At 61.1% G+C, this 57,671-nt stretch carries 51 protein-coding genes (2 of these 51 cut by a window edge); 39 read left to right on the top strand and 12 right to left on the bottom strand.

Annotation, left to right across the window (positions count from 1 at the left end; translation table 11 throughout):
* Together glnA and ACZ5IU_RS06245 are read left to right on the top strand one after the other, a co-directional pair.
* On the top strand, positions 1–645 hold the 3' portion of the coding sequence (glnA, locus tag ACZ5IU_RS06250; RefSeq protein ID WP_464421334.1) for a type I glutamate--ammonia ligase. 783 nt of this gene lie to the left of the window's left edge; 645 of the gene's 1,428 nt are visible here — the last part of the coding sequence; its start codon lies off the left edge, out of view; its stop codon occupies positions 643–645.
* 203 nt (positions 646–848) lie between these two features.
* Positions 849–2,090, top strand: a complete 1,242-nt coding sequence (locus tag ACZ5IU_RS06245) for a methyl-accepting chemotaxis protein (RefSeq protein WP_464421333.1) — start codon at positions 849–851, stop codon at positions 2,088–2,090.
* Between the two features lie 388 nt (positions 2,091–2,478).
* On the opposite strand, the gene ACZ5IU_RS06240 is transcribed toward ACZ5IU_RS06245, so the two are convergent.
* Complete coding sequence (locus ACZ5IU_RS06240) at positions 2,479–3,324, bottom strand: LysR family transcriptional regulator (RefSeq protein WP_464421332.1); 846 nt, start codon at positions 3,322–3,324, stop codon at positions 2,479–2,481.
* A 1,095-nt stretch (positions 3,325–4,419) separates the two neighbouring features.
* On the opposite strand from ACZ5IU_RS06240, the gene ACZ5IU_RS06235 reads away from it, so the two are divergent.
* The 7 genes from ACZ5IU_RS06235 to ACZ5IU_RS06205 all read left to right on the top strand — a co-directional run bounded on the left by ACZ5IU_RS06235 (position 4,420) and on the right by ACZ5IU_RS06205 (position 12,196).
* Entirely contained in the window at positions 4,420–5,979 is a 1,560-nt protein-coding gene (locus tag ACZ5IU_RS06235; RefSeq protein ID WP_464421331.1) for an ABC transporter substrate-binding protein, read from the top strand.
* 129 nt (positions 5,980–6,108) lie between these two features.
* Complete coding sequence (locus ACZ5IU_RS06230) at positions 6,109–7,074, top strand: ABC transporter permease (RefSeq protein ID WP_464421330.1); 966 nt, start codon at positions 6,109–6,111, stop codon at positions 7,072–7,074.
* A 1-nt stretch (position 7,075) separates the two neighbouring features.
* Positions 7,076–7,945 carry an ABC transporter permease gene (locus ACZ5IU_RS06225; protein WP_464421329.1) on the top strand — a complete coding sequence of 290 codons (870 nt, stop codon included), beginning with the start codon at positions 7,076–7,078 and terminating at the stop codon, positions 7,943–7,945.
* Between the two features lie 17 nt (positions 7,946–7,962).
* On the top strand, positions 7,963–8,928 hold the full coding sequence (locus ACZ5IU_RS06220) for an ABC transporter ATP-binding protein (RefSeq protein ID WP_464421328.1): 966 nt from the start codon (positions 7,963–7,965) through the stop codon (positions 8,926–8,928).
* A 20-nt stretch (positions 8,929–8,948) separates the two neighbouring features.
* A complete protein-coding gene (locus ACZ5IU_RS06215; protein WP_464421327.1) occupies positions 8,949–9,917 on the top strand; it encodes an ABC transporter ATP-binding protein in 969 nt (322 codons plus the stop codon).
* Between the two features lie 14 nt (positions 9,918–9,931).
* Positions 9,932–11,086 carry an alanine racemase gene (gene alr, locus ACZ5IU_RS06210; protein ID WP_464421326.1) on the top strand — a complete coding sequence of 385 codons (1,155 nt, stop codon included), beginning with the start codon at positions 9,932–9,934 and terminating at the stop codon, positions 11,084–11,086.
* 36 nt (positions 11,087–11,122) lie between these two features.
* Positions 11,123–12,196, top strand: coding sequence for a PLP-dependent cysteine synthase family protein (locus ACZ5IU_RS06205; RefSeq protein WP_464421325.1), 1,074 nt, complete (start codon positions 11,123–11,125; stop codon positions 12,194–12,196).
* A gap of 179 nt (positions 12,197–12,375) precedes the next feature.
* Here the strand turns inward: ACZ5IU_RS06205 and ACZ5IU_RS06200 are convergent, their stop codons facing one another.
* From ACZ5IU_RS06200 to ACZ5IU_RS06170, 7 genes are all read right to left on the bottom strand, one after another.
* Entirely contained in the window at positions 12,376–12,705 is a 330-nt protein-coding gene (locus tag ACZ5IU_RS06200) for a cupin domain-containing protein (protein WP_464421324.1), read from the bottom strand.
* A 5-nt stretch (positions 12,706–12,710) separates the two neighbouring features.
* Entirely contained in the window at positions 12,711–14,369 is a 1,659-nt protein-coding gene (gene hcp, locus ACZ5IU_RS06195) for a hydroxylamine reductase (RefSeq protein ID WP_464421323.1), read from the bottom strand.
* Between the two features lie 30 nt (positions 14,370–14,399).
* Positions 14,400–15,194, bottom strand: a complete 795-nt coding sequence (locus ACZ5IU_RS06190) for an ATP-binding protein (RefSeq protein ID WP_464421322.1) — start codon at positions 15,192–15,194, stop codon at positions 14,400–14,402.
* On the bottom strand, positions 15,191–15,616 hold the full coding sequence (locus ACZ5IU_RS06185) for an RrF2 family transcriptional regulator (RefSeq protein WP_464421321.1): 426 nt from the start codon (positions 15,614–15,616) through the stop codon (positions 15,191–15,193). Before ACZ5IU_RS06185 ends, ACZ5IU_RS06190 begins: the two co-directional genes overlap by 4 nt.
* Positions 15,617–15,711: 95 nt before the next feature.
* Entirely contained in the window at positions 15,712–17,163 is a 1,452-nt protein-coding gene (locus tag ACZ5IU_RS06180; protein ID WP_464421320.1) for a TrkH family potassium uptake protein, read from the bottom strand.
* 1 nt (position 17,164) lies between these two features.
* Positions 17,165–18,529, bottom strand: a complete 1,365-nt coding sequence (gene trkA, locus ACZ5IU_RS06175; RefSeq protein ID WP_464421319.1) for a Trk system potassium transporter TrkA — start codon at positions 18,527–18,529, stop codon at positions 17,165–17,167.
* A 121-nt stretch (positions 18,530–18,650) separates the two neighbouring features.
* Positions 18,651–19,823, bottom strand: a complete 1,173-nt coding sequence (locus ACZ5IU_RS06170) for an aminotransferase class V-fold PLP-dependent enzyme (protein ID WP_464421318.1) — start codon at positions 19,821–19,823, stop codon at positions 18,651–18,653.
* Positions 19,824–20,025: 202 nt separating this feature from the next.
* On the opposite strand from ACZ5IU_RS06170, the gene ACZ5IU_RS06165 reads away from it, so the two are divergent.
* From ACZ5IU_RS06165 to phoU, 14 genes are all read left to right on the top strand, one after another.
* Positions 20,026–20,715: a metal-dependent transcriptional regulator gene (locus tag ACZ5IU_RS06165; RefSeq protein WP_464421317.1), complete on the top strand. Its 690-nt coding sequence runs from the start codon at positions 20,026–20,028 to the stop codon at positions 20,713–20,715.
* Positions 20,690–20,914 (top strand): FeoA family protein, encoded by a 225-nt coding sequence (locus ACZ5IU_RS06160; RefSeq protein ID WP_464421316.1) that lies wholly within the window; start codon positions 20,690–20,692, stop codon positions 20,912–20,914. Before ACZ5IU_RS06165 ends, ACZ5IU_RS06160 begins: the two co-directional genes overlap by 26 nt.
* A 78-nt stretch (positions 20,915–20,992) precedes the next feature.
* Positions 20,993–23,143 (top strand): ferrous iron transport protein B, encoded by a 2,151-nt coding sequence (gene feoB, locus ACZ5IU_RS06155; protein ID WP_464421315.1) that lies wholly within the window; start codon positions 20,993–20,995, stop codon positions 23,141–23,143.
* A gap of 197 nt (positions 23,144–23,340) precedes the next feature.
* A complete protein-coding gene (buk, locus tag ACZ5IU_RS06150; RefSeq protein WP_464421314.1) occupies positions 23,341–24,432 on the top strand; it encodes a butyrate kinase in 1,092 nt (363 codons plus the stop codon).
* Positions 24,429–25,334 (top strand): bifunctional enoyl-CoA hydratase/phosphate acetyltransferase, encoded by a 906-nt coding sequence (locus ACZ5IU_RS06145; protein ID WP_464421313.1) that lies wholly within the window; start codon positions 24,429–24,431, stop codon positions 25,332–25,334. Before buk (ACZ5IU_RS06150) ends, ACZ5IU_RS06145 begins: the two co-directional genes overlap by 4 nt.
* Positions 25,335–25,354: 20 nt before the next feature.
* Complete coding sequence (locus tag ACZ5IU_RS06140; protein WP_464421312.1) at positions 25,355–26,290, top strand: bifunctional enoyl-CoA hydratase/phosphate acetyltransferase; 936 nt, start codon at positions 25,355–25,357, stop codon at positions 26,288–26,290.
* A 128-nt stretch (positions 26,291–26,418) separates the two neighbouring features.
* Entirely contained in the window at positions 26,419–27,489 is a 1,071-nt protein-coding gene (buk, locus tag ACZ5IU_RS06135; protein WP_464421311.1) for a butyrate kinase, read from the top strand.
* Positions 27,490–27,724: 235 nt separating this feature from the next.
* Positions 27,725–28,312, top strand: coding sequence for a hypothetical protein (locus ACZ5IU_RS06130; protein ID WP_464421310.1), 588 nt, complete (start codon positions 27,725–27,727; stop codon positions 28,310–28,312).
* A complete protein-coding gene (locus tag ACZ5IU_RS06125) occupies positions 28,312–29,229 on the top strand; it encodes a Ppx/GppA phosphatase family protein (protein WP_464421309.1) in 918 nt (305 codons plus the stop codon). The genes ACZ5IU_RS06130 and ACZ5IU_RS06125 overlap by 1 nt, the downstream gene beginning before the upstream one ends.
* Positions 29,230–29,277: 48 nt before the next feature.
* A complete protein-coding gene (locus ACZ5IU_RS06120; protein ID WP_464421308.1) occupies positions 29,278–30,234 on the top strand; it encodes a Bug family tripartite tricarboxylate transporter substrate binding protein in 957 nt (318 codons plus the stop codon).
* A gap of 69 nt (positions 30,235–30,303) precedes the next feature.
* Entirely contained in the window at positions 30,304–30,858 is a 555-nt protein-coding gene (locus tag ACZ5IU_RS06115; RefSeq protein WP_464421307.1) for a tripartite tricarboxylate transporter TctB family protein, read from the top strand.
* 11 nt (positions 30,859–30,869) lie between these two features.
* Positions 30,870–32,378 (top strand): tripartite tricarboxylate transporter permease, encoded by a 1,509-nt coding sequence (locus ACZ5IU_RS06110; RefSeq protein ID WP_464421306.1) that lies wholly within the window; start codon positions 30,870–30,872, stop codon positions 32,376–32,378.
* Positions 32,375–33,982, top strand: coding sequence for a Na/Pi cotransporter family protein (locus ACZ5IU_RS06105; RefSeq protein WP_464421305.1), 1,608 nt, complete (start codon positions 32,375–32,377; stop codon positions 33,980–33,982). Before ACZ5IU_RS06110 ends, ACZ5IU_RS06105 begins: the two co-directional genes overlap by 4 nt.
* 34 nt (positions 33,983–34,016) lie before the next feature.
* Positions 34,017–34,730: a phosphate signaling complex protein PhoU gene (phoU, locus tag ACZ5IU_RS06100; RefSeq protein WP_464421304.1), complete on the top strand. Its 714-nt coding sequence runs from the start codon at positions 34,017–34,019 to the stop codon at positions 34,728–34,730.
* 168 nt (positions 34,731–34,898) lie between these two features.
* On the opposite strand, the gene ACZ5IU_RS06095 is transcribed toward phoU, so the two are convergent.
* Complete coding sequence (locus ACZ5IU_RS06095; protein ID WP_464421303.1) at positions 34,899–35,435, bottom strand: MerR family transcriptional regulator; 537 nt, start codon at positions 35,433–35,435, stop codon at positions 34,899–34,901.
* A gap of 909 nt (positions 35,436–36,344) precedes the next feature.
* Between ACZ5IU_RS06095 and ACZ5IU_RS06090 the strand changes: the two genes are divergently transcribed.
* From ACZ5IU_RS06090 to ACZ5IU_RS06020, 15 genes are all read left to right on the top strand, one after another.
* The gene (locus ACZ5IU_RS06090; RefSeq protein WP_464421302.1) at positions 36,345–36,806 is read left to right on the top strand and encodes a hypothetical protein; all 462 of its coding nucleotides are present in this window, start codon (positions 36,345–36,347) and stop codon (positions 36,804–36,806) included.
* A 129-nt stretch (positions 36,807–36,935) separates the two neighbouring features.
* Positions 36,936–37,376 (top strand): hypothetical protein, encoded by a 441-nt coding sequence (locus ACZ5IU_RS06085; protein WP_464421301.1) that lies wholly within the window; start codon positions 36,936–36,938, stop codon positions 37,374–37,376.
* A gap of 232 nt (positions 37,377–37,608) precedes the next feature.
* Positions 37,609–38,343 (top strand): GntR family transcriptional regulator, encoded by a 735-nt coding sequence (locus tag ACZ5IU_RS06080; protein ID WP_464421828.1) that lies wholly within the window; start codon positions 37,609–37,611, stop codon positions 38,341–38,343.
* A gap of 76 nt (positions 38,344–38,419) precedes the next feature.
* Positions 38,420–39,343, top strand: a complete 924-nt coding sequence (locus tag ACZ5IU_RS06075) for an ABC transporter permease (RefSeq protein WP_464421300.1) — start codon at positions 38,420–38,422, stop codon at positions 39,341–39,343.
* Between the two features lie 13 nt (positions 39,344–39,356).
* Positions 39,357–40,208 carry an ABC transporter permease gene (locus ACZ5IU_RS06070; protein ID WP_464421299.1) on the top strand — a complete coding sequence of 284 codons (852 nt, stop codon included), beginning with the start codon at positions 39,357–39,359 and terminating at the stop codon, positions 40,206–40,208.
* A gap of 9 nt (positions 40,209–40,217) precedes the next feature.
* Positions 40,218–41,219, top strand: a complete 1,002-nt coding sequence (locus ACZ5IU_RS06065; protein ID WP_464421298.1) for an ABC transporter ATP-binding protein — start codon at positions 40,218–40,220, stop codon at positions 41,217–41,219.
* A complete protein-coding gene (locus ACZ5IU_RS06060) occupies positions 41,216–42,202 on the top strand; it encodes an ABC transporter ATP-binding protein (RefSeq protein WP_464421297.1) in 987 nt (328 codons plus the stop codon). The genes ACZ5IU_RS06065 and ACZ5IU_RS06060 overlap by 4 nt, the downstream gene beginning before the upstream one ends.
* 1 nt (position 42,203) lies before the next feature.
* Positions 42,204–42,791 carry a hypothetical protein gene (locus tag ACZ5IU_RS06055; RefSeq protein ID WP_464421296.1) on the top strand — a complete coding sequence of 196 codons (588 nt, stop codon included), beginning with the start codon at positions 42,204–42,206 and terminating at the stop codon, positions 42,789–42,791.
* Between the two features lie 63 nt (positions 42,792–42,854).
* On the top strand, positions 42,855–44,051 hold the full coding sequence (locus ACZ5IU_RS06050; RefSeq protein WP_464421295.1) for a M20 metallopeptidase family protein: 1,197 nt from the start codon (positions 42,855–42,857) through the stop codon (positions 44,049–44,051).
* A 23-nt stretch (positions 44,052–44,074) separates the two neighbouring features.
* Positions 44,075–45,601: an ABC transporter substrate-binding protein gene (locus ACZ5IU_RS06045; protein WP_464421294.1), complete on the top strand. Its 1,527-nt coding sequence runs from the start codon at positions 44,075–44,077 to the stop codon at positions 45,599–45,601.
* Between the two features lie 118 nt (positions 45,602–45,719).
* Entirely contained in the window at positions 45,720–47,237 is a 1,518-nt protein-coding gene (locus tag ACZ5IU_RS06040) for an ABC transporter substrate-binding protein (protein WP_464421293.1), read from the top strand.
* 44 nt (positions 47,238–47,281) lie between these two features.
* Positions 47,282–48,799 (top strand): ABC transporter substrate-binding protein, encoded by a 1,518-nt coding sequence (locus ACZ5IU_RS06035; protein ID WP_464421292.1) that lies wholly within the window; start codon positions 47,282–47,284, stop codon positions 48,797–48,799.
* Between the two features lie 96 nt (positions 48,800–48,895).
* Entirely contained in the window at positions 48,896–49,993 is a 1,098-nt protein-coding gene (locus ACZ5IU_RS06030; RefSeq protein WP_464421291.1) for a M24 family metallopeptidase, read from the top strand.
* Between the two features lie 28 nt (positions 49,994–50,021).
* Positions 50,022–51,209: a M20 metallopeptidase family protein gene (locus ACZ5IU_RS06025; RefSeq protein WP_464421290.1), complete on the top strand. Its 1,188-nt coding sequence runs from the start codon at positions 50,022–50,024 to the stop codon at positions 51,207–51,209.
* 30 nt (positions 51,210–51,239) lie between these two features.
* Positions 51,240–52,238, top strand: coding sequence for a uroporphyrinogen decarboxylase family protein (locus tag ACZ5IU_RS06020; protein ID WP_464421289.1), 999 nt, complete (start codon positions 51,240–51,242; stop codon positions 52,236–52,238).
* A gap of 93 nt (positions 52,239–52,331) precedes the next feature.
* Here ACZ5IU_RS06020 and ACZ5IU_RS06015 read toward each other — a convergent pair whose 3' ends face one another.
* From ACZ5IU_RS06015 to ACZ5IU_RS06005, 3 genes are all read right to left on the bottom strand, one after another.
* Positions 52,332–53,381, bottom strand: a complete 1,050-nt coding sequence (locus tag ACZ5IU_RS06015; RefSeq protein ID WP_464421288.1) for a hypothetical protein — start codon at positions 53,379–53,381, stop codon at positions 52,332–52,334.
* 307 nt (positions 53,382–53,688) lie between these two features.
* The gene (locus ACZ5IU_RS06010) at positions 53,689–55,986 is read right to left on the bottom strand and encodes a M6 family metalloprotease domain-containing protein (RefSeq protein WP_464421287.1); all 2,298 of its coding nucleotides are present in this window, start codon (positions 55,984–55,986) and stop codon (positions 53,689–53,691) included.
* Positions 55,987–56,078: 92 nt separating this feature from the next.
* Positions 56,079–56,600: a prepilin-type N-terminal cleavage/methylation domain-containing protein gene (locus ACZ5IU_RS06005; RefSeq protein ID WP_464421286.1), complete on the bottom strand. Its 522-nt coding sequence runs from the start codon at positions 56,598–56,600 to the stop codon at positions 56,079–56,081.
* Between the two features lie 377 nt (positions 56,601–56,977).
* Here ACZ5IU_RS06005 and ACZ5IU_RS06000 point away from each other — a divergent pair, with 377 nt between their 5' ends.
* Positions 56,978–57,671: the 5' portion of a Na+/H+ antiporter NhaC family protein gene (locus ACZ5IU_RS06000; protein ID WP_464421285.1), read on the top strand. 635 nt of this gene lie beyond the right edge of the window; the window shows 694 of its 1,329 coding nt (coding positions 1–694); it begins with the start codon at positions 56,978–56,980; its stop codon lies off the right edge, out of view.

Below are 57,671 nucleotides of genomic sequence, written 5' to 3'. Positions count from 1 at the left end.
TATGGAGAGGCCGGCAGCGGAATGCACGTCCACATGCAGCTCTTCAAAGACGGGGAATCCGTCTTCGCCGGCCCGGAGACGAACTACGGCGGCCTCTCGGACCTCGCGCTGAACTTCATGGGGGGCATTCTCGCGCACGCTCCGGCGCTTTCGGCCGTCGCGAGCCCCTCGACGAACTCCTACAAGCGCCTCGTCCGCGGCTACGAGGCCCCGATCGGCGTCGCGTTCGCGACGTCGAACCGCTCCGCGATCATCCGGATCCCGGGATACGCGAAGGCCCCAGAGGACCGCCGGTTCGAATTCCGGTCCTCGGACGCGACCGCGAACCCCTACATCCTCTTCGCGGCGCTCCTTCAGGCGGGGCTCGACGGCGTCCGCCGCTCGATCGACCCCGCGAAATCGGGTTTCGGACCGGTCGAAACGGACATCTATCACGCCGATACCGAAAAGATGGGGCTGCGACTGCTTCCGCAGAGCCTGGACGAAGCGCTCGACGAACTGGAGAAAGACCACGGCTTCCTGCTCGAAGGAGGCGTCTTCCCGGAGTCGTTCATCACCAACTGGGTGACGCTCAAGCGAAAGGAAGCCAAGGAGGTCAACGACATCCCGACCCCGAAGGAGTACGAACTCTACTATTCCTGCTGAGACGACGGACCGAACCGCGAGCTCCGCAAAGACAAGGAGCGCCCTCCCGGGAGGGCGCTCCTTTGTGCATTCCGGTGTCGTGACCTTGGCCGGAATATTCCATACTTTCTTTCATGTCGCTTTCAAACGTGAATCTTCCTGAAAAAGCGCCACTTTTATGATATCATTTTCACAAAACATCCATTCAAAAGGAGATGTCGGTCGTGTCACTCAAGCACAGCATCCTGGCGATCCTCATCGCACTTCCCGCATCGGTCGGCCTTGCGTTCGTCTCGGGCCGCGCAGTCGTCGTATCGTGGGGGTGCGTCGCCGCCGTCGTCGCTGTCGCCGCGTTCATCCTCTACCGTATCGGCGCGGGAATCCGGGCCTTCATGTCCGTAGCGTCGGCACTCTCCTCGGGAGCCGTCAACGTCCGCTTTCCCGAAACGGGGTCGGCCGAACTCGACGCGATCGGACGCGCGCTCAACGCCTTCCTCGAACGGCGCGAACGCAACACCGCACGCCTCATGCAGACCTCCGACCGTCTCGCGGGAAACTCCAACGGGCTCGCGACATCCGCCGAAGGGTTCGAACGATCGATGCTCGGACTGATCCATTCCTTCGGGAAAATCAGGGCGCTCTCGATGACCAACAGCAAGGATATCGACGCCGCCTCGGAAACCGCCTCCGACATCTCCGCCGGAACCCAGAACGTGGCGTCCGTCACGGCGACGATGTCCGAACAGGCGGGGCACCTCAGAAACCGAGCGGAAGCCGCCCGCGAGGACGTCAGGGAAACCGTCGAACATATCGGCAGCGTCCGCGACACGTTCGGAACCCTCATTCAGGCCGTCGATCTCCTCGCCGAGCGCGCCTCCGGGATCACCACCGTCCTGCAGGCGATTACGGCCGTCGCGGAACAGACGAACCTCCTCGCGCTCAACGCGGCCATCGAAGCGGCCAGGGCGGGCGAAGCCGGGCGCGGGTTCGCCGTCGTCGCCGAGGAAATCCGTCACCTCGTCACGGACAGCAACCGTGCGGCCTCGCAGATTCGCGAACTCGCCGCCTCGATGATCTCCGTCACGTCCGACGTTCAGGAGCGCGTGCGCGGCGGCGCCGTGCGCGTCGAAGACGCGGGCGGACGTTTGCGCAGTATGGAAGCCGGACTCGAAGACGTTTTGGGAGCCGTCTCGCGGATCGCCTCCCAGGTCGAACGCGTGGCTGACGTCACCCGCGAGCAGGCCTGTTCGACCGAAAATATGGCCGGCGCGATGAAGCGTCTCGCGAAGGCCACCGAAGAAGTCGACTCGCTCGTCCACGCCGCGACCGAAGAGGCCGGCGGAATCCGGAAGGGGTTCCACGACATCGTCGCGATCTCCGAAGAACTGAGCGTCGTATCGAACGAACTCTCCTCCTCGGCGAAGGCTCGCGCGAAGGCCGCCCCGCTCGCGCTCGCGCAGGGTTGAAGGTCCGAGGGGCGGAAGACACGGCGGAACAGCGGCACGAGCCCGGAGGAATCTCTCACGGGCTTTTCTTTCCTTCATTATCTTGTAGCCCATTTGGGCTACAAGAAGCGACGCGGAGGCGACACGCATGACATCGGCGATTGAACGCGAACGAAAGAGTGCAACGGTCCGGGCGCGAGCGCATGGTGTGAACCGGATAGCGCTCGCAGCGGCCCGGGAATCGTCCGCCGTTTCCCGACTGATCGTGATGTCCATCACAAATTTTCAGCCTCCCGTGCACGGCCGGTATTGCGACGGCTCCTGCTCGCCGGGAAAGGATACCATCTGACGAAAACGCCCGCATCGGAGAGCTGTATTCCGGGACGTTCCGCCCAGGCATGGACATACGTCAACTTTTTAACCATACACTCAGAGGATTCGATTCTTTATAATTTTTTTTGTAAATAATATAGCTTTGTTTTTCTATTAATCGAGTATTTTTAATTGGTATCTCTATTAAAGTGCCTTCTTTTATGTCTTTTTGTACAGTTCCAAAAGGTAAAAAACAATACCAATTGCCTTTCTTCAAAAATGGTATTATTCTTGAAACTATATTTATATCCAGAGGATATAATGCCTGAGCAGACAGCAATTTTTCTCCAGTATGTTCTGTAATGTCAGAAAATATAATTGGCAAGTTGTTAATTTGGTGTCTTTCTATTCCATTTTTATATTCTGTATTTTTACTATTAGTAACAAGAACAACTCTTTCTTTGATAAATAAATCGCATATATATTTAGGATGATTACATGGATAGTTGAGATAAGCTACATCTATGTTCTCATTACCTAAAAAAGATATGATTTCGCTAGAATGCATTAAGTTTATTTTTAGAGAAATAGTTGGGTTATTTTCTATAAATTTAATAGATTTTGACAATATATAGCAGTCAAAAAGAGAATGGGCGCAATATATATTTAAATTACCGTTATATTTTGCAGACATATGTATTTCGGCCACGGCTGCTTCTTGAATTTTCAACATTTTTATGGCGTAAGATAAAAATACTTTTCCGCTATTTGTCAGAATCACGTTGCTTTTATTTCTAATGAACAATACTTGTCCTATTTCTGTTTCCAGTTTTTTAATACGACTGCTAACGGCGGATTGGGTAATCAGCAATTCTTGCGCTGTTTTGGTGAAATTTCTGTGCTGAACGAGCGCAATAAACGTCTTTAAAAATTCGGTGTTCATAAGTTCCTCCCTTGCCCGTCGGGTTCCTCTCCTCGTTTCGTTACGGTCGCGCGGCGGTACGCTCTGGAGTCCGTCCGCGTCGGTTCCGGATGCGCCGCAATCGATCGCCACCTTTTTCGCAGCTCAGCGAGGGAAGTAACGAACTTGTGCGGTATGGTTCAGCATTCGAGTTCATGTTTCCAAGGCCGGGCGCATTGCGTTCCCCTTCCGGAGTAGCGTTTCGAACCTTGTCATCCCCCAGGCGATATTGGACGCCATCCGGCATTTCCGTTCCGGATTATTCTCGGATTTTTGCGCAAGGCCCTTTCACGGCTGTTTTATGGTTTCTCGTTCTGCTATCTTAAGCGTCATCCGTCCAATAAACCTCTTTGAGCAAGCCTCCCCTCGAGGACTTGGAACTGCACTTCCTCGCCATTCTCCAGATAGAGAAAGCACATCTGAGGCAGTCACGCTTGATCCTCAAGGCGACCGCTCTGTCCGTGACGCTTGCCTTGTTCCTCATTTTACCGCCTTACGGCCTTTTTGATCTTTGCAGGACTTCTCGGTATTCCCGGGTCAGTGTCCCTCGGAGGGCGATCCGATGCTGGAGCGGCGCTTTTCCCAGTTATTTCGGCGACAGCTCTCGTTCCGATGATCGCTGCCGTCAAGAGCTTGAACGTCGAGCCTTGTTCTTCCGCAAGAACGAACATCCGTTCTTTTTCGCTCATCATCCGAAAGGACGTTCGTTCGCTCGCCTTCATGTTCATGTCGCCCGGCTTTTTCGGAAGCATCACGCTTTTCTATCGAAAAAATCGATAAGTATAATTCGATTTATTTGTTGGACATAATACCAATACTTTGATAACTTGTGTATGCGCCTAGATCTCTAAATATTTTCTGGCCGATCTAAAATGGAATTGCTTTTTTCATAAATATTTAATAGTAAAATTGGAAATCATGACTGCATTAATATATTCATTTTATAATATCTAAGTCGTTGCCTTCATACGCATTCGTGTAAAACATATTTTGGATGTGGGTTTTTCGGAATGACGTTGTGTCGAGTTTTTTGGTTGACGGAGCTCCATGGACAACACAAGAGGAGGGGAAGACGGAATGAGATCTGGAAAGAAACGAATGGACCGCGTGTTGTTGTGTGCCGTAATCGCTTTGGCGGCTCTGGTGGGATTCTTTGAAACGGGAGCCTTCTCGGAAGAGCGGCGAGCCGACATGTTGACCGTCGTCGTTGCCGCTGATCCGGCCAATCTGGACCCGAACGACTCCGACGCGCAGACACATTATCAGGTTACCAGAAATATTTATGAAACATTGTTTATCTACGACAAGGACTACAAGATAATTCCTTGGCTCTGTGAAAGCTACAAATACGAAAATGATGTAACAATTGTAATGAATCTCAGGCGAGGCGTGAAATTTCACAATGGAGACGAGCTTAAAGCGAAAGACGTCTATTTTACGTTTAAGCGCGTAATCGATAAAAAACTACCCGCAATGCAGGAGCTTTCAAACGTAGATATAGACAAATGTCAGGTTGTCGATGATTACACCATCAAAATCGTAACAAAGGGACCGATTGCGACGCAGGTCCCTCTGCTCGAAAATCCTGCGGCGGGCATCATGAGCGAACGGGCATACAAAGAGGCGAATGGTGACTTTCTCAAGGGAGCTTGCGTCGGGACGGGGCCTTTCGAGTTCGTTTCGTATTCTCCGGGAGATCAGGTGCTCCTGAAGGCCTTCGATTCGTACTGGAGAAAGGGCGAACCCCATTTCGACAAGGTTGTCATGCGCTTTATCAGCGACAGCGCCAGCAGAGCCATCGAGGCCGAATCAGGCGGAGCCGACATCGTGTACGACATCGGCGCGCGAAACATCGAAAGCGTCAGGGCAGTAAAAGGAGTGCAAATGGTTTCGGATCTTGGGACCAACACTTCGCATCTTCTCATGAACACGTCCATGGCTCCGCTGGATAACGATCTTGTCCGTCAGGCCGTATGGTATGGGGTCGATGCGATGGCCGCCGTCAAGCTGGCGTACGGTAATTTCGGCGCCCCGGCCGTCGACTGGGTGAGCCCGGGAATCAAAGGCAGCAACCCGAATCTTGCAAAGGAGTTCTTTCCGAAGAGAGACGTTGCGAAAGCCAGGGAGTGTCTCAAAAAAGCGGGATATGCCAATGGAATCGAGCTTGAAATAGTAGTTCCGAGCAGTCAGCAGGAGCGCTGCGACATGGCTGAGGTTTTTCAGGCCCAGCTGGCAGAGGTAGGGATAAAACTCAAGGTCAATATCATGGAAAGCAGCTCCTGGAACGCGTATATTCTCGCCGGAAAGGCGCAGTTGACGATCTACGGTTTCTCCGCGGCGGATTTCGAGGCGGACAGATCGTTGGTTCAGTTTATGCCTTCAAACGTGAATTACAACATCTGCAAATTCAATAACAAGGAATTTCAGGACATCGTATCGAAGTCATTCGTAACGCTGGACAATGAAGAGAGGTATGCACTCTATCGCAACGCCATCGTTCTGCTGATGAAGAACCATGTCTGTGTCCCTCTCTGGCATAAGGAACTCAATGCGGCTGTCAAGGAAAACATAAAGGGATTCGAGATCACCCGCTCGTACGAGCATCATTATCTTCAGTACGTCTATCGGGATCAATAGAGCGGGGTAGAGTGAGGGGCGGAAGGTCGGCCGGCGGGGCCGATCCTCCGCCCCTCACCAGCCTGAAGTTTCGGCCGCATGTGCCGGGTAGTTTCTCTCATGCATCGAAGCACATCATGGAGGTCCTGAATGGTCAAGTATGTATTGCGCAGGTTGATTTCAATGTTCCTGGTTCTTCTTGCGAGCGTGACGATCATTTTCACGCTGATGTATTTTGTCCCGGGCGATCCCGCAATATCGTTGCTTGGGGAAGGCGCGACCGTAGAAGCCGTCAGGGATATTCACGAAAAACTGGGGCTGGACGATCCGTATATCGTGAGGCTGGGACGCTACATGTGGGGTTTCTTGCACGGAGATCTCGGCGCGTCGTATCGAAGCAAGAGGCCCGTGTTCAACGAGCTTCTCGCGCGTTATCCGACGACGCTGACCTTATCTTTCGGGAGTACCGCTCTTGGAGTCATAATAGGCGTTTCCGTCGGCATTATTTCGGCTGTAAAACAATATTCGATGTTCGATCGTATTTTTACGACAATTTCTCTTTTTGGAGCGTCGGCGCCATCATTCTGGATTGCCATGGTGTTGGTTCTGCTCTTTTCACTGTGGCTCGGCTGGTTGCCGGCTACGGGAAGTTACGGCATCAAGTACTGGATACTGCCCGTGTTCACTTTGGGGCTTCAATGCAGCGCGTCGATAATGCGTATGACGCGTTCGAGCATGCTCGAGGTCATCCGCCAGGATTATGTTCGCACCGCGCGGGCAAAGGGGCAGAGCGAGCTGAATGTTATCGTCAACCATGCATTGCGAAACGCGCTCATCCCGATATTGACCACGGTCGGGATCAAACTGTGCGGTTTTCTCGGAGGAGCCGTACTGGTCGAAACGGTATTCGCGCTTCCGGGGCTTGGCAAATTCATTCTCGATAGCGTCACTTTCCAGGACTATCCGGTTGTGCAGGGCGGCGTGGTATGGATCTGCCTGAACTGCATCGTTATAACCTTTCTCGTCGATTTGCTCTACGGGCTTGTCGATCCGCGCATACGAAGCATGTACGAAATAAAGAAGCCTCAACGCAGCCAGAGTTCTGGAGGGCACTGACATGAGTCTCAAGGATTCCCTCAATCGTCGCGGCAATAGTCCCATGAAAGACGTTTGGCGCAAACTGAAAATGAACCGATGGGCGATGATAAGCCTGGTGGTAGTCGTTCTCCTCGTCATCGCAGCCATTTTCGCTCCGTACATCACGCCCTATGATTACGCCAAGCAGGATTACGCCAACGTCCTCAAGTCCCCCAGTATGGAACATCCTTTCGGAACGGACAATTTCGGAAGAGACGTGTTGAGTCGGATCATTTACGGCAGTCGGTACACCGTGTTCATCGGACTTGGCTGCATAACGATCTCTTCGATCCTGGGCGTTTCTCTGGGACTGATCGCGGCGTACTTCTCGAAACTGGACAATATCATCATGCGGACTCTCGACATAATCATCGGAATGCCCACGATGACGCTCCTTATGTGCATCATCGCCGTCCTTGGAGTCAATATCACAAACATGATCATCGCCCTTTGCGTCACATCCATTCCGAACTTCGCCAGGATCGCCAGAGCGCAGGCGCTCACGGTGAAGAACCAGGAATTTATCGAAGCGGCGATCGCTATCGGAGCCGATGACAAGAGAATTGTATTGAAGCACATTCTCCCGAATTCCATTGCGCCAATCATAGTGGAATTCAGCCTTGGGGCCAGCCAGATCGTTCTGTTGAGCGCTTCGCTCAGCTTCATAGGAATGGGCGTCCAGCCTCCGACGCCCGAATGGGGGCTGATGATTTCGGCTGGAAGGCCTTACCTCAGATCCGCGTGGTTCATGTCCATCATTCCCGGTCTCGCGATAATCCTGTTGACGTTCGTTCTCAATTATCTCGGAGACGGCTTGCGGGATGCTTTGGACCCGAGATTGAACAAATAGTCGACGGTGGTGTTCACATGACCGAAAAACTTCTGGAAATAGAAAATCTGTCGGTACGCTATACGGTCAACAAGGTAACCGTGGAGGCCGTAACGGATCTTTCGCTCGGAATATCTTACGGAGAATGCGTCGGTCTGGTGGGAGAGACCGGCGCGGGCAAAACCACAACGGCCTTGGCCATCATGGGACTTATTCCGGATCCCCCCGGGAAAATCGTAAAGGGACACATACGATTTGAAGGCGAGGAACTTCTGTCCAAGACTCAGAAACAGATGAGGAAAATACGGGGCAATTCGATTTCGATGATATTCCAGGATCCGATGACCTCCCTCAATCCCGTCATACGGGTCGGGGATCAGATTATGGAAGTCCTTCTTCTGCATAATGACATCTCGAAAGCCGAAGCGACGGTTAAAGCCCAGAAGATGCTCGAAATGGTCGGTATCCCCGCAAACAGGTACCCCGAGTATCCTCACCAGTTTTCCGGCGGCATGAAACAGAGGGTCATGATCGCGTGCGCACTGGCGTGTAATCCGAAGCTCCTCATCGCGGACGAACCCACGACGGCTCTTGACGTCACCATTCAGGCCCAGATTCTGGAACTCATCGGAAATCTGAAGAAGGAGTTCAACACGGCCATGTTGATGATCACGCACGATCTGGGCGTCGTATCGGAAGTATGCGACAAAGTCGCGGTCATGTATGCGGGCAACGTCGTCGAGCACGGAACTGTGAGCGCCGTGTACGACAATCCAGCTCACCCGTATACGCGCGGCCTTTTCAAATCCCTGCCGAGCCTCGACGAAGATGTCGAACGTCTCGAGCCGATCGCCGGGATGATGCCCGATCCGTCGAACTTGCCTCCGGGTTGCCGTTTCTCTTCTCGATGCCCCGAATGTTCCGATCGCTGCACAGGAGAGTTCCCGAAATATGTCGAAGTGGAACCGGGGCACGTCGTCGCATGTATTGGAGTCCGAGGATGAAACGAGAGGAGGGGCGATGTATGGATGCCCTTTTATCCGTAAAGGACCTTAAGAAGTATTTTCCCACGAAATATGGACTGCTTCATGCCGTGGACGGAGTTTCTTTTGATGTCCCGAAGGGATGCACTCTTGGCGTCGTCGGAGAATCCGGCTGCGGCAAGTCCACGCTCGGCCGCGTTATTCTGCACCTTCTCGATCGATCCGGAGGCAAGATATGGTTTGAAGGGGAGGAAATAAGCGACGCGCCGAAGGAGCGGATCCACGAACTCCGCAAGGACATGCAGATCATATTTCAGGATCCGTTTTCCTCGATCGATCCGCGAATGTCGGTGAGTCAGCTCATCGGAGAACCCCTGGAAATCTATGACGTCTGCAGGAACAAGTCCCAGCTCAGAGATCGAGTCGTGGAAATCATGGAGACGGTCGGATTGGCGTCGCGTCTGGAAAATTCCTATCCTCACGAGCTGGATGGAGGCCGCAGACAACGCATAGGCATTGGAAGGGCGCTCGCGTTGAATCCGAAATTCATCGTCTGCGACGAACCTGTTTCGGCTTTGGACGTATCCATCCAGGCGCAGATTTTAAACCTGATGCAGGATCTGCAGAAAGAACGGAATCTGACGTATGTTTTCATAACACACAATCTATCCGTAGTACGTCATATCTCAAATGATATAGCCGTTATGTATTTAGGTGTGATGGTAGAAAAAACAAATGCAAAAAAATTGTTCATGAAAAATTATCACCCATACACAAAGGCGTTGATATCAGCCATTCCGAAGATAAAAAAGGAAGACAAAAGCAGGCGCATCATCCTGAGGGGTGAGCTGGCGTCTCCCATCGACCCTCCGGATGCCTGCCGTTTCGCCCCGAGATGTTCCTATGCGAGAGACATCTGCACGCAATCGCCTCCCGTTCTTCGGGAGGTTTGCGAGGGGCATTTCGTTGCGTGTCATCTGGCTGAAGAAATCGATTCCGTTCACGAGTGAAGAGAAGGCCAAATATGAGATATCAAGATAACAGAACATGGCTTGAAATAGATTTAAACGCTATAAAACAAAATTATGTAAATATTGAAAAAAAATTGGCCAAGAATTGCGAGATTATTGCAGTTATAAAGGCAAACGCGTATGGGCTCGGCGCAGTGGAGCTTGGCAGGGTGTTCGAGGCTCTTCATTGTCCCGTTCTTGCGGTCGCGACGGTCGAAGAGGCTATGGAACTCAGGGAGAACGGCATACGCGCGGATATCCTCATTCTCGGCCCGATACATCCCAAACATGCGGTCCTGGCCGTCGAGAACAACTTTCACGTCACTTTCGCGGATCTTCATCACGGGAAAGTCTTGTCGGATATCATCGCCCCGACAGGAAGAAAACTGAAAGGGCACATAAAAATCGATAGCGGTCTGAGTCGTCTGGGAATCGTCGTCAGAGGCAGAGAAGAAAGGGCACAGGCGGAAATTCGTGATATTCTCTCGCTCTCGGGGCTCGATACGGTGGGCGTGTACACGCACACATCGAATTCTTCATCCGGGGAACACAACGAGCTGGAACGTCGCGAACTGGAACTCTTCGCTTCGATCGTCCCGCGCCTCAAGCAATCGAAGCCGGATATCAAGGCGCACTGCCTCAGCTCTTCCACGCTGTCGTCTTTTTCGGAGTACAGTTACGACTTCGTTCGTATCGGCGTTCTGTATATGGGAACAAAACCGGAACTCTCGGATTTGTTCGATGTATCGCAGGCCGTGTCCCTGAAATCGCGCGTCATACAGAAAAAAGCGATTCCCGAGGGGACGTGCGTGAGCTACGACGCGACATTCACGACGTCGCGCCCGACAACCATAGCCATTGTCCCGATCGGATACGCCGACGGCCTGAGGAGAAGCGTTTCCAACCGCGCGAGCATGCTTCTTCACGGATGCAGGGCTCCGATCATCGGGAAAATTTGCTGCGACTATTCGATCCTCGACATTACCGACATCCCGGACGCAGCGGAGGGCGACATCGTAACGATCTTCGGCAAAGACAACGGAACGGAACAATACGCGTACCACTATGCCGAGCTGTACCCCGCCTCTGTTTCCGAGGTTACGGCCACACTTACGTCGCGAATACCCCGTTTCTATCTGAAGAACGGCACACTTGCAGTTAATAATTAAACTTCTTAATTGATAGAGAAAGGATGGAGATTCACTATGAAATATATCAATAGCATTCTTGAGGCAATCGGGAAAACGCCACTCTTGAAATTGAACAAACTGGGCAGCGGTATCGAAGCCAATGTTTTTGTCAAATTGGAATATTTGAATCCGAGCGGCAGCTATAAGGACAGGATGGCTTTGGCCATGGTGGAGTCGGCCGAGAGAGGAGACACCTGGAACGGAAAAAAACTCTCTCCCGGAGGGACGGTTGTCGAAGCGTCTGCGGGAAACACCGCCCCGGCCGTGGCGCTTGTGTGTGCAGCCAAGGGGTATAAATCCAAGCTGTTCCTGTATAGGTATTATTTTGCCAAGGAAGTTGACGCAAGATTTAAGATTGTCCAGGCTTATGGGCCGCAAGTGGAAGTTTCCAGCGACCCGGAAGCGTATCTCCCGGAGGATCTTCTCGCAGACTTTGTAGAGAAGCATAAAGATCTCCCCCACGTCATCGCCGCGAAAAGAGACTGTTGTCTCGAAGAAGAGCGGAATCAGAACACGGTATGGGTCGATCAGATATATAACAATGCCAACTACAGGGGACAAACCGAGATCGGACGCGAAATCGCGGATCAGTTGGACGGGAAGGTGGATGCCATCGGCTGTTCCGCAAGTTCCGGAGCGTCTCTGTACGGCATGTGCCTGGCGATGAGAGAAAGGGGTATAAAACCGGAGATGGTATTCGGAGTCGTCCCTGGGGGGAGCGAAGAGTACATCGAAATGGAAAAATCCGAGGGCAAAAGGGGAGACTTCCGGATCTCCCGTCTCAAGAAGGATGTCGCGAAAGCGATGGGGCTCGAAAAATGGGTCACCGAGAAGTCAATCCTCGAACAGCTGATCGACGACGGTTACCCGGACGTCTTCTTCCGCGTTTCGGACGAGGAGGCCAGGAACATGGCCAATCGCCTGTGCTCGGAGGAGGGAATCTATTGCGGTATGTCGTCGGGAGCGAACGTCGCCATCGCGCTCAAGATCGCTTCGCGGATGAAGAAGGGGCAGAATGTCGTCACATTGATCGTTGACAGGCGAGACCGATATCTTTCCGAATATCCGAACGACAAGTACGTCGTCTGATATCTCTCCGGATCGTGTCACGGAATATTCCGGAAACCCCAGGACGTGGAAAGCGTGAAGTCGGTCTGAACATCCAAACCGGCGAAGCGGTCTGAAACCGGACGCCACTCGATACCGTGAGCCGACGCGACGGAATGCGGGAAAGGATCTTCCGCATTCCGTCGCGTCATGTTGACCCTTTACGCCCGGATCATTACGAGCGTCATCTTGAACGGCGTGAGCGCCTCGAGCGCGTGCGTCACGTTCGCGGGCATGATGATCCCCTGCCCCGCGCAGACCGTCTTGGGTTCGCCGCCGATCCTGATCTCGACGCTTCCGTCGGTCACGAGGACGAGCGCGTCGTAGGGCGCCGTGTGCTCCGAGAGCGCCTGCCCCTCGTCGAACGCGAACGAGGTCACGGTTCCCGCGGGTCGGTCGACGATCGTCCGGCTCACGACCGAGTCGACCTGGTAGGCCGTCAGCCCCCCGACGTCGAAGGGCGTTCCCTTTTCGATCGATTCCTTCGCCATCGGCGTCACTTCCCGAGGATCTCGGCCAGGTCCTTCTCGACCGTCGTGATCGGCTGGAGGTTCAGCTTCTCCTGCAACACCTTGAAGACGGGTTCCTTGACGAAGGCCGGAAGGCTCGGACCGATCTTCATGTTGCGGATGCCGAGGTGCAGCAGCGAGAGCAGGATGCACACGGCCTTCTGTTCGTACCACGAGAGCACGAGCGAGAGCGGCAGGCCGTTGACGTCGGTCTTGAAGGCGTCGGCGAGCGCGAGGGCGATCCGGACTGCCGAGTAGGCGTCGTTGCACTGGCCGCAGTCGAGAAGCCTCGGGATGCCGTCGATGGCGCCGAAGTCGAGCTTGTTGAAGCGGTACTTGCCGCACGCGAGCGTCAGGATCACGCAGTCGTTCGGCACGGCCTTCGCGAAGTCGGTGTAGTAGCTCCGGCCCGGCTTGGCGCCGTCGCAGCCGCCGATCAGGAAGAAGTGGCGGATCTTTCCGGCCTTGACGAGTTCGATGACCTTTCCGGCCGCGTTCATGACCGCGTTGCGCGCGAAGCCGATCATGATTTCGTGCGCGGGCGCGTCCTCGGCGAATCCGGGAGCTGCGAGCGCCGCCTCGATGACGGGCGTGAAGTCCTTGTCCGGTCCGATGTGCGTGACGCCCGGCCAGGCGACGAGCCCCGTCGTGAAGATCCGGCCCTTGTAGGAATCCTTGGGCTTCTGGATGCAGTTCGTCGTCATGAGGATCGCGCCGGGGAAGGCGTCGAACTCCTCGCGCTGGTTCTGCCACGCGCCGCCGTAGTTGCCTGTGAGGTGCGGATACTTCTTGAGTCCCGGGTAGGCGAGGCACGGAAGCATCTCGCCGTGGGTGTAGACGTTGATGCCTTTGCCGGCGGTCTGCTGGAGCAGCTTGTCGAGATCCTTGAGGTCATGTCCCGAGACGAGAATCGCCTTGCCCTTGACCGGAGTGACGAGGACTTTCGTGGGTTCCGGGTGTCCGTAGGACGTGGTGTTCGCGCGGTCGAGAAGCTCCATGACGGCGACGTTCCATTTCCCGGCGTCCATCGCCCGGCCGACGAGCCCGTCGACGGTGTAGGACTCCGAGGTCAGATAGTCGAGAAAGTCGTGGAAGAACCCGTAGATCGCGTCGTCGTCGAACCCGAGGACGTGCGCGTGGTCGATGTACGCGGCGCTTCCCTTGAGGCCGAGAAGGATGAGATACCGGAGCCCTTGGACGACTTCGCCCCATTTTTCCTCGCCCGCCGCCACGCCGTGCTTCGCGGCTTCGGTCATCATCGCGTCGCGCGTCGCGGGGATCGCGACGGTCGCCGGGCCGCCGAGCGTCTCGGGCGTCTTTCCGGCCTTGCGGCACGCGTCCTCGTAGAGCGCCTTCGCGCGGTCGCGAATCTGACCGGCCTTCCGGATGAGCCCCTCGATGCGTTCCTCGTCGAAGTTCACGTTCGTGATCGTCGTGAAGAGCGCCTCCGTCACGAAGACGTCGACGTCCTTGTCAATGGCGCCGAGCGCGCGGGCCCTGTGCGCGTATTGCGACACCCCCTGCGTGACGTAGAGCAACAAATCCTGAAGATCCGCAACCTCCGGACTCTTGCCGCACACGCCGAATGCGGTGCACCCCGTTCCCTTGGCCGTCTGTTCGCACTGGTAGCAATACATTCCCGTCATCTCCTCCGTGTCTGTTTTGTGGAGCCGTCTCTATGCGTTCGTTCCGAAGATCCACGTCTTCGTTTCCCTGTCGAGAATGTCGCCCCGGACGCCGACCGTCGTGATCCGGAGCGCGGCGTCGCGCCCCACGCGGCGGATCGCTTCCTCGAGGATCCGCGTCATGCCCCCGCAGCAGGGGACTTCCATTCGAACGAGCGAGAGCGTCGCCGGTTCGTTCACTTCGATGATCCGCGCGAGCTTATCGACGTACCACTGCGCGTCGTCGAGCTTGGGGCACCCGACGAGGCAGACGGTGTTCGGCCCGGAGAGGAACGTCCGGTAGAAATCGGGGTGCGCGAAGGCGGTGCAGTCGGCGGCGATCAGGAGATCTGCGCCCTTGAGGTAGGGAGCGTTTTCGGGAACGAGCCGCAGCTGCACGGGCCAGTTCGACAAACGCGATTCCGTCGGTTCGGACGGTCTATTCTGTAGTGTATCAGAAGTCTGACTTCGCCTCAAATCGCGCATGGCGCTCCCGGGACAGCCGCACCCGAGACTTCCGGCCTCCGGGGATTTCGGAGCCGCTTCCGGCTTCTTCGAATGTCCGGCCTGCGCGAGCGCAGCGGCCTCGTCGAACGGAGCCGCCTCGCGCTCCTCGATCGTGAGCGCGCCCCGGGGGCATTCGCCGATGCATGCGCCGAGCCCGTCGCAGTACGAATCGCTCACGAGCTTCGCCTTTCCGTCGACGATCCGGATCGCACCCTCGTGGCAGGTCTGCGCGCACTGGCCGCAGCCGTCGCACTTCTCTTCGTCGATCCGGATGATCTTTCTCGTCGCCCTTCCGCTCATCTCTTCGTTCCCTCCTCGTCCTTCGCGGAGAGGTCCGCGAGGGTGACTCTGTGAAGATAGTCCAGAAATTCCCGTTCCATCCGCTCCGTCTCTCCCCCGAAGATGCAGCGCCCGAAGGGGCATTCGTTCGCTCCGAGAAGGCACGCGCCGCACTCGGTCGTTCCTTCGATCGCCTCGTACACGCGGAAGAGCGTCACGGTGCGGGGATCGTCCGCGATCTCAAAGCCGCCCCCCGGCCCCCGCGTGGAATGGACGAGCCCGGCATGGACGAGACGTTGGAAGACCTTCAGAAGGTGTGCCTCCGAGACGCCGATCGCCTCCGAAATCTCGTGACCGCTCATTCGCGCTCCCCGGATCGCGAGGAGCCCCATGCCGTGAAAGGCGATCGACACCGCCTCCGAAATCCGAAACAACCCTGCCATACCGCCACCTCCGTTTACAGGAATAAAGGTACCACAATTCTTGAATATGTCAAGAAGAAAACGGCCTCGCGGAAGAGGCCGTCGAATGTCAGATTCTACCGTCGCCAGGTGACGGGGAGGAAGAGGAGGACGACCGTGTAGAGTTCGAGTCGTCCGAGGAGCATGCAGAGCGACAGGACCCACTTGCCGGCCGCCGGAACGCCGGCGTAGTTGTCCATCGGGCCGACGGAGCCGAAGCCCGGGCCGACGTTGCCGATCGTCGCCGCGACGCTCGATATGGCCGTGACGATGTCGAGGCCGAGACAGGCCATGACGATCGTCGCCGTCGCGAACAGCGCGATGTAGAGGATGAAAAACGCGGTGACGGATGTGATCGCGTCCCGGGGTACGGGCTTGCCGCACACGCGGCAGGTCATGATCCCCTGCGGGTGGAGGATTCTCAGGAGTTCCATCTTGACGTGACGCAGCACGAGCATGATCCGGAGGTTCTTGATGCCGCCGCCGGTCGATCCGGCGCACCCGCCGACGAACATCAGGAGCAGCATGACGATTTGCGTGCCCGGATGCCACGTTTCGTAGTCCGCCGTGACGAACCCCGTCGTCGTGATCATGCTGACGACCTGGAACGCGGCGTAGCGCAGCGCGTCGGCGACGCCCGCGTATGTCCCCGTGGCGAGCAGCAGGACGGAGACGATGAGAGTCGCGCCGCCAGTGACGTATGTGTAGAACCGGAATTCGTCGTCCTTCCAGAAGATGCCCCACTTGCCCTTCAAAAAGAAGTAGTGCAGCGTGAAGTTGGCCCCCGCGAGAAACATGAAGATCGTGATGACCCAGTCGAAGTACGCGCTGTTATATTGTCCGATCGATTTGTTGAGCGGCGAGAAGCCGCCCGTCGCCATCGTGCCGAACGTATGCGTGAGCGACTCGAAGAGGTTCATGCCCCCGAGCATCAGGAGGACGGTCTGCGCGACGGACATGAGAACGTAGACGCCCCAGAGGAGGAGCGCCGTCTGCTGGACGCGAGGAGTGAGCTTTTCCGGGATCGGCCCGGGAACCTCGGCCTTGTAGAGCTGCATTCCGCCGACGCCGAGGAACGGCAGGATCGCGAGGCTCAGGACGATGATTCCCATGCCCCCGAGCCAGTGCGTGAGGTCGCGCCAGAAGAGGATTCCGCGAGGGTTCGCCTCGATGTCCGAAAGGACCGAGGCTCCCGTCGTCGTGAACCCCGACATCGCCTCGAAGAACGCGTCCGTGAACGAGGGAACCGTACCGTGGAGCAGGTAGGGCAACCCGCCGACGACCGAGGCGACGACCCACGAAAACGTTACCACCGCGAACGCCTCGCGGACCCCGAGATCCGCGTAGTCGGCATCGCGCCCGATCAGGAAGAGCGCGGCCGAGAAGACGAGCCCCGCCGCGATGGATTCCATGAAGGGGTTCACGTCCGCGCTTCCGTCCCAGATCGCCCAGGCGAGCGGCCAGAGCATGAACAGCGCGACGATTCCCGAAATGAGCGACAGGACCTTCAGAACGACCCGAAAGCGCATATCAGATGCCCCGGAGTCTCTCTACGGCGGTATCCATCAGATCGGACGTCGCGAAGACGATGATTCGGTCTTCCGGCTGGAGGACGGTGGTTCCTCCGGGGACGGAGACGTGCCCCTTTCGGACCACGAGCGCGAGCAGGATTCCCGACGGAAGACCGAGTTCCATGACGGGGACGCCGATCGCGGGGCTCCCCTCCGAGATGAACAGCTCGAGCATCTCCGCGCCGATCTTTTCGATAATCGAGAGCGTCCCCGTACCGGACGGATAGCGGACGTACCGCAGGATTACCGAGGCGAGCGCCTGGTTGGGGTTGACGATGGCGTCCACCGAAATATACGGATCAAGGCGCTGATAGAGCGTCTTCCGTGCGACGGCGATGCTCTTTCGAGCGCCGAGCGACTTGCCGACGACGCCGAGCATGATATTCGCCTCGTCGCTCTCGGTCGCGGCGACGAAGCCATCGGCCTCCTCCACTCCCTCTTGGCGCAGCAGTTCGTCATCGGCTCCCTCGCCGCAGAGAACGAGCGTGCGGCTGAGTTCCTGCGCGAGTCGCTCGCATTTGTCCTTGTTGCGGTCGATGAGGCGGATGTCGACGTCGCGGAACTGGACTTCGAGTCTCCGGGCGACCTGGTACCCGATCTTGCCTCCTCCGACGACGAGCACCCGGCGCAGGGGACTGCTCTTCCTGCCCGTGAAGTATTCTTCGAGGCGCCAGGCATAGTCCTTTGCCGTGACGACGTAGCAGAGGTCTCCCTCCCTGAGCGGCGTCGTTCCGTGCGGAACCTCGCCGCCGTCCTCGCGCTCGACGTAGACGATGATCGCGGTGAAATCCGGGTACGTCTGACGAAGTTCCCTGAGGGTCGCTCCGACAAGAGGGGACCCGTGCGCGAGATGGAACGCGTACATTCCCGCCCGGCCTTCGAGAAGTTCTCCCGTCTGGACGGCCGAGCTTACCGAGAGGAGCTCCATGATTTCACGCGCGACGGATCGCTCCGGGGAGTGCATGACATCGATTCCGAGCTCCTTGCCCCACGTCGGACTATCGGTGAACTCGAGTCCTCTCGCACGCGCGATGACGCGGTCGACGCCGCACCGTTTGGCGATCCAGCACGCGAGGATATTGATTTCGTCGTGGTCCGTGCAGGCCACGAGGATATCGACATCGCATTCCGGCACGACGCCGGCCTGCTCGAGGACGTTCGGCCTCGCTCCGTTGCCCCGGACGACGAGGACGTCGAGCTCGCTCTCCGTCTTCGTCGCCCGCTCTTCGTTCTGCTCCACGACGGTGACGTCGTACCCCTCTTCGGACAGCGTCTGCGCGACGCTGTATCCGACCTCTCCCGCACCGACCACGACGATGCGCATTCTTTCCTCCGCTCCTCCGATTATGCCGTCTCCGTTGCCGCCGGCATGTGCCGTTTCATGAAACAGGCCCGGAGACATGCGCCCCCCAGGGGGCGAATGTCTCCGGGCGCGTCCGCGAACGCTATTTCGCGGGGATCTTCAGTATTTCCGCAAGCGTGCCCAGGCAGACGTCGATATCGGCTTCGGTGTTGAAGTACCCCGGGCTGAGCCGGAGCGCCCCCTGCGGGAAGGTCCCGAGGGTCCTGTGCGCCGTCGGCGCGCAATGGAGCCCGGGCCGGGTTTCGATTCCCGCGCGGTCGACGAGTTCCGACGCGAGGATGCCGTTGTCGGCTCCCTCGAAATTGACCGCGATCACGGGCAGACGTCCATCCATCGTCCGCTTTCCCGCGAGCCTCAGCCCGGGCAGCGTGCCGAGCCCGTTCAGAAGGCGTTGCCCGAGCTCGTGTTCGCGCTTCCGGATCGCATCCATGCCCTCGTCCGCGAGCCAGTCGAGCGCCGAGCCGAGCCCGGCGATCCCAGGGAGGTTCGGCGTTCCGGCCTCGAACTTGTCGGGCAGTTTGTCCGGGTGAAACTCGAGGTGCGAGTAGCTCCCCGTACCGCCCTCGACGAAGCACGCCGTTTCTTCGGCGAAATCGGGTCGCCAGACGACGCCGCCGATCCCCTGGGGACCCATGAGTCCCTTGTGGCCGGTGAAACAGAGCGCGGCGAGATTGAGGGCCGTCATGTCGATCGGGAGAATCCCTGCCGTCTGCGCGGAGTCGAGAACGAGGTTCAGGCCGTAGCCGCTGCAGACCCCGGCGATCCCCTCGAGATCCTGAACCGTGCCGCACACGTTGCTCGCGTGCGTCAGGACCATCATGTCGTACCGGTCGTTTTCGAGCGTCCCGCGAAGATCCTCGAGCGACAGGATTCCCTCCGGGTCGCATTCGAGTACTGTCACGACGACGCCCTGCGACTCGAGTCGCCGGAGCGGCCGCATCGAGGCGTTGTGCTCCATGCTCGTCGTGAGGACGCGCATCCCCGGCTTGAGAAAGCCCTTGAGAACGATGTTGAGCGCTTCCGTCACGTTGGATGCGAAGGTCACGTACCTTGGATCGGCGTTCTCGTGGCCGCCGAAAAGCGACGCGATCTTTTCGCGGCAGCTCATCACCATATCCATCGTTCCGATATCCCGTTTCGCCGCCGCGCCCCGGGCGAGGTTGGCTCCGGCACGGGTCATGAAATCGTACACCGCGCGGGCCACCGGTTCGGGTTTTGGCCACGTCGTTGCGGCGTTGTTCAGATACACGGCCATCTGCATCACTCCTGTCCCGATAGAATTGGGCTCATTCTACCACGAACGGGGAAAACTCCCGGAGCGCGAACCGCGTCGGAGCGCGACGCAGTGCATGACGCGGAATATACGATATCTGACCAAAGTTGTCCTTGACGTATGGATCATCGATGATGTATTCTCATGCCGGAGCAGTTAGACCTCTAAAACACAGGGGGAAGGAATGGCCCTTTCGGCCCGCATAGAAGACTATATGGAAGAGATATTCGCCCTCGAAATCGAAGGGGTCGCGCCGACCGTGACGGAACTCGCGACGCGCACCGGGGTGAGCAAGCCGACGGTGGTCGCGGCGGTGAAGCGTCTCTCCGACGACGGTCTCGTCGTTCACGAACACTACGGCGACCTCTCGCTGACCGACGCGGGGCGCGAGCGGGCGCTCGCGATATACCGGCGCCACGAGCATCTCGCGTTCCTGTTCTCCGAGCTGTTCGGGATCGACAGGGAACGCGCGGAAGCGATCGCCTGCGCGATGGAGCACGAGCTCGACGAGCGGTCCGACGAACGGATCCTCGCGTTCGCGGAGTTTTTTTTCGACGCGCGGCGCAACCAGGAACCCTGGGTTCGCCGAATGGAGCGGTTCATCTCGAATCCGTCGTGCCTCCCGCGTCCGCTGTCGCTTCTGAAAAAGGGGGAGGGGGGACGTGTCGTCCGTCTCACGTGCGCCGGTCCGATTCGCGCGCGGTTGCTCGAGGCGGGGCTGACTCCGGGGACCGGCGTCGAAATGCTGGATCGTTCGGGAACTTCGGTGCGCTGCATGATCTGCGGCGTCGAGGCGGAACTTGAGAAGATCCACGCGCTGACCGTGTGGATCGGGGGAGATGACGACGATGTGTCCGGTGAAAAACATAGCTGAAGGCCGGGAAGTCCGCGTGATGCGCCTGCTCGGATGCGGCCATATGGCCAGACGGCTGTGCGAGGTGGGGGTATACCCCGGCGCGAAGATCCGCGTTCTGCGCAATCAGGGCGGTCCGGTCATGCTCGGTGTGGGAGACGCGCGCTTCGCCGTCGGGCGGGGCATCGCCGAGAAGATTCTCGTGAGTGAAGAGGACTGAGTTTTTCACCTCTTCCATTCAGTTAGAACGGGTGAACTCTTCGAGTCCCTGTTCCGGTAAAGGAGCGTTCCGACCTCGATGATCATTCACGCCTGCAGTTCGTGCCCGCCGACTGAGCGTGTCGCCGGCACGACGTTTTCCGTCGCTCTCGCAGGCAACCCCAATACGGGAAAGACGAGTCTGTTCAACGCGCTCACGGGCGAAAACCGCAAGGTCGGCAACTGGCCCGGCGTTACGGTCGACCTTGCCGTCGGCTCCTTTCCCGACGCCGCCGGGGATATCCGCGTCGTGGATCTCCCGGGAACCTACAGTCTCGGGGCGGCGTCTCCCGACGAGCGCGTGGCGACGGAATTCCTTCTCTCGAGGCGGGCGGACATCGCCGCGATCGTCCTCGACGCGTCGAATCTCGAAAGGAGCCTCTACCTCGCGGTGCAGGTCCTCGAGCTGGACCTTCCCGCGCTTCTCGTCGTGAACATGGGCGACCTCGCGGTCAGCCGCGGAATGGATGTCGACCTCGACGCGCTGTCGCGGCGCTTCGGCGTTCCCGTCGTATCGACGCTCGCGCGCGGCGACTGCGCCCGATGCCTTCCCAGGGCCACCTGCGCCGGGTGCATGTCCCCAAGATGCCTGCCGCGCGGAAGTGGCGTCGACTCCCTCAGGAAAGCCTTTCGCGGCGCCGCGGCGCAGCCCCGGAAGGGGGTGCGCGTCCCGTATGGCGCGGACGTGGCGCGCGCGCACGAGCGCATCGAGTCGGCGCTCTCGTCGGCGCCCGCCGATGCGGTGACGGCATTCGGAGGAGCCAGGATCCTCGCGATCCGGCTCGCGGAGCGCGATCCGATGGCGATGGACCACCTCGCGGCGCTTTCGCCGGACGGAGCGGTCGCCCGCATCCTCGCCGAAGAGGACGCGGCGATGACGGAACGCTTCGGGTACGGGCTCGACACGGCGACGATCGAACGGCGGTGGCGGTTCGTCTCGGAGGCTGCCGCGGCCGTCGTCGCGAAGGGGCGCGTCTACCGCGAACGGCTCTCCGTCACGGACAGGATCGACCGCGTCGTGACGTCGCCGTTCGTCGGCCTTCTGATTTTCCTCGCGGCGACGTGGGGTGTCTTCAAGATCACCTATCTTCTCGGCGATCCCATGGCGCACGTTCTCGGGGCGGGAGTCCAATGGGCGGGAGGGTTCCTGCTCGCGCTGCTCGAACGCGCCGGTGCGCCCGCGATTCTCTCGTCGCTCGTCTCGGACGGAATCATCGGCGGCGTCGGGTCGGTCCTGGTTTTCGTGCCGCAGATCATGCTGCTCTTCGCGGCCGTGGCGATGCTCGAGGAGTCCGGCTACATGGCCCGGGGCGTCTTCGTGATGGACCGCATCATGGCGATGGTGGGGCTCCACGGCAAGAGCTTCATCCCGATGATCATGGGGTTCGGCTGCAACGTCCCCGCGATCGCCGCGACGCGGATTCTCGACAATCCTCGCGACCGCCTCCTCACGCTCATGGTCATCCCGTTCATGAGCTGCTCGGCGCGTCTTCCCGTCTACATCCTCTTCGCGGGGGCCTTTTACGGCGACGACGCCCCGACGGTCGTCTTCTCGCTCTACGTCCTCGGCGTCGTCGTCGCGGTGGCGGCCGCGAAGCTGCTCGGCGGCACGCTCTTCCGCGGCGAGCCGCACGATCTGTTCATCGAGCTTCCTCCCTACCAGATGCCCTCGCTCCGGAACGTCGCCCGCGCGGCGTCCGAGAGCGGAATCATGTTTCTCCGCAAGGCCGGGACGTGGATTCTGGGCGGCGTCGTCATCATGTGGGCGATGGCCAATCTGCCGCCAGGGACCCCCTACGCGGGCGAGGAAAGCCTCGTCGGACGGCTCGGGCACCTGATGGCCCCCGTCCTTGCGCCCGCGGGATACGGCTTCTGGCAGGCCGCCGTCGCGCTCGTTTTCGGCTTCTTCGCGAAGGAAGTGATCGTCGGGACGTTCGGAACGCTTCTCGGCGTTTCCGAAGTCGGTCTCGAACAGGCCCTCGCGCGTTTTTTCACGCCCCTTTCGGCCTACTCGTTCCTCGTGATGACGCTTCTCTACGTTCCGTGCGTCGCGGCCGTCGCGGCGACCTACGCGGAGACGAAGAGCGTCCGCTGGACCGCGTTCATGGTGTTCTTCACGGTGTTCGTCGGCTACGTCGGATCGGTCGTCGTCTTCCAGGCGGGACGCCTCCTGCTGTCGGTTCCGGGCTGATACGCCCCGCCCCGTTCCCGGCCGCGCCGGCGAAAAGAGATCCGGAGGGAGTGCGTTCTTCGTCCGAAACGCCGCTTTCCTTTCTTCCTTCCCCATGCCTTGTCCTGTATAATGGAGTCCAGTAAAAAACGAACGAATCTGAATTCAGACGCATATGTCGGTTCGCTCGTCATTTTGTCGTTCAGGGGGGACGATCTGTGGGGATTCAGGTATTGACCATCAATCCCGGATCAACGAGTACGAAGATCGCCTGGTTCGATTCGGACCGGGAAGTGTGGCGCGAGACGGTCCGGCACGATCCTGCGGAACTCGCGGCTTTCGCGAACGTGGCGGATCAGTTCGATTTTCGGCGGAAGACGATCGAAGAGGCGATCGCGGCGCACGGGTCGTCGCTCGCGGACCTCGGTTGCGTCTGCGGCCGCGGCGGACTCGTCGACCCGATCCCCGGGGGGACGTACGCGGTGGACCAGGCGCTCATCGACCGGCTTCGAGTCGGCAAGCCATGGGAACACGCCTCCAACCTCGGCGGGATCATCGCGAAGGCGATGGCCGACCCCCTCGGAATCCCCTCATTCATCGTCGATCCCGTCGCCGTGGACGAAATGGAGGACGTCGCCCGGATCACGGGGCTGCCCGAACTCCCGAAGGTCTCCCTCGCCCACGCGCTCAACGTCAAGGCGACAGTCCGCCGCGCCGCGAAGGATCTCGGAAGACCATGGGACGAACTGGACTTCGTCGTCGCGCACATCGGCGGCGGCATCACGATCTGCGCGCATCGTAGGGGGCGCATGGTCGACGTGAACTGCGGCAACGATTTCGGTCCCTTCTCGCCCGAACGCGCGGGCGGTCTTCCCGCGGGCGACCTCGTGCGTCTGTGCTTCAGCGGTTCTCTCTCGCTCAAGGATATGCTCCGGCGCCTTGCCGGACAGGGAGGGATGTTCGCCCATCTCGGGACGAGCGACCTTCGCGAAGTCAAGGGACGCATCGCCTCGGGCGACGAACGCGCGGCGTTCGTCTACCGCGCCATGGCGTACGCCGTCGCGAAGGAGATCGGCGCGCAGGCGACCGCGATCGACGGAAAGGTCGACGCGATCCTGTTCACGGGCGGCGTGGCCTACGACAGCGACTTCGTGGCGCTCGTGCAGGAGCGCGTACAGTGGATCGCCCCGGTGCTTCTGTATCCGGGCGAGGATGAAATGAAGGCGCTCGCCGAGGGGGCGCTCCGCGTGCTCTCGGGCGAGGAAACCGCCAAACGCTACGGGGATTGTGCGGGAGGGACGAAACGATGACGATGCGGAACCTGGACTTTCTTCTCGATCTCTGCTCCGGCGGGAGGAAGATGACGATAGCGGTCGCGTGCCCCTACGGCGACGACGCGCTCGCGGCGGTCTGCGCGGCGCACGCGAAAGGACTCGTCAACGGCGTCCTCGTCGGCGACGCGGCGAAGATCCGCTCGCTCGCCGAGAGGGACGGACTCAGTCTCGACGGTATCGGGATCGTCGACGAGAAGACGGACGACCTCGCGGTCGAGAGATCCGTCAAGATGGTGTCGTGCGGCGACGCCGACCTTCTCATGAAGGGACTCGTGAAGACCGCGACGCTGCTCAAGGCCGTCCTCAACAAGGAGTGGGGCCTGCGGACGGGATCGCTCCTGTCGCATCTCTTCCTGCAGGAGATCACGGTCATGGAGAAGCGGATCTTCGGTCTCACGGACGGCGGGATGAACATGTATCCGGATCTCCCCACGAAGGTGGGGATTATCCAGAACGCCGTCGAGTGCTACCATAAACTCGGAGTCCAGTGCCCGATGATCGCGGCCCTCGCGGCCGTCGAAGTCGTGAACCCCGACATGCCCTGTTCGATCGATGCCGCCGCGCTCGCGAAGATGAGCGACCGCGGGCAGATCAAGGGGTGCGTCGTCGACGGACCGTTCGCGCTCGACAACGCGGTCTCCGAGGAGGCGGCGAAGATCAAGGGGATCTCCTCTCCCGTCGCCGGAAACGCGGACATCCTCCTCGTGCCGACGATCGAGGCCGGAAACCTCGTCGGAAAGGTCATGACGTACCTCGCGAAAGAACGCGGGGCGGGCGTCGTCCTCGGCGCCCGGAAACCCATCGTTCTTACGAGCCGTTTCGACTCCATGGAAACAAAATTGCTCTCCATCGCGCTCGGCGCGGTGGTGGCGCGATAATCGAAGGAGGGTGCCACAGAATGGAACAGATCCGCACGTTGTCCGCACTGCTTGAATACGCGAAGAAGATCGGGAAGGAACAGGGCCCGAAGAAGGTCTCGGTTGCCATGGCCGAAGACGCCGGGTTGATTTCCGCGCTCGAGGAGGCCCGCACGGCAGGCTTCGCGAACTCGATCCTCGTCGGAAACGCGTCGAAGATCAAGGCCGCGGCCGAACAGGCCGGCGTCGATCTCGCGAACTACAAGGTCATCGACGAGAGCAACGAGGGACAGATGGGCATGAAGTCCGTCGCGCTCGTCTCCTCCGGCGAAGCCGACATCTACATGAAGGGCCAGATCCACACGAACAACTTCCTGCGCGCGATGCTCAACAAGGAAGTCGGCCTGCGCTCCGGAAAGAACACGATCTCCCACTGCTACTTCCACACCGTCGAGGGCTTCGACCACGTCTTCTTCATCGCCGACGCGGCCTTCAACATGTATCCTGATCTCGCCGCCAAGGCCGACATCCTCCAGAACACCGTCAACCTCGCCCGCGCGTTCGGCGTCGAGGAGCCCAAGGTCGCCGTCCTCGCGGCCGTCGAGGTCGTCAACCCCGACATGGCCTGCACGCTCGACGCGGCCGCGCTGACGCAGATGAACCGCCGCGGCCAGATCAAGAACTGCATCGTCGACGGCCCGTTCGCGCTCGACAACGCGGTCTCCGAGGAATCCGCGAAGACCAAGGGCATCGTCTCGCCGGTCGCCGGACATGCCGACGTCATGATCGTGCCGAACATCGACGCGGGCAACATGATGGTCAAGGCTCTCGTCTACTTCTCGAAAAACGAGACCGCCGGACTCATCCTCGGCGCAACGGCGCCGGTCGTGCTCACGAGCCGTGCCGATTCCCCGAGGGCGAAGCTGCTCTCCGTCGCGGCGGCGGTCGCGCTCTCGGCGTTCCAGAAGAAAAAGTAATCCGCACCGAAGACGAACGGAAACACCGGCCGGAGGAAGACGCGCGCAGCCTCTTCCTCCGGCTGTCGCATTACGATGTCCCGCGCCGAAACGGACGCGGAGCATGTGATCGATTGGAGGAGTGTGCAATGAAGGTTCTTGCGATCAACCCCGGGTCCACGAGCACGAAGGTGGCGCTCTTTCAGGATGGGAAGGAAGTCTGGTCCGACACCCAGCGGTACGATGTCGACGTCATCCGTCGCTTCAAGGGAATTTCCGAACAGGAGGAGTTCCGCTTCCAGGAGATCCTGAAGGCGATGGCGTCCCACGGAACGAAGCCCGAGGATCTCGACGGCGTCGTCGGTCGCGGCGGCCTGCTGCGGCCCATCCCCGGAGGCACCTACGAGGTGGGCGAACCGATGCTCCGGGATCTGCGCTCCTGCCGCTACGGTTCCCACGCGAGCAACCTCGGGGCGCCGCTCGCGCTCCGTATCGCCGAAAAATCGGCGGGGAAGCGTGCGTTCATCGTCGATCCCGTCGTCGTCGACGAACTGGTCCCGGAAGCGCGCGTCTCGGGCCTTCCCGAGATCGAACGCCGGTCGCTCTTCCACGCACTCAATCAGAAAGCCGTCGCGCGGCGGACCGCGTCCGACCTCGGAAGACCGCTTGCGGACTGCAACTTCATCGTCGCGCACATGGGCGGCGGAATCTCCGTCGGCGCGCACGACCACGGCAGGATCGTCGACGTCAACAACGCGCTCGACGGGCAGGGGCCCTTTTCGCCGGAGCGCGCGGGATCGCTTCCCGCCGGGGCGCTCGTACGCCTCGCCTACAGCGGCGAGTTCGACCTCGAACAGCTCTTGAAAAAGCTCGTCGGCGGCGGCGGCCTCGTCGCGCATCTCGGCACGAACGACCTCCGCGAGGTCGAGAAGATGATGGACTCGGGCAACGAACGCGCGAAGCTCGTCTTCGAAGCGCTCGGATACCACGTCGCCAAGGAAATCGGCGCGTGCGCGGCCGTCCTGAAGGGGCATGTCGACGCGATCGCGCTCACCGGAGGTCTGGCCTACAGCGCGCGACTCGTGCAGTACATTACGGAGAAGGTCGCGTTCATCGCGCGCGTGTTCGTCTATCCGGGAGAGGACGAGATGAAGGCTCTGGCCGACGGAGCGACGCGCGTCCTCGAAGGCGGGGAGGAAGCGAAGATATACGCGGAGTGACGCGGGAGGAACCGGGAATCCTCCTGCCTTGACAAGATCCGCATATTGGGGCTATAAAGAATAGGGTTGAGCGGAACTTGATAGAACAGAATATTCTGCATGAAATCGATGCGTTCATGCACAGGGTGTTCTGCCCATATCGTCGTCTGATCTTCATTGGGAGGGAGCCTGAGGCCCCCTCCCTTTTTTATACGCCTGAAAGCCCGGGCGATCTCGAAAACATGGAGGGGACAGCATGGCCAAACCGATTGTCGCGCGGTGGGAGTGGAGGACGTTCGGTGCCGAGTTCGAGGAGCCCGAGAAGCGGATCCGGGCGCACGAGCAGGGGAATTTCAAGGAGAGCGAGGAAGTCTATATTCTCTCGCGGGGCAGCGACGAGAACATCAAGGTCCGCGACGACCTCCTCGACATCAAGTCGCTCCGTAACGTCAACGAGGCGAAGCTCGAGCAGTGGTTCCCGATCATGAAGGCCTCCTTCCCGATCGGGCGGGAGCAGCTCAGGGAGCTGTTCGCGGTGTTCAAGGTCCCCGAGCCGATCTTCGGCCGGAAGGAATACACGTTCGAGCAGTTCCTGAACGAACTCGTCCGTCCGAACGAGAACCTCAGGCTCGTCAACGTGAAGAAGAAGCGTTTCATCTACGTGATCAACGGCGCGATCTGCGAGATCGCCGAGACGGAGTTCGACGGCGTCGCGCTGCGGACGCTCTGCGTCGAGCACGAGGATCCGGAACTCGTCCTGAAGACCGTCCGGGAACTCGCGTGCGAGGACTACCCCAACATCAACTATATCCAGGCGATGAAGAAGACCGTGGGGATGGCGTGATGAGCGATCTTCGGGCCGTCATCGACGTCGGAACGAACTCCATCAAGTTCCACGTCGCGAAAAGGATGGACGACGGGACGCTCGGGACCGTCGTCGACGAGAACGACATAGCGCGTCTGGGCGAAGGGCTTCGGGAAACCGGACTCATCGCGCCCGAACCGCTCGAGCGCAACGCGCAGTCGGTCGCCGCGTTCGTCGCGCGCGCGCGGTCGCTCGGCGCGGAACACCCCGAGATCGTCGGCACGATGGCGCTCCGGACCGCGAAGAACGCGGACGCCTTCATCGCCCGCGTGAAGGAGCTGTCCGGCGCGACGCTCCGCGTCATCGGCGGCGAAGAGGAGGCGCGCATCTCGTACCTCGCCGTCATGTCCGGCCTCCCGGTGGGCGACGGCGAACTCGTCACGTTCGACACGGGGGGCGGCAGCACGGAATTCGTCTACGGCAAGGGCGCGTCGATGCTCCGCAAGTTCAGCGTCACGCTCGGCGCCGTCAGGATCACCGAGGAGTTCTTCCGCGAGGATCCGGTGCTTCAGGGCGCGGTCGAACGCGCCGAAGCGGAGATCGTGAAGAGCCTGAAGGACGGCGGCGTCTCGGGACGGACGGACTTCCTCGTCGGCATGGGCGGGACCGTGACGAGCCTCGCGTCCGTGAAGTTCGAAATGGCCGTCTACGATCCGGACGTCGTCCAGGGATCGACGCTCACGCTCGGCGAAATCGACGCCCAGATCGCCGACTACGCGGGCAAGACGCTCGAACAGCGGCGCGCGATCGTGGGACTCCAGCCCAAGCGGGCGGACGTCATCCTCGCGGGGGCGTGCATCGTCCGCGCGATCTGCACGCTCCTGGGCGTTTCGTCGTTCACGGTGAGCGACCGCGGCCTTCGCCACGGTCTCGTCTACGAGCTGTTCCGAAAGTAGGGTTCACGAGCCGGAACACCGGCCATCTCACGAAAGGGGACGTGTCACATGAAACGAACGGTACTCTGGCTTTCCGTTGTCGCGATTCTGGTCTCGTCCGCCTGCGCCGCGCTTGCGGCCTACCCCGAGAAACCGATCCACGTCGTCAACTACGTCGGCCCCGGCGGCCTCATGGACGTCACGAGCCGGAAGTTCGTATCCGTCGCGAAGAAGTTCACCGACGCGACGTTCGTCATCGAGAACAAGGAGGGCGCGGGCGGCCTCGTCGGAATGCAGGCGGTTCTCGAACAGCCCGCCGACGGCTACACCGTCTTCGCGGCCACGACGTCGAACATCGCGAAGGTCCTCACGTCGAAGAAGAACGTCGACGAGTACGTCTGGGGCTTCGAATGGATCGCGATGCTCATGAAGGATCCCGAGTGTCTGATCGCCGCGGAGAAGGCGCCCGTGAACTCGTGGGAGTCGCTCGTGAAGGACGCGAAGGAAAAGAACGGCGCGCAGCTCTGGACCGGCCCTGCGGCCGGCGGCAACGACCACCTGATCGCGATGAAGGTCTGGGACAAGGCCGGAATCGTCGGAAAGTGGATCCCCTACAAGTCGGGCCCCGAGGCGATGATGGCGCTCCTGAGCGGTCAGGGCGTCGTCTATGTCGGCAACCCGGCGGACGTCGGCGGACGCGAGGGTTTCAAAATCATCGCCGTGGCGCGCGGCGAGCGCATGAAGCAGTTCCCGGACGTCCCCACGTTCGCCGAACTCGGCGTCAAGGGGCTCGAGGACGAGGTCATGTGGCGCGGATTCGCCGTGAGGAAGGGAACGCCCGAAGAGGCGATCGTCTGGTGGGAGACGCTCCTGAAGAAGGTCGTGGCCGATCCCGAATGGCGCGGCTTCCTCGAGAAGGACGGCATCGACGTGGTCGATTACGGCCGCAAGGAATTCACGGAGCAGATCAAGAAGGATCTCGAAGATTCGACGACGTATCTCAGGAAGTACGGACTGATCAAGTAGAGCGACGCGCACGACGCCGCGGGGGGCGACGTCCCCCGCGGCCATTGCGGCGTGGAGGTGTTCCCCGGAATGGACATCATCGGTTTCCTCGGGAAAGGGAAGGGTGCGCTGGTGCTGTTCGGCGCGTGCGCGGCGGTTCTCGTCGTTCTCTCCTTCCTCCTTCGTTCCACGAAGTTCGCGCCCCGGCGCGGGCGGATCCTGATCGTCGCGGCGCTTCTGGAACTCTGCGGCGTCTTTTTCTTTTTGACCTTCGGACTTGAAGACATCGAGGCCGTCGGCAGCAGCGCGAAGACCGCGCCGCGCCTGTGGGCCTCGCTCCTGGCGTTCTTTTCCCTCGACCAGCTCCGGCGCGTTCTTTCCGGCGACGCGAAGCCCGACCCGGAAAGCGGCGATCTCTCGCGCGTCTTTCGCGCGATCGCCATCGTCGCGCTCGCGATATGGGGAATGGCATACGTCGGATTCTACGTCGCTACGTGCGGGATGATCCTCCTGCTGCTCCTGCTGCTCGGCGAAAGGCGCCCCCTGATGCTGCTGTCGCTCCCCGGAGGATGGCTGTTCTTCTCGTATTTCGTGTTCGCCCGCGTGCTCATGATGGGACTTCCGACGGGCGCGCTCTTCGGGTGAGGTGACGGCGGATGGAACTCTTCGATCATCTTCTCTACGGTCTTCAGAATCTCGCGGGCGTCACGCCGGTTCTCGTCGTCATCGCCGGAGTCGTCGTCGGCATCCTCGGCGGCGCGATGCCGGGGATTTCCCCCTCGATGGCGGTCGCGCTCCTCCTGCCGTTCACGTTCGGGATGTCTGCGTCGATGGGCATCGTGATGCTGTGCGCGATCTACCTCGCCGCGAACTACGGCGGCTCGATCACGGCGGTCATGATCAACACGCCCGGAACGCCGTCTGCCGTCGTCACGGCCTTCGACGGGTACCCGCTGACCCGGAAGGGGCAGGCCGGCACCGGGCTCGGTGTCTCGCTGATCGCCTCGGTCGTCGGCGGATTCGTCGGAATCGTCATCCTGATCCTCTTCTCGGGGCCGCTCGCGAGGCTCGCGCTCAAGTTCTGGCCCGCGGAATACTTCGCGCTCGCGGTCCTCGGTCTGTCGACGATCGCCTCGCTCGGCGGCGGCCGCTGGCTCGAATCGTTCGTCGCCGTGCTTCTCGGCCTTCTCCTGAACACGATCGGACTCGATCCCCTGAGCGGCGTCAGCCGGTTCACGTTCGACATCGTCCGACTCTACGACGGCTTCTCGTTCATCCCCGTCCTGATCGGCCTCTTCGCGCTCAGCGAGGTCTTCTCCTGCATCGAATCGGGCGAAGTGAACGCGCCGTCCGTCGTTCCCGACAAGGACAAATCCCCGTGGCCCAGCGTCCGCGACTATCTGAAGCTCAAGTACGCCATGCTCCGGGCGGGAATCATCGGCACCGTGATCGGGATCTTCCCCGGCGCGGGCGGAACCATCGCGTCGTTCATCGCCTACGACGTCGAGAAACGCGTCAGCAATGACCCGGACAGCTTCGGCAAGGGGACGCCCTTCGGCGTCGCCGCGGCCGAGGCGTCGAACAGCGCGTCCGTCGGCGGCGCCCTCGTGCCGCTGCTCACGCTCGGAATTCCGGGCAGCTCGTCGGCGGCCGTCCTCCTCGGCGCCCTCATGATCCACGAACTCCAGCCGGGGCCGGAACTCTTCACGAAACACCCCGAGATCGTCTATACGCTCTTCTCGAGCCTGTTCGTCGCGAACATCTTCATCCTCATCCTCGGGCTTCTCGGGGCGCGCCTCTGGATCCGCACGGCCCTGATCCCGAAGCGCGCCCTCTATCCGATGATCCTCGCTTTTTCATTCATCGGGAGCTTCGCGGTCCGTTCGTCGATGTTCGACGTCGGCGTCTGCCTCGCGTTCGGCGTCATCGGATGGATCCTCACGCGGTACGACGTCCCGGTCTCGCCGGTCGTCCTCGGGATGATCCTCGGAACCATGATCGAACAGAACCTCCGGACCACCATCATGATGGGCGGCCCCGGCCTGTTCTTCAGCCGTCCGCTGTCGCTCGCGCTCCTGACTCTCGCGTTCGCGTCCGTCCTCGTTCCGTACCTCAGGGGCAGGAAATCCCCGTCGTCCCGGAAGGGAGCCGGAGGAGCCGCGTGACGGGACACCTGTTCGACGTCATCAACATACTCGGAGGGCTCGCGCTCTTTCTGTACGGGCTGGAGGAATCCACGAGCGCCTTCGCCTCCAATTTCGGAGGGCAATCCCGGGAGCTGATGGTCCGCTTCACGCGCCGCAAGCCGATGGCCTTCGTATTCGGAGTGATTCTGGCCGCCATCGCGCAGGGGAGCACCGTGGCGACGTCGTTCGCGATCGGCTTCGTGGATGTCGGGATGCTCACCTTCGCGGGGTCGGTCGTCGTCATGATGGGTGTGAGCGTCGGCGGCACGTTCGTGACCATTCTCCTGAGTCTGAACACCGTTGCGTTCTCTCCGCTGCTTCTGGCCGCAAGCCTGCTCATGACGCGCTTCGGTGGCGTCACGATGAAGAGGACGGGATACATCCTTCGGGGGTTGTCGCTCGTGCTGCTCGGAATGTTCGTGCTCCAACTCGGCGTCGGACCGCTCCTCGCCGACCCGCGCTTCGGTGAACTCGCGGCCCGCGTCGCGAAAAAACCTGTTCTCACGGGACTCGCGGCCCTCGCCACGACCGGGGTCCTCCAGAGCAGTTCCGCCGTCATGGCACTCGCGGTCGCTCTCGCGACGGCGGGAGCGCTTCCGCTCCCGGCGGTCTTCCCGATCGTCATGGGAGCTCACGTGGGCTCGACAATGATGGTTCTTCTCGCGGGACTCTCTGGCAAACAGAACGCCCGGAAGCTCGGCGTCTGTACGTTCGTCTACAAGCTCGGCGGCGTTCTGCTCCTGATTCCCTTCCTGCCGTGGATCGACGCGTTCCTCGAGAGAACGGGCGTTTCAGTCTCGGGCATGGTCGTCTTCGCGCAGATCGGATTGGCCGTCTTCAACACGATCATCTTCTACCCGTTCACGGATCTCCTCGCGTCGGTGTCGGCGCAGATCGCCGAACGAACGGGCGGCGAACGCCTCGGGAGTCCCGTATACCTCGACGAGGAACTCGTCGAAGTCCCGTCGCTCTCGATTCTGCTCCTGTCTCAGGAGATGATCCGGCTCGCGAACTACATGGAGCTGTACTGCCAGATCCTCTTTTTCCCGGAACAGCGGCGACGCGAGTTCGAACAGCTGCCGGCGGCGATCAGAGATCTCTCCGAAACGTGCGAGGAGTACATGTACCGGATCCGGATCTCCGCCGACGACGAGCAGATGCGCGAAAGCTACGCCACGGTCTCCTATTCGATGCTGGCCTTCCGCCAGATGGCCCGGATTCTCTCGGGGAACCTGAAACGCATGGACGAGGAGGGAACGATCGCGCTCTTCCGGCGCGAGGTCGGCGAAGACACCTGGGAGGAACTCTCGTGCCTCGCGAGCACGAACATCCGGCTCGCGTTGCGCGCCTTTGCGCTCGGCGACGTCGATTCGGCCTCCGACACGGGGCGCTACGAGCGCGAGTTCGAAGAACTCGACCGGAAGATCCGCGCACGACTCGGCACGGAGGCCATCAACCGCAGAGAACTGTCCCCTCTCATCGATTTTCTGTCGCAGATATATAACCTGGTGAAGACGTCTCTCGAAGTCGCGCGCGGAGAAGCGTACCGGACAGGGGCGGGAGATCGGGGCTCGCCGTCCTGAACCTCTCTCCGGGCAGGAAAAGGGGGTCGTCCCGATGACCGAACGAAATGGCCGGAAGGCCGTCGAAAATCTGTTGTACGCGACGGACCGCCAGAGAATCGTCACGCTTGTCACACGTATGGGGGAGATAACGTCCGGGGCGCTCGACTCCGCGGTCCGGTCGCTCCTCGAACGGGACGACGTCCTCGCCCGACGCGTCATCGACGGAGACGACGACATCGACAGGATGGAGGAAAGAGTCGATCAGGAATGCCTCGGATCCATCGCGATGCGCCGTCCGGGAGACGCCGATCTGCGCTTCGTCTTTGCGGCGCTCAAGATCATCACCGACCTCGAACGCATCGGCGACCAGGCCGTGAATATCGCCGAGAAGGCGCTCAAGCTGAACGCGCAGCCGTCGTTCATTCCGAAGGACTGCATCGCCCCGATGGTCCGCTGCGTCTGCGGGATGCTCCACGATGCCGTTCGCGCGTTCAGGGATTCGGACGCGGACCTCGCCGCTGAACTCTGGCGACGCGACGACGAGGTCGACGACATGTACGCCAAATGCACGGAAAGCTTTCTCGAATCCCTCGTCTCGGGCTCGTGCGCGTGTCGCGAAGCCGCGAAAACCGGCGCGGACGAACTCTGGATCGTCCGGCACCTCGAACGCGCCGGCGATCACGCCATCAACATCGCGGAACGCGTTTTCTTCGTCGTAGAAGGCGCGCCTTTCCCTGCGAAGGGAGCCCGTTCCGGAGACGAGTAGCGTTCCAGACGGCCCGGTATTCGATCTTGACCTGTCTGTCGCTGCGGGGGATATCCTGATGCCGCTGCAGCGACGGATGGGACCATCATAAACGGAAACACACGGTGAAACGCTCCGTGGACGTCGGACGACGCTCCGCTCCCGGATGCCCCGCCGGAGCGGAGCTTTTCACTGCTCCCCCGGAAGCGGGGGAAGACTGCGGCGAATGTCCCGGATTTCCTCCTCCCCGAACCCGAGCATATCGAGAAACGCCTCGTGACCCTTTGGATCCTGGAGTTCGAAGAGCGCATGCCACCGCAACAGCCCGGCTTCGTCCACGCCGATGCGGCGAAGCCGGGAAACCCATGTCTTCCGGTCGGGGAAGCCCTTCTCCGGCACAACACCACGCTCCGAAAGAAGGCGTGCGATCAGTCGTCGCTGCCGGTTGAGTTCCCGGATCTCACGGTCGATCGTCGCGGATCGTTGCTGGAGAAACCGGACGGGGTCATTCGCCCCGGACTCGAGCATGATCCGGATGTGCCCGAGTGGAAGCCCTGTGTCCCGGAGTGCCCGGATCGTTTTGAGACGTTCCCCGCACGATTCGTCGTAGAGACGGTATCCCGCCTCCGAGCGCCGCGACGGACGCAGCAGCCCGCACGCTTCGTAATAGAGCAGCGTGCTCCGTGACAGGCCGTACTTTCGCGCAAGCTGCGATACAGTCTCCACGTCAGCGTCCGCCCGTCGATCCAGCGGGAAGCGGGAGTGCGACGGCGCACAGGAGACGGAACATTCTGCGGACAAACATCGGACGACACCTCCTTTATGGAATACCGGAAGATCGTGTTGTTCCACACATTACTATAGCAGGAGAGCCTTGCGGGAGACCATGCGACGAAATCCGTGTCGCCATCCTCTGCTCCTGCCTCCGGTTCCGGCGCAGCGACGGCAGCGACGCGAACTATCGCGATTTATTTGCGTACAGCCCATAATAGACATTTTTTTGAGATTTCCCCCCTCGCGCGTATTTTCGGAGCGGCAATCCGCCTATGGAAATGTTCCGATGTATCCCGGCGCCACGAAAAACCAGAACGCGACCTTTGAAGAAGAGTACGCAATGACCATACCGCGGCGATCCCGACAGTATTTCCGTGTGCTGCGGCCTCGCGAGTGCAATGAAGGAGCCGTACTCTCTCGACCGACATGATTTCGAATCGGACGACATCATCGCAGATCAATTGCAGGGTACCATTGCGATTCTCGCAAGGGCTGTCCCGAGTGTGGGGTCTATAGCCCGAGGCTGAATCAAAATGAAAAAATTCCAATCTCGGGAATCTTGACGTGATGCTTCAGTATGTTTATCATAATAAATATATATTTTTAATTTTTTTTGTAGTATGTACGTATAGGAGAGATTTGGCATGATTTTGAACGTTCGTTTTCCCCGAAGTCTTTTGCCCTTGGCATCGCGGCGATTCTTTTTGCGCTTCGGGGGCGAACGCGGCGGTATGGTACGTCACACAGGAGGGAGCTGAAGTTAAAAACGGTACAAGCTGGGCAGCCGCATACGGCGAGAGCGATTTTCCCGTCGCGATCGCGAGCGCCGGAGCGGGTGGCGACATCGATCCGTCGGGCGACGTGAAGGTTCTGACCGGCACGGGCAAGACCTTCACGGTTTCGCCGAACGCTGGATACTTCATCGCCGATGTCGTCGGTCCCGTCGACATTGCCGACCCGGACGCGAAGCATGGCATCCTCGCGTCTTACGCGCTGCTCGCGCAGCTGCTCGCAACGGACCCCGCGGCCATAGCGTCGGGGGGCTACAACATGGACCTCGTGCGCTTCTTCTCGCTCGTCGCGAAACTCGACTCGGGCGCGGGCGGCCTCGTCTTGCTGCTCGAAGTGACGATCGAAGGCGCGCCATCGGGATATCGCTCGCAGGTTTTCCTGCTGACGCGCACGTTCGACGCCAACGGCAACCCGACTGGGTACTCGATCGTTCCGCGCGACGAGGGAGAGAATGTCCTCCGGAAGGGGAGCGGCGCGGCTCTTGCGACTCTGCTGCTCCTTGCGCCCGTGGTGCTCCTGCGGCGTTGCTGACGACTCTCCACCCCGGCGTTCTTTTTTCGCCTCTTCCGTGGTATTCTGTGCCGGAGTTCCCTGACCGGCTTTCCCGATTCGGGAAGCCGGTCAGGAGGGCGAAGATCTTCCGCGGGAGGCGGCGTTCGATTGAAAAAACTCACGACATGCAGGCGGTGCGGAAAAATCTTTTCGAGCGCCCGCTCTGAAACGTGCCCAAGTTGCATGGAGCGCATCGATTCCTGCTTTCGCGTCATTCGCAAATATCTCGACGACAATCCGCGAATGGAACTCGACGCATACGCGCTCTCGCAGGCGCTCGACATCGACATTTTCGACATCCGGACGCTGATCGACCTGAAGTACTTCGAGCCGATCGTGATCCCGGGGACGAAGGACGAAGTGACGAAGAAGGTCAAGCTCGCGCGGCGCATCCAGACCTCCCTCGCGCAATCTCTGGGGATGCGCGAAAGCCCGCTTTCCGAAGAGGCCGGAGAATCCGGAAAAACGAACGGCGCACGGAACGATCCCGACAGCCTGAACGCGATGTTCGCGCAGGACAGGCACGGTTCCAGACGAAAGGAACGTTGACGGAGGCTTCGGTCTCCAGGGATCGCGACCTCCCGAAGCTTTCGCCCGCTTTCCCGTCGATCACCTTCCGGTTCCGGGAAGTCCGAACACGGATCGTTCCGGAGTTTCGCTTTCCGCAGCCCCCCTCACCCACCCGAAACAATTTTCCGACTTGACCGATATCGGAAAGTGGAGTAGATTTTAATGGTCGACCGGTCGACCGGTCGACCATCTGAAGGAGCGGCGAGTGGCTATGGCGAACGAAAACGGTCACCTTTCAAAGATCAAAGGCAACCTGAAGGACATTGTCATCGATCATGTCAGGACGGCGCTCTTCGAAAAGCGGACGCTGCGATGCGGCGACCAGATCAACGAACGGGAGCTTTCCCGCGTGCTCGAACTCAGCCGCGCCCCCATCCGCGAAGCTCTCAAGGAGCTCGAGGAGCAGGGGCTGATCGTCTCCGTCAGGTACAAGGGCTGGTTCGTGGCGGACTTCCGCGAGGGGGAGTTTTCCGAGATCAACAGGTTACGGACACTCCTCGAGCACAGTCTTCTCGAAACCGTCATCGAATGCGGCGGTCCGAGCGACGGGGAGCTGGAACGCGCGGTCGCGATGAACCGCGAGATGGAACGTATCCTCGACGACCCTTCCGGCGGCGACCGGAAGATGTTCCGGTTCGCCGAGAAGGAGATGGAGTTTCACGACTATCTCCACTCGCTCGCCAGAGGCGACTGCTTCTGGACGAAGAAGATGCTCCGGAATCTGTCCTACCAGATCCGGTGCTCGTTCGACAGACGACTCTGCCTCGAGGACATAATGCGGGCGAGCGTGGAGTCGCACGACCAGCTTCTCGACTGTCTACGCGCGAAAGATGCCACGCGGTTACGCAAACTGCTCTTCCGCCGTCTCGAACTTTGCCCGATCTCCATGCCGGAAAGGGATTCCGACGCCGGCGCCGCGCGCCCCGGAGAGCGCACGACGGTATAGCCCGGCCGGGGGCCGCGATCCGGAACGCGCGCACACGAAAAAGGTCCGTTCACTCTATCCCGAGGGGGGAGCATCTGTGGTCAGGTACATCATCCGGAGAGTTCTGCTGCTCGTTCCCGTCATCCTCAGCGTCATGGTCATCATCTTCACGATCCTGTATTTCACCCCGGGCGACCCCGCCCAGATCGCGCTCGGGCAGGAGGCGAACCCCGAGACCATCGCGGCCTTCCGCGCCGAACACGGACTGGACGCGTCGTTTCCGGTCCAGCTCGGACGGTATCTCTACAAGGCCGTTTTCGAAGTCGACCTCGGATACTCCTACATCATGAAAAGCCCCGTTTCGATGGAACTCTCGACGCGCATTCCGGTCACGATCCGGCTCGCGTTCTGGGCTGTCGTATTCAGCACGCTGGTCGGAATCCCGCTCGGCGTCATCTGCGCGATCCGGCAGTATTCGCTTCTCGACAGCCTCACGACGCTCGTGACGCTGCTCGGCGTCTCGATGCCGACGTTCTGGACCGGAATCCTGCTCATCATCGCGTTCTCGGTCCATCTCGGATGGCTCCCCTCGATGGGGTTCGAGACCGTCGGCGAAATGGTCCTTCCCGTCGTGACGCTCTCGGGCGCGACCGTGGCCGTCATCGCGCGGACGACGAGGGCGAGTATGCTCGAGGTCATCAGGTCCGACTACATCCGCACCGCCCGGGCCAAGGGGCAGCGCGAGAGCGTGGTGATCCTGCGCCACGCGCTGCCGAACGCGATGATCCCGATCCTCACGATCATCAGCATGCAGTTCGGAATGCTCCTCGGCGGCTCGATCGTCACCGAGGCGATCTTCTCGATCTCGGGCGTCGGCCGCCTGATGCTCGAGGCGATCAACATGCGCGACTACCCGATCATTCAGGGCGGAGTGCTGTTCATCTCCGTCGCGTTCTGTCTCATCAACCTGGCGGTCGATATCCTCTACGCGTTCATCGACCCCCGGATCCACGTGAAATAGGAGGGGACACGACATGACCGCGCGCAACTCGATGATGAAATTCACGCTGATCCGCCTCCGGCGAAACTACCTCGCCGTGCTCGGGTTCTTCGTCCTCTTCGTGCTGATAGGAACGGCCATCTTCGCGGAGCAGATCTCCCCCTACGGATACGCCGATCAGGACTACATGATGATCCGCAAGCCGCCCACGGCGACGCACCTTCTCGGGACGGACGAGTTCGGGCGCGACGTCCTGAGCCGCCTGATCTACGGCTCGCGGATCTCGCTGCAGGTCGGCCTGATCGCCGTGTCGATTTCCCTCGTTATCGGAGGCGCGATCGGCGCGATCGGCGGCTATTTCGGCGGCCGAACGGACAGCGTGCTGATGCGGATCATGGACGTCCAGCTCGCGATCCCCACGATCCTTCTCGCGATCGTGATCTCCTCGGCCCTCGGGCCCGGCCTCGTCAACCTGATGGTGGCCGTCGGCATCACGTCGATCCCGCGGTTCGCGCGACTCATGCGGGCATCCGTCCTTTCGATCAAGGGGATGGAGTTCATCGAGGCCGCACGCGCGATGGGCGCGAGCCATCTGCGGATCATCACGCTGTACATCCTGCCGAACTGCGCCGCGCCCCTGATCGTCCAGTCGACGCTGAGCGTCGCGAACGCGATCCTGTTCGCGGCGACCCTGAGTTTCCTCGGTCTCGGCATCCAGCCCCCGTACCCCGAATGGGGCGGAATGCTCTCCGCGGCGCGCCCCTACATCCGCGACAGCGCGTATCTGAGCATCTTCCCCGGCCTCGCGATCATGATCACCATCGTGGCCCTGAACTGCATCGGCGACGGCCTCCGGGACGCGCTCGACCCCAAGCAGAAACGGTAGGCGATGCGAATGACACCCACCGATACCTCCGTCCTTCTCGATATCCGCAACCTCTCGGTGCGCTTCAACACCGACTCCGGCGTCGTCCGCGCGGTCAACGGCCTGAACCTGACGCTCCACGCGGGAAAGGCGCTCGGCTTCGTCGGCGAGACCGGAGCGGGCAAGACGACGACGGCGCTTTCGATCCTCCAGCTCATCCAGTCGCCCCCCGGCGAGATCACGAGCGGCGAGATCCTCTTCGAGGGCTGCGACATCATGCGGATGACCGAGGCCGAGAAGCGCTTCATCCGCGGCAACCGCATCGCGATGATCTTCCAGGACCCGATGACGTCGCTCAACCCGATCATGACCGTCGAGGACCAGATCGTCGAGATGATCTCCCTCCACTCCGACCTCAGGGGAACGGGCATCCGCGACCGGGCGCACGAGATGCTCGCGCTCGTCGGAATCCGGCCCGAGCGGGCGCGGGACTATCCGCACCAGTTCTCGGGCGGCATGCGCCAGCGCGTCGGAATCGCGATCGCGCTCGCGTGCCGGCCGGCCCTCCTGATCGCCGACGAGCCGACGACCGCGCTCGACGTGACGATCCAGGCCCAGGTGCTCGAACTCATCAAGAATCTCCAGTCCGTCGTGAAGACGTCGCTGCTTCTGATCACGCACGACCTCGGGATCGTCGCCGAGATCTGTCAGGACGTCGCGATCATGTACGCGGGCCGCCTCGTCGAATACGCGGATATCCGGAGCCTGTACGGAAAACCGATGCATCCGTACACCCGCGGGCTCTTCAATGCCGTTCCGGACCTCGACAGCCCGCTCGGCGGGAAGCTTGCGGTCATCCCGGGCCTTCCGCCCGATCCGACGGACCTCCCGAAGGGGTGCTCGTTCTCGCCGCGCTGTTCCTACGCGAAGGACATCTGCCACGAAACGCCATGCGGCATGCGCGAGGTCGCGCCGAACCACTCGGTCGATTGCTACTTCCCGCTCGGGACGGAAGGAGGAAGACCCGAATGAACGGACGGATCCCGGAATCCGAACCCCTGCTCGACATCAGGAACCTCAGGAAGTACTTCACCGTCCGGAAGGGACTGCTCCACGCCGTCGACGACGTTTCTCTGACCATTCCGAGGGGAAAGACGCTCGGGCTCGTCGGAGAATCCGGCTGCGGCAAGTCGACGCTCGGACGCGTCGTCATCGGCCTCATCGAGGCCACGGGCGGCGAGGTCTTCTTTCACGGTTCGGACGCGCTGAAGTACACGCCCGAACAGCGGAGCGCCTTCCGGACGCGGGCGCAGATCGTCTTCCAGGACCCGTTCTCGTCGCTCAATCCGAGGATGTCCGTCGCGCAGCAAATCGCGGAACCGCTCGTGATCAACAACGCCTGCCGGAACAGGAAGGAGATCGACGCGAAAGTCGGCGTTCTCATGGATACCGTGGGGCTCGCCGAACGCGTCGCGACGTCGTTCCCCCACGAGCTCGACGGGGGGCGCCGGCAGCGGATCGGAATCGCCCGCGCGCTCGCGCTCGACCCGGAGTTCATCGTCCTCGACGAACCGGTTTCGGCGCTCGACGTCTGCATCCAGGCCCAGATCCTCAACCTGCTCCAGGAGCTCAAGAAGGAGCGCGGCTACACGTACCTCTTCATCTCGCACAACCTGAGCGTCGTGCGCTACGTCTCCGACGAGGTCGCGGTCATGTACCTCGGGCAGGTCGTCGAGAAGGCGGACAACGTCACGCTCTTCAGGGATCCGGTCCACCCCTATACGCAGGCGCTCCTTTCCGCCGTCCCGGTCGCGAGACTCGACGCGAAGAAGGAACGCATCCTGCTCGAGGGCGACGTCCCGAGCCCGATCGACCCCGCGCCAGGATGCCGCTTCGCGGGACGCTGCGCCTACCGGCAGGAGATCTGCGTACGGGAGCAGCCGGCGCTGCTGGAGATCGCGCCGGGGCACCTCGTCTCCTGCCACTTCGCCGGAAGCCTCGAACGGCGCGCGTGACATGGACCCCGAGCGGCGGCAGTCCGGAGAGGGAATCGAACAGCTCCGCTGGTTCGCGGGAGTTCCCGTCGGGACGAATCCGTTCATCCTGAAGGATCTCGCCGGGACGCTCGCGCTCCTCTGGCCCGGAACGGTCGCCTTCGTCGCCGCGGCGCAGCTCGTCATCGCGGGGAAGATCGGGCTTCCGCACCTCGCGGTCGCCGCGACGATCGCGTGCTACGTCGTCGCGTTCGCAGCCGCGGCCTTCGCGCTGATCGCGTTTCCGCTTCTCGGAAACCGCTATATCGTCCTCTGTCGCCTCTTCGCGGACGCGGTCTGGTGCGAGAGCATGAGGGGGCGGCCCCTTTCCCTGCCGGACGCGTTCCACATCCGGCCGTTTCCGATCGAACCACCCGCGCGACAGGGACGGACCGCGACGAAGACCGTCCCGTGGGACCGGGTGCGCGGCTTCGACGTCGTCGCCGGCGCGCGCGTCATCCGCCTCATGGGGGAACGCGGAACGCTCCTGCGGCTCTACTGCCCCGACGACGACACCTGCGGCCGGGCCGCCGCGTATATCGGGGAACGCCTGAAGGTCATGAAATCCTGATGCGACGCGGCGGGGGGCCTTATCGCCGCAGATTCAAAACGAAACGAACGAAAGGAGATCCGCATGAACGCATCGCTCGCGGCACTGGTCCGACAGAAGGCTGACGAAGTCATTCAGTGGCGTCGCCGGATCCACGAGAATCCGGAACTCAGCTTTCACGAGACGGAAACGTCGGCGCTGATCGAAGAGAAGCTCCGGTCCTTCGGAGTGGACGTGATCCGCAGGATCGGATCGAGCCAAACGGGAATCTGCGCCGAGCTCTGCGGAACGGCCGGCAGCGGGCCGGGGCGCTGCGTCGGCCTTCGCGCCGATATCGACGCGCTGCCGATCCGGGAGCAGTCGGGCGTCCCCTACGCGTCGAAGCGCGACGGCGTCTTCCACGGCTGCGGGCACGACTCGCACGCGGCCATCCTTCTCGGAACGGCCTGGCTCCTGAGCGACCTGCGCCATACGTTTTCGGGCTGCGTGAAGTTCTTCTTCCAGCACGCCGAGGAAGAGCTCGGCGGCGGGCGCGAGTTCATGGAGGCGGGCGTCATGGAAAACCCGCACGTCGACGGCGTCATGGCGCTTCACGCGCTCCCCGACATCTACGTCGGCGAGATCGGCGTCCGGGACGACTTCATGACCGCGGGCGTCGACCTCCTGAAGGTGACCGTCGAGGGGAAGCAGGCGCACGGCGGATACCCCCACTACGGCGTCGACACGATCCTCGCCGCGTCGACCATCGTCACGACGCTCCAGAGCCTGGGGTCGAGGGAACTCGCCCCCACCGACTGCGCGTTCGTGACGTTCGGGCGCATCGAGGGCGGCATCTCGAACTCCTACATCGGCGGCCCGGTCGTTCTCGAGGGGTGCATCCGCTATCTTCGCACCGCGACGCAGGAACTGTTCCACCGCCGCGTGCGCGAGATCGCCACGGGCGTCGGGGCGGCGCTCAAGGCGAACGTCACCGTCGAGATCACGCCGGAGATGATTCCGACGCGCGTCGACACGAGATGGGTGGATCGCATCCGGAGGGTCTGTCGGGAAATTCCGTCGGTTGAACGCGTCGTGGACCTGCCTTCTCCGGCGATGGGAGGTGAAGACTACGCGTATTTCCTGGAGAAAGCGCCCGGAACCCTGTTCCGCCTCGGAGTCCGGACGCCGGGCGGCCCGCACTGCCCCACGCATTCGATCAACTTCTACGTCGACGACAGGGCCGTTCCGATAGGCATGGAGGTCCTCGCGGCCGCGACGCTCGACGCTCTCGCGGAAGACTGAAGAAAACGGAAGGGGTGACACTCATGAAGGAAAAGATGTTCGTACGGCTGTTGATGGCCGCAGTGTTCCTGTTCGTCGCCTGCACGGGCTTCGCGAAGAACATGGAGACGTTCACGCTCGGGCTTCCGGGCGACGCGAAGACGCTCGACCCGCACCAGGCGGTCGATACGCTCTCGTTCATCGTCACGAAGCACATCAACGAGCCCCTCGTGACGGTCGACGGCAGGACGAAGCAGCTCGTCCCCGTGCTCGCCGAGAAATGGGAGATTCTCGACCAGCAGACCTACAAGTTCTACCTCAAAAAAGGCGTCAAGTTCCACAACGGCGAGGAACTGACCGCCGAAGACGTCGTCTTCTCGCTCAAGCGCGCCGCGTCGCCGGACTCCGTCTACGCGAAGTCCAAGGGCAAGTACATCGACACCGACGGCTTCAAGATCATCGACAAATACACGCTGATCGTCAGGACGCGGGGCCCCGTCGGCGGCTGGCTCGAATCCATGAAGCACCCGTACGCGAGCATTTTCAGCAGGAAGGCCGTCGAGGAGGGCGGGAAGGAATACTTCCGGAACCCCGTCGGAACCGGCGCCTTCAGGTTCAAGAGCTGGGTCAAGGGCGAGCGCATGGAACTCGTCGCGTTCGACGACTACCACGGGAAGAAGCCCGCGTTCAAGAACTTCAACATCGTCGTCCTGCCCGACGACAGCAGCCGCGTCATCGCGCTCGAGACCGGAAAGGTCGACATGATCTACGCGCTGCCGCCGACCGACTTCGACAGGCTCGACGCGTCCGCGGGCGCGAAGGCCTTCAAGGCCCCCGGGCTCGGCCTGATCTACCTCGGAATGAACACGCAGAGGAAGCCGCTCGACGACCCGCGCGTGCGTCTCGCGATCGAATACGCGATCAACAAGGAAGCCTACGACGCGATCGTGTTCCAGAAGAAATCGGCGCAGCCCGTCGGTCCGCTCGTCCCCGCGAGTACCTTCTCGCCGAAGGACGCGAAACCCTATCCCTACGATCCCGCGAAGGCGAAGGCGCTTCTCGCCGAGGCCGGATATCCGAAGGGCCTGACCGTGAACCTGTGGATCAGCAACTTCCAGGACCGCGTCAACGGCGCGACGGTCATCCAGTCGATGCTCGCGCAGGTCGGGATTACGGTCAACATCCAGGTCTTCGAGTCCGGCGTGTTCGACACGAAGGTCAAGACGAACGAACAGGACATGATCATCAGCACGTGGGGTATGCAGACGAACCGCGACGCGGGCCAGTTCTGGCTTTCGCTCTTCCACTCGGCGAGCGTCGGCTCGACGAACTGGACCGTGCTCAGGGACAAGGAAGTCGACGAGGGGCTCGACGCGGTCAACTCGACCGTCGACGATGCGAAGCGGACCGAGCTGTTCCAGAAGATCTGGAACCGGCTCGACACGCTGCATCCGTTCGTCTCCCTCGCGGTTCCGAACGAACTCTACGGCGCGAGGAAGGATCTCGTCGGCCTCGAGGAATTCTACGACGGCCGCCTGAACTACCTCGGAAACCTCACGCTGAAGGACTGACGCACCCGCTCGGGACCGCGAGGGGAAAGCCCCCCGCGATCCGAAGCCCCGAAACGGAAGATGTCGGAAAGAGAACGCAGGAGAGAGGATACAAACATCCGCGAAAGGAGAGTCCGATATGAAGAGAAACGTGTTCGCACTGTTCGCACTGCTTCTTCTGAGCGTCGCTTCCACCGGGTTCGCGAAGGGGCTCGAAACGCTGACGGTCGGCCTTCCGGGCGACGCCAAAAGCCTCGATCCGCACCAGGCCACAGATACGATGTCGTTCTCTGTCGCAAAACATATCAACGAGCCGCTTGTGACCGTGGACGGCAAAACCAAACAGCTTGTGCCCGTATTGGCGGAACGCTGGGAGATCGTGGATCCGCAGACGTACAGGTTCCATCTCAGGAAGGGCGTAAAGTTCCACAACGGAGATGAGCTGACGGCCGACGACGTGGTCTTTTCCCTCAAACGCGCCGCGACGACCTCCGTGCATGCCGGATCTTCGGGCAAGTACATTGATCCCGAGGGGTTCCAGATCATCGACAAATACACGGTGATCGTGAAGACCCGCGGTCCTGTGGGCGGCTGGCTCGAATCGATGAAGCACCCCTACGCGAGCATCTTCAGCAAAAGAGCCGTGGAAGAGGGCGGAAAAGAATATTTCCGGAACCCCGTCGGTACGGGAGCCTTTCGGTTCAAGAGCTGGGTGAAAGGCGAGCGGGTTGAACTGACGACCTTTCAGGACTATCACGGAAAAAAACCGGCTTTCAACAATCTGATTTTCATTGTTCTGCCCGACGACAGCAGTCGGGTCATCGCGCTGGAAACCGGAAAAGCCGATATGATCTACGCCGTGCCTGCGAGTGACTACGAACGGCTGAACTCGTCTTCCAACGTCAAGGTCGTTATGGGACAGGGGCTCCGCCTTCTCTACCTGGGCATGAATACGCAGAAAAAACCGCTCGACGATGGCCGCGTGCGGCTCGCGATCGACCTCGCGATCAACAGGGAGGCCTACGGCGCGGTCGTCTATCAGGGCAAATTCACGGCGCCCGCAGGGCCGCTCGTCCCCGCGAGCACGTTCTTGCCCGCAAAGGCCGCAATCACTCCGTTCGACCAGGCCAAGGCGAAGAAGCTTCTGGCCGAGGCCGGATACCCTGACGGATTGACTTTGAGTCTCTGGACGGGGAATTTTCAGGATCGCGTGAATGGCGCGACCGTTATCCAATCGATGCTCGCGCAGGTCGGCATCAAGGTCAATATCCAGGTCTTCGAGTCGGGATCCTTCAACACGAAAATGAACGGGACCGATCACGATCTCTATATCAGCCAATGGGGCATGCAGACCACGCGCGACGCGGGGAACTGGTGGAGATCCCTGTTTCATTCGTCGAGCATCGGATCGAACAATTGGGCGCTGCTCAAGGACTCCGTCGTAGACGGAGAACTTGACAGGGAACAGGCTGTCGTCGATGCGACGGAGCGGACGACGCATCTCGCAAAGATCTGGGACAGGCTCGTCGAACTTCGCCCGATCGTCCCGCTCGTCGTACCGAGCGAACTTTACGGCGCCCGGAAAAATCTCGTCGGTGTCGAAGATCTCTGTGACGGCCAGATCAACTACCTCGGCAATCTCACGCTGAAAGACTGACGCCAAAAAGGGAAACCGAACATCCGCGAAAGGAGTGTCCGATTATGAAGAGAAACGCGTTCGCATTGCTCGCACTGCTTCTTCTGAGCGTCGCTTCCGCCGGATTCGCGAAGGAAATCGAAACGCTGACGGTCGGCCTTCCGGGCGACGCGAAGAGCCTCGACCCGCACAAGGCCGTGGACACCATGTCGTTCGCCGTGATCCGGCATATCAACGAACCGCTCGTGACGGTCGACTGCGTCACGAAGGAGATCGTCCCCGTTCTCGCGGAGCGATGGGAGATGCTTGACGACCATACCTACAAGTTCTATCTGAAGAAGGGCGTCAAGTTCCACAACGGCGAGGAGCTGACCGCCGACGACATCGTCTTCTCGCTCAAGCGCGCGGCGTCGCCCGAATCGCTCTTCGCGAAATCGAGCGGAAAGTACATCGACACGGAAGGGTTCGAGATCGTCGACAGATACACGGTCATCGTGAGAACGAACGGCCCCGTCGGCGGCTGGCTCGAAACGATGAAGCACCCCTACGCGAACATCTTCAACAGGAAGGCCGTGGAGCAGGGGGGCGCCGATTACTTCAGAAACCCCGTGGGCACCGGCGCGTACCGCTTTAAAAAGTGGGTCAAGGGCGAGCGCGTCGAGCTGACCGCGTTCGATGACTACCACGGCGCGAAACCCAACGCGAAGACCCTCGTCTTCCTGATCCTTCCCGATGACAGCAGCCGCGTGATCGCGCTCGAAACCGGCAAGGTGGACCTCGCGTACGCCGTTCCCCCGAGCGACTACGCCCGCCTGAATTCGTCGGCGAATCTCAAGGCCGTCAAGGCCCCCGGCCTCAGACTTCTGTACCTCGGAATGAACACGCAGAAAAAGCCGCTCGACGATCCGCGCGTGCGCGAAGCCGTCACCTGCGCCATCAACAGGGACGCGTTCGGCGAGGTCGTCTATCAGGGCAATTCGGTCAAACCGATCGGGCCGCTCGTCAACGCGAGTTCGTTCACGCCGAAGGACCCGAAGTTCACCGGTTTCGATCCGGCCCGGGCGAAGGCTCTTCTGGCCGAAGCGGGGTATTCCAAGGGGCTGACCCTCAACCTCTGGACCGCGAACTTCCGTGACCGCGTGAGCGGCGCGACGGTCATTCAGTCGATGCTCGCGCAGGTCGGCATCACCCTGAACATCCAGGTCTTCGAGACCGGCGTGTTCGACGGCAAGGTCAAGACGCACGAACACGACCTCATGATCGGGACGTGGGGGATGCAGACGAACCGCGACGCGGGGCAGTACTGGATGGTGCTCTTCCACTCGGGCGGCATCGGCGCCACCAACTGGGCGCGTCTGAACGACCCGGTCTTCAACGCGGACATCGAAAAGGCCCAGCGGACCGTCGACGCCGCGGAACGCACGGCGCTCCTCCAGAAGATCTGGGATCGGCTCTGCGAACTGCACCCGGTCGTTCCGCTCGCGATCGCCGACGAACTCTACGGCGCGCGGAAGGATCTCACGGGCGTGGACAACTTCTGCGACGGCCAGATCAACTACCTCGGAAACGTCTCAATGAAGTAACGCGCCTCTTTCCCATCAGGCGGCGTGTTGTCCCGCTTTGTCTTCCAAAGAGACGAAGCGGGACTTCATCCCGCAAGAACACAGACAGGAGAAACCATGATCGATCGCGATCGTCTGAACCGGCTGGTGGACATATTGAACGAAGCGAAGCTGGACGCCGTCTTTATCGCGCCGTCCTCTGACCTCAAGTATCTCACGGGCCTCGACATGAAGCCCGATTCACGGCTCAAGGGAGCTCTTGTCACGCGGGAGGGAGCGAGCTTCTTCCTGTGTCCTTCTCTGTATCGGGACGATGTGGAAAGCATCCGGGGCGACATCCCGATTCTGGAATGGAGCGACGCGGAGTGTTTCCCGGACGCGTTCCGGCGGGGAATTCGCCGTGTCGGTCTGCCGGCTTCGATGCCGCGCGTCGCATTTACGCGCGGCATCGAAGCCGGCGATATGCTTGACGCGGTCGAGGGATTGAATGCGGTCTGCGTCAATGGCTTCACGCTCCTGTCGCCCATGAGATCCGTGAAGAGCGTGGAGGAACAGCGCCGTATGCGGCACGCCTCACAGATGAACGACGAAATGATGAAGGCGGTGCAGACGTACATCCGACCTGGTATCTGTGAAAGCGACATCGAAAAATTCATTATGAACTTTCACGAGGCTCACGGAGGAAAGCCACGAGTCCCTGGCGTCGCGACGGGCGTCAACAGCGCGAGGCCCCACTATGCGCGAGACAACAACCGCGCCGTGGAAGAACGCGATATCGTCATGATCGATTCGGGAGGGTGGTACGACGGATACAGCCACGACATGACACGAACCTTCTTCGTCGGTTCTCCGACGGACGAACAGCGGCACGTGTACGAGACGGTTCTGAAGGCACAACTCGCTGCAGAAGCCGTGGTTCGCGTCGGCGCAATTCCCCGCGAGGTCGACAGGGTAGCACGCGACATCATTGCGGGGCAGGGATACGGGGATGCCTTCAACCATCGCCTCGGACACGGAATAGGGATGGATGGTCATGAGTCGCCGTACATCTCTGAAGCGAACGTGACGCCTCTCGTCGAAGGTAACTGCTTCAGCATCGAGCCCGGGATCTATCTCAGGGGAAAGTTCGGCGTTCGTATCGAGGATCTGGTCATGTTGACCGGATCGGGCAAAGAGATCATCAACCTGTTCCCCAAGGAACTTATCATCCTGTAAAGACGTTTCATCAAAGGCGGTGATTTTCATGGCATCGGACATTCTTGCGAAAGCTCTCCAGATAAAGGACTCCATCGCGCAGGCGAAGCACCGGATCCACAGGGAGCCCGAACTCGGAATGAAGGAGTTCGCGACGACCGCGTTCGTCCGGTCGGAACTCGAAAAAATGGGAATCGGGACGATCCCTCTCTCTCTCGACGTCGGCGTCCTCGGGATCATCCGGGGCGAAAAGGGCGGGCCCGGCCGTACGGTCGCGCTCCGCGCCGACATGGACGCCCTGCCGATCCAGGAAACGACGGACGCGCCGGACAGGTCGATCGTTCCCGGCGTCATGCACGCGTGCGGGCATGACGCGCACACCGCGATGCTCCTCGGTGCGGCGAAAATCCTGTCGTCGATGAAAGACGCCTTCTCCGGAACGGTCAGGCTCATCTTCCAGCCGGCCGAGGAAACACTCGACGGATCCACGTACATGATCGAACAGGGAGCTCTCGGGCGCCCCGAAGCGGACGTCATCATGGGAATTCACGCCATTTCGACGTATCGCGTCGGGGAGATCGCGCTGCGCGAGGGCCCCTCGATGGCCTCGTCCGACTTCTTCACCGTCCGGATGACGGGAACGGCCGGACACGGAGCATACCCGCACCGCGTAGGATCGGACGCCGTTCTCGCGGCGGCGAACGCCGTCATGGCAATCCAGAGCATCGTTACGCGCCAGATCGATGCCATCGACAGCGTCGTCATCTCCGTGTGCGAAATCCACGGAGGCACGGCGAAGAACATCATTCCCGCGACGACCGAGTTCTCGGGTTCGGTCCGGTGTCAGAATCCCGAGACGCGGAAGACCATCGAAGGACGCATCCGGAACGTCGTCGAGGGGATCGCCGGGACGTACCTGTGCCGGGCGGACCTCGAGTATCACTATGGCGTTCCGCCGCTCGTCAACGCGCCGGAAGCGACCGCGATCGCACGGCGAAGCGCGGAAAAGATCGTCGGCTCCGAAAATGTCAGACGTATCGACGTTCCGGCAATGGGCTCCGAAGACTTCTCGCGATACCTCGAGCACGTTCCGCAGGGAGTCTTCGCGCGTCTGGGGATCGGCATTCCCGGCGCAGATCCCCAACTGTTCCACAACGGCGACTTCTTCTTCCCGGACGAAGCGCTTCCGTTCGGGACTGCGCTGTTCGTCCAATTCGTTCTCGACATCAATTCATAGGCTCCACGCAATCCCAAGGAGGATTCTCACATGAAAATGACGCACAGGCAGCGAATCGAGGCCGTTCTGGCCTTCAAAGAAACGGACCGCGTTCCCTACAGCATGTGGATGCACTTCCCCAACCGCGACAGGCACCCGCGGCGCCTCGCGGAACTCAGTTTGGAGCTTCAGCGGCGTTACGACCTCGACTTCGTCAAGTTCATGCCGTTCGGCCTCTACACCACGGTCGACTACGGCATCGATCTCGACGTCTTCCCGGGCTTCGCGAATCCGCCCGTCGCCCGCAAGCCCCTGATCGAAAAGGTCGAAGACTGGGACCGAGTCCGCTTTATGCCCGGCACCGAGGGCGAATACGCGATCGTCCTCGAGGCACAGCGGATCCTTTCGACCATGACGGAGGAGCGCGTGCCGTTCCTCCAGACCGTCTTCAGCCCGATGACGACGGCGGCGAAGATGTGCTGCCCAGAAACGCTCGTGGAACATATCCGGCAGGATCCCGTCCGGGTCCGTCGCGTGCTCGAAATGATCACGGCGGCGACGCTCCAGTTCGTGAAGGAGTCCCTGTCGCTCGGCGCGGACGGCTTCTACTTCGCGACGCAGATGTCAACGACGGACGTTATCGACCGCGCGACGCACGAGGCGTTCGTGAAGCACTACGACCTGCAGGTGCTGAACGCGGTCCGAGGTTCGGCGTGGTTCAACGTGCTCCACATCCACGGCGCGAACGCGATGCTGCGCGACGTCCAGGACTACCCCGTCCAGGCGCTGAGCTGGCACGACCGGGACGACGGCCCCTCGATGGACGAGGTGCGCACGTTCAGCGACAAGGTCTTCATCGGCGGCATGAGCTGGGGGAAGAACTGGCTCGACAAGACGGACGCGGAAGTCGTCGCCGAGGTCCGGGAAGTCGCCGCGCGACAGGGCGGCAGGGGCATCATCCTCGGACCGGGCTGCATCATCGACCCGTCCACGCCCGCGGAACGGCTGGATCTCGTCCGGAAGACCGTCCTCGAACTCGCGCGGGGGTAACGGCCGCCTTCAAAGGTCGGAGCGAAGACGCGAAAGCCGATTCCCTCTGTTCGGGGAATCGGCTTTCGCGTCTTCGCTATCAGGGATGTCGCGTCAGACCTTTGTTGCCCCGCGCCTCTTTCTGACGACCGCGAACAGCGATCCTCCGACGCAGAACGTCCCGATTCCGAAGAGTCCCGCGGGCGACAGCGCGATTCCCGGCAGCCCCCACGTGACCTTCACGTCCGATCCCTTGAAGTGGACGATGACGCCGAAACTCGTGTTCGCGACTTTCGTGAGATTCAGGATCGCCATCTCCCCCGGACCGATCGCGCTTGAATCGTCGGTCCTGAGAGCCGGGGAGGAGGGATCTCCGAAGGTCGGGCGAAGGCCGTCGGAGCCTCCCCGCAGCCGAACGACATCCGTTCCGAAATTCGCGACCGCGAGGAGAAACTCGCCCTCTTTCGGGGCGGGCGAGAACTCCGGGACGACGATCCGTCCCGACACGGAGAGCGTCTCTCCGAGCTGTTTCGATCCCGCGAAGCCCTTTTTCGGGTCGTAGACCGCGAACGCGACTCTCGTCCCGCGGTCGAGACGCACGATGTCGACCGGAAGCGTCGCCGTCTTGCCCTTGAAATCGGCGGAAATCACGCCAGATACGACGCGCGCGTCGTTCCCTCCTTTGAAGTTCCACATGATGCGCCAGGATTTCCGCTCCTTCGAGACTTCGACCGTCTCCGAATCGAGTCCGAGAATGGCGACTGCGTCTGCGAACTCCTTCGGCTTCCCCCCGCAACCGCAGCTGCACCCCAGATCGAGATCCGCGTCAAGAGATCCGCTCGGCCCCGGCGAGCGGATCAAGAGACGGTCCGCATAGCCGCGGTCGCCGAACGTCACCTCGGGGAACCCCTTCAGCGACAGGTGAATCGCGTCGTCCACCCCCATGATCCTGAGTTCCTTCGCGCTTCGCCGGAGCGCGATCGCGTCGGGCGACGAGACGAGCGGTCCGAAGACCGGAGCCTTCTTCGCGGGGACCGTCGCGACGGGCTTCTGCAGCGCGTCGGCCCCCGTCGCGCACACTCCCGAAAGCAGCAGGATGCACGCCAGTCCGCGAAGGATCCTCCGGAATCCCGGATGCTCCCTCCCGGTTTTCTTCACTATCATTCAATTCCCTCCTCGAGAAAGACGATATGGCCGTTTCCGGCGCTCAGGGAAGGGGAACGGTCGAAGACAGTCTTCGCGCGCCTCCGGCCTCCCGATCCCGCCGATCACGAACCATGCACGACGTGCATACGATTCCCCGTCGTCACAGGACAACTCGGGCCATAAAGCGCGCACCTCCTTTTGGACGATTCCGACGATTGTCTCTTCCGATCGCGGATTATATCACATGACGGATCGCGCATAAAAAAACGCGGGGGAGCGATTCCCCCGCGCGCGAACTGTTCATGATCGTTCCTTTCGAACTATTCTACAGGAATCTCCAGGGAAACGCCCGTCCCTGCCTCCGTCGCACGAAGAGCGGCAGCAGAAGCAGCGCGAACGCCGGTGTGACGCCGACGGAGCACCCGCCGCCGCTGCCCTTGTCTCCCTGCGTCGGCGTCGGTCCATCGCCGAGAAGCGGCACGCCGAAGAGCCCCTCGAAGCTCTTCACCGTCACGAAGCCGTCGATCGCGCCGTCAATGTCGAACGACCCGCCGTCGACGAAGACGCTTTCGAGCAGCAGGGTATCGCCGTCGCGCCGCGCGCGCGTCCCGGAAACAACCGCGTCGTCCGCGTTCCACGCCGCGGACCATCCGTTTTCCTCGCGGTTCCACGCCATCAGGAGCCAGCAGTAGAAGACGTCGTTCTCCATCGCGAACTCCGACTCCAGCCCGATCGTCACGCGGTTGCCCGTCGTGCGGTAGCGGACGGTGTTCGCGTTGTCGACGGCGAGGATCGCGAAGGACGATTCTGCGTCGTCGCCGAACACGTCGTAGATCGACGCGATATCCATCCCGACGCTCGACGGATCGGGCTTCCCCATCGGCGGAAGGTCCTGCGACGCCACCGGAACCGGAGCGCCCGCCACGGCGCCGCCCGAAACGTTCGCGGTCGCGTCCGGATCGACCGACGGCTTCGGGACGTCGGTCGGCTTCGGCATGAGCGTCGAGACGGTCGCCGTCATCGTCTTCGCGGACGACGAGATATTGGACACCGATATTCCGCTCTCGCTTCCGTCGTAGAACTTCGCGCTCGGCTTTCCCGCGTCCGAAAAGGTCCCGTCTCCGACGTAGTCCGCGTTGTCCTTGTACCAGAGCGTCTCGCACGTTCCCTTTTCCGTCTTCTTCGCGACGATGTGGGGGCCGTTGGCCTCCATCGGGACGAGCCCCTGGTTCTTGCCCTTGACGTAGGAGTTGAAATCGTTCGCGGTAAGCGAGCCGATCGTCTCGTCGACGCGGAGGATCAGGATGCCGCCGCACGAGTCGAAGGACTTCCCGAATTTCGCGAGTCCCTCGTCCCAGCCCGTCGGATAGCGGACTTCCGCGAGGTAGTACTCCGTCGCCCGGTGTTTCGGGTTCATGAGCTTCGCGATGCGGTTACGCCCGTTCAGCGAGACGCCGAACGTCACGGTCCCTTCTGTCGCCGTCGACGGCGTCTCCCATCCGAGGAAGGAGCGCGACCACGCGTCGAGGTTCACGGGCGTATCGCCGGAATTCTCGCCGGATTTCGCGCCGTACATCCCCCCGGCCATGAGCGAGAACGCGCCGACGCCCGAGTTGACGTAGTTCGTGTCGTACAGGTCGGGCAGGCCGCAGAGTTGGTGCCCGAGTTCATGGGCCGGGATGCCGAGGGGGGCCGCCGTGTCCTTCGTGTACAGTTCGCCGTTGAGGGCCCATCGGGTCAGGATCTTGCCCCCGGCCCGGACGATGTGCTCCTCGCCCTCGTCCGTCCACGACCTCCACGCGTGCGCGCCGACGGCCGGGTGGAGGTCCTTCCCCGTCTCGAAGCCGCCGACGACGAGGTAGACGCACAGCTCGTCCGGCGTGATCCTGCCGTCCTTGTTCGTGTCGAACGAGGCGAAATCGACCTTCTTCGCGGCCGCCTTTTTCACGACGCTGTTCAGGAAGGCCGTTTCGTTCTTGTGCTGCGTGTCGTTGTCGCCCGTGTCGATGAAGCCCTCCGGGTGGTTGCCGTCGTTCGCGTCGTCCTCGTCGAGCGTCACGGAGACGATCTTCGTCCCCCCGAGGGCCGAGAGGACCTTGAGCTTTCCGTAGGACTGATCGCCGTAATACCGGGCGACGGACCCGGTCTTCCCGAAGAACATGGTCTCCCAGACCGAATCCTCGAGCGTCAGTTCCCTGTTGCGGAAGGACACGAGAACGACGAGAATTTTCCGCGTTCCCGAGACGGGCGTCTGCGGCCATCCGCCGCGCGCGTCGCCATCCCTGTTCCGCGGAGACAGCTCCCGCTTCGGCGTCATGTGGGGCGACGCGGTCGAAGGAGGCGGAACCCCCTCGCCGCAGACGACGCCCGAAGGAACGAGAACGTCGCCGGATGCGGCCGCGTACTCCCAGAATCCCGTCTGCGGGTTCTTCACGAGCGTATATCCGTCCGGGGTCTCCACCCAGCGCAGGAACTCGTCGCCCCGGTTGTACACCGTGATCTCCCGACCGTCCGGCTGCGTAAAGACGACCGGAAACGGACTCGCGGGCGCCCCGAGCGCGACGCTTCCCCACAACAACAACAACAACAGCGACGCCGTCGCCGCAGCGCGTCTTCCCTCCACGTACCGTCACTCTCCTTCACACAATCTCTCGCGGAACGTCCTGTCCCTCGAATCGATTTTTCCGCCCGGGTCCGTGAACTCCTCCCCGGGGATCAGCGGGCCCTCATGCCGACGAAGTAGTCCGACTCCGTGAAGACGACGTCGGTCGTTCCCATGAGCGACATCATTCCCAGCAATCCCTGCGCCTCGGCGGATTCCGCGAGCTTTTTCGCGATTCTCTGCCACTTCGCGATCACTTCCGGCGTCGGAGAGGACGACGGGTTGATGAGCAGAATAAACACGTACCACCCTCCGCTCATTCCCGACGAAAAGTAACAGTCGCCGCTGATCGTCCTGTCCATGTACTTCCCGAGAATCGCGTTCGCATTGCCGCTTCCCGGCGTCAGCGACATAACCAGAGGCGCCGTCGCGTCCGGGTTGTCCGCATGGTACATCATCGCCGCGGACTTGAGGGATCTGAGATCGGAGACGATCCTCGTCGCCTCGGCCCTGTCCGACCCCGTTCCCATGATCAGAAGCATCGCGCCCGCCAGGATGCCGATGATGATGATGACGATCAGCAGCTCGACAAGCGTAAAGCCCCGTACTCTTCGACCGGTCATTTCCGTTTTCACTCTTCATCCCTCCCCGAGATTTCCATTGCGCGCTGCGTCGCCGGTTGCGTTCCTGCGCTTTCTTCCCGTTGCCGGAAAAGACGGTTTCACCCTCCCTCTGAAAACACTCGCATAAAATAAAGAAAATACTCTATGATGGAAATCATATACTTTTACAGAGTGTCAAAGTCAAGCCCCGGAGCGAAACGAAACGGATGGGCCGTCCTGTGCGGTTCCGCTCCGTTTTCCTGCATTCCGCGGCGGATTGCGGGCAGATCGAATCCACAGTCCGGCGTGGACGCTGGAAGAACGCAATGGCGCGGAAAAATGTATCCGGCTAGAATGAGATTCATCGGCGGAATGCGCATGCGCGTTTCCCGTGGAAAGGGAGAGAAATCATGGAGGTCGTCATTTTTTCGCTGTTCGCCGTCTCGCTGGCATGTTGCGTCTGTCTCGGCGTTTCGCTCGTGTACGCGCTGGGGTTCGGGTACGCGTTGTTTTTCGGCTATGGCCTTTCGCGAAAAATACCGCCGCCGGAGCTCTTCCGAGCGTCGCTCAGGGGCGTCCGTTCCGTAAAAAACATCCTCGCGCTCTTCCTCCTGATAGGAATGATGACGTCCCTGTGGCGCAGCGCCGGAACGATTCCGGCCATCATCGACTATTCGTCGCGGCTGATTCATCCGTCCGTCTTCGTCCTCATGACCTTCCTGCTGAACTGCCTCGTTTCCGTTCTCACCGGGACGGCGTTCGGCACGGTGGCGACCATCGGCGTCATCTGCGTGAGCGTTGCGCAGACGCTCGGCGTTCACCCCGCGATATCGGGCGGAGCGATATTGTCGGGAATCTATTTCGGAGACCGCTGCTCCCCCGTGTCCACAAGCGCGCTGCTCGTCGCGGAGCTGACGGATACGGACATATACGCGAACATCCGCAACATGCTCGCGACATCGCTGGTTCCTTTCCTTCTCACATGCGGGATATACGCGGCCGCCGGACTGTTCGCCGGACAGGATCGGAAAAGCGTCGTCGATATCGAGGCGCTGTTTTCGCGGCGTTTTTCCCTGGGCTGGGCGACGATGCTTCCGGCGGCGG

It is taken from the genome of Lactivibrio alcoholicus, from assembly GCF_055390895.1.
Note: the sequence above shows the minus strand (reverse complement) of the source record. Positions and strands in the feature narration are given on the sequence as shown.

Bases quoted from the DNA above. Each gene is read 5' to 3' on its own strand.
- ACZ5IU_RS06240 (WP_464421332.1), bottom strand. From the start codon at position 3,324: ATGAACACCGAATTTTTAAAGACGTTTATTGCGCTCGTTCAGCACAGA.
- ACZ5IU_RS06235 (WP_464421331.1), top strand. From the start codon at position 4,420: ATGAGATCTGGAAAGAAACGAATGGACCGCGTGTTGTTGTGTGCCGTA.
- ACZ5IU_RS06230 (WP_464421330.1), top strand. From the start codon at position 6,109: ATGGTCAAGTATGTATTGCGCAGGTTGATTTCAATGTTCCTGGTTCTT.
- ACZ5IU_RS06225 (WP_464421329.1), top strand. From the start codon at position 7,076: ATGAGTCTCAAGGATTCCCTCAATCGTCGCGGCAATAGTCCCATGAAA.
- ACZ5IU_RS06220 (WP_464421328.1), top strand. From the start codon at position 7,963: ATGACCGAAAAACTTCTGGAAATAGAAAATCTGTCGGTACGCTATACG.
- ACZ5IU_RS06215 (WP_464421327.1), top strand. From the start codon at position 8,949: ATGGATGCCCTTTTATCCGTAAAGGACCTTAAGAAGTATTTTCCCACG.
- alr (WP_464421326.1), top strand. From the start codon at position 9,932: ATGAGATATCAAGATAACAGAACATGGCTTGAAATAGATTTAAACGCT.
- ACZ5IU_RS06205 (WP_464421325.1), top strand. From the start codon at position 11,123: ATGAAATATATCAATAGCATTCTTGAGGCAATCGGGAAAACGCCACTC.
- ACZ5IU_RS06200 (WP_464421324.1), bottom strand. From the start codon at position 12,705: ATGGCGAAGGAATCGATCGAAAAGGGAACGCCCTTCGACGTCGGGGGG.
- hcp (WP_464421323.1), bottom strand. From the start codon at position 14,369: ATGACGGGAATGTATTGCTACCAGTGCGAACAGACGGCCAAGGGAACG.
- ACZ5IU_RS06190 (WP_464421322.1), bottom strand. From the start codon at position 15,194: ATGAGCGGAAGGGCGACGAGAAAGATCATCCGGATCGACGAAGAGAAG.
- ACZ5IU_RS06185 (WP_464421321.1), bottom strand. From the start codon at position 15,616: ATGGCAGGGTTGTTTCGGATTTCGGAGGCGGTGTCGATCGCCTTTCAC.
- ACZ5IU_RS06180 (WP_464421320.1), bottom strand. From the start codon at position 17,163: ATGCGCTTTCGGGTCGTTCTGAAGGTCCTGTCGCTCATTTCGGGAATC.
- trkA (WP_464421319.1), bottom strand. From the start codon at position 18,529: ATGCGCATCGTCGTGGTCGGTGCGGGAGAGGTCGGATACAGCGTCGCG.
- ACZ5IU_RS06170 (WP_464421318.1), bottom strand. From the start codon at position 19,823: ATGGCCGTGTATCTGAACAACGCCGCAACGACGTGGCCAAAACCCGAA.
- ACZ5IU_RS06165 (WP_464421317.1), top strand. From the start codon at position 20,026: ATGGCCCTTTCGGCCCGCATAGAAGACTATATGGAAGAGATATTCGCC.
- ACZ5IU_RS06160 (WP_464421316.1), top strand. From the start codon at position 20,690: ATGTGTCCGGTGAAAAACATAGCTGAAGGCCGGGAAGTCCGCGTGATG.
- feoB (WP_464421315.1), top strand. From the start codon at position 20,993: ATGATCATTCACGCCTGCAGTTCGTGCCCGCCGACTGAGCGTGTCGCC.
- ACZ5IU_RS06145 (WP_464421313.1), top strand. From the start codon at position 24,429: ATGACGATGCGGAACCTGGACTTTCTTCTCGATCTCTGCTCCGGCGGG.
- ACZ5IU_RS06140 (WP_464421312.1), top strand. From the start codon at position 25,355: ATGGAACAGATCCGCACGTTGTCCGCACTGCTTGAATACGCGAAGAAG.
- buk (WP_464421311.1), top strand. From the start codon at position 26,419: ATGAAGGTTCTTGCGATCAACCCCGGGTCCACGAGCACGAAGGTGGCG.
- ACZ5IU_RS06130 (WP_464421310.1), top strand. From the start codon at position 27,725: ATGGCCAAACCGATTGTCGCGCGGTGGGAGTGGAGGACGTTCGGTGCC.
- ACZ5IU_RS06125 (WP_464421309.1), top strand. From the start codon at position 28,312: ATGAGCGATCTTCGGGCCGTCATCGACGTCGGAACGAACTCCATCAAG.
- ACZ5IU_RS06120 (WP_464421308.1), top strand. From the start codon at position 29,278: ATGAAACGAACGGTACTCTGGCTTTCCGTTGTCGCGATTCTGGTCTCG.
- ACZ5IU_RS06115 (WP_464421307.1), top strand. From the start codon at position 30,304: ATGGACATCATCGGTTTCCTCGGGAAAGGGAAGGGTGCGCTGGTGCTG.
- ACZ5IU_RS06110 (WP_464421306.1), top strand. From the start codon at position 30,870: ATGGAACTCTTCGATCATCTTCTCTACGGTCTTCAGAATCTCGCGGGC.
- phoU (WP_464421304.1), top strand. From the start codon at position 34,017: ATGACCGAACGAAATGGCCGGAAGGCCGTCGAAAATCTGTTGTACGCG.
- ACZ5IU_RS06080 (WP_464421828.1), top strand. From the start codon at position 37,609: ATGGCGAACGAAAACGGTCACCTTTCAAAGATCAAAGGCAACCTGAAG.
- ACZ5IU_RS06070 (WP_464421299.1), top strand. From the start codon at position 39,357: ATGACCGCGCGCAACTCGATGATGAAATTCACGCTGATCCGCCTCCGG.
- ACZ5IU_RS06065 (WP_464421298.1), top strand. From the start codon at position 40,218: ATGACACCCACCGATACCTCCGTCCTTCTCGATATCCGCAACCTCTCG.
- ACZ5IU_RS06060 (WP_464421297.1), top strand. From the start codon at position 41,216: ATGAACGGACGGATCCCGGAATCCGAACCCCTGCTCGACATCAGGAAC.
- ACZ5IU_RS06055 (WP_464421296.1), top strand. From the start codon at position 42,204: ATGGACCCCGAGCGGCGGCAGTCCGGAGAGGGAATCGAACAGCTCCGC.
- ACZ5IU_RS06050 (WP_464421295.1), top strand. From the start codon at position 42,855: ATGAACGCATCGCTCGCGGCACTGGTCCGACAGAAGGCTGACGAAGTC.
- ACZ5IU_RS06045 (WP_464421294.1), top strand. From the start codon at position 44,075: ATGAAGGAAAAGATGTTCGTACGGCTGTTGATGGCCGCAGTGTTCCTG.
- ACZ5IU_RS06040 (WP_464421293.1), top strand. From the start codon at position 45,720: ATGAAGAGAAACGTGTTCGCACTGTTCGCACTGCTTCTTCTGAGCGTC.
- ACZ5IU_RS06035 (WP_464421292.1), top strand. From the start codon at position 47,282: ATGAAGAGAAACGCGTTCGCATTGCTCGCACTGCTTCTTCTGAGCGTC.
- ACZ5IU_RS06030 (WP_464421291.1), top strand. From the start codon at position 48,896: ATGATCGATCGCGATCGTCTGAACCGGCTGGTGGACATATTGAACGAA.
- ACZ5IU_RS06025 (WP_464421290.1), top strand. From the start codon at position 50,022: ATGGCATCGGACATTCTTGCGAAAGCTCTCCAGATAAAGGACTCCATC.
- ACZ5IU_RS06020 (WP_464421289.1), top strand. From the start codon at position 51,240: ATGAAAATGACGCACAGGCAGCGAATCGAGGCCGTTCTGGCCTTCAAA.
- ACZ5IU_RS06015 (WP_464421288.1), bottom strand. From the start codon at position 53,381: ATGATAGTGAAGAAAACCGGGAGGGAGCATCCGGGATTCCGGAGGATC.